At 50.1% G+C, this 57,671-nt stretch carries 42 protein-coding genes (1 of these 42 running past the window's edge); 14 read left to right on the top strand and 28 right to left on the bottom strand.

Annotated elements, in window-relative coordinates; genetic code table 11:
* Both B5G10_RS08035 and B5G10_RS08030 read left to right on the top strand, forming a co-directional pair.
* Window positions 1-238, top strand: partial view of a DUF4831 family protein gene (locus B5G10_RS08035; protein WP_087424220.1) — the 3' end only. It extends 830 nt beyond the left edge of the window; only the last 238 of its 1,068 coding nucleotides appear in the window; its start codon lies beyond the left edge, outside the window; its stop codon occupies window positions 236-238.
* Between the two features lie 15 nt (window positions 239-253).
* Window positions 254-850 carry a ribonuclease HII gene (locus B5G10_RS08030; protein ID WP_087424219.1) on the top strand — a complete coding sequence of 199 codons (597 nt, stop codon included), beginning with the start codon at window positions 254-256 and terminating at the stop codon, window positions 848-850.
* An 8-nt stretch (window positions 851-858) separates the two neighbouring features.
* Here the strand turns inward: B5G10_RS08030 and B5G10_RS08025 are convergent, their stop codons facing one another.
* On the bottom strand, window positions 859-1,524 hold the full coding sequence (locus B5G10_RS08025) for a DUF6198 family protein (RefSeq protein WP_087424218.1): 666 nt from the start codon (window positions 1,522-1,524) through the stop codon (window positions 859-861).
* Window positions 1,525-1,650: 126 nt separating this feature from the next.
* On the opposite strand from B5G10_RS08025, the gene B5G10_RS08020 reads away from it, so the two are divergent.
* Complete coding sequence (locus B5G10_RS08020) at window positions 1,651-2,505, top strand: helix-turn-helix domain-containing protein (RefSeq protein ID WP_087424217.1); 855 nt, start codon at window positions 1,651-1,653, stop codon at window positions 2,503-2,505.
* Between the two features lie 65 nt (window positions 2,506-2,570).
* Here the strand turns inward: B5G10_RS08020 and B5G10_RS08015 are convergent, their stop codons facing one another.
* The 12 genes from B5G10_RS08015 to B5G10_RS07960 form a co-directional block, all read right to left on the bottom strand.
* Window positions 2,571-4,238, bottom strand: a complete 1,668-nt coding sequence (locus B5G10_RS08015; RefSeq protein WP_087424216.1) for a peptide MFS transporter — start codon at window positions 4,236-4,238, stop codon at window positions 2,571-2,573.
* Window positions 4,239-4,278: 40 nt separating this feature from the next.
* Entirely contained in the window at window positions 4,279-4,707 is a 429-nt protein-coding gene (locus B5G10_RS08010; protein WP_087424215.1) for a SufE family protein, read from the bottom strand.
* 18 nt (window positions 4,708-4,725) lie between these two features.
* Entirely contained in the window at window positions 4,726-5,715 is a 990-nt protein-coding gene (locus B5G10_RS08005; RefSeq protein ID WP_087424259.1) for a M28 family peptidase, read from the bottom strand.
* Window positions 5,716-5,761: 46 nt separating this feature from the next.
* Window positions 5,762-6,676, bottom strand: coding sequence for an LD-carboxypeptidase (locus B5G10_RS08000; RefSeq protein WP_087424214.1), 915 nt, complete (start codon window positions 6,674-6,676; stop codon window positions 5,762-5,764).
* A gap of 104 nt (window positions 6,677-6,780) precedes the next feature.
* On the bottom strand, window positions 6,781-8,094 hold the full coding sequence (gene der, locus B5G10_RS07995; protein WP_087424213.1) for a ribosome biogenesis GTPase Der: 1,314 nt from the start codon (window positions 8,092-8,094) through the stop codon (window positions 6,781-6,783).
* 44 nt (window positions 8,095-8,138) lie between these two features.
* Window positions 8,139-9,023, bottom strand: a complete 885-nt coding sequence (gene era / locus B5G10_RS07990) for a GTPase Era (protein ID WP_087424212.1) — start codon at window positions 9,021-9,023, stop codon at window positions 8,139-8,141.
* 167 nt (window positions 9,024-9,190) lie between these two features.
* Window positions 9,191-10,180 carry a beta-ketoacyl-ACP synthase III gene (locus B5G10_RS07985; RefSeq protein ID WP_087424211.1) on the bottom strand — a complete coding sequence of 330 codons (990 nt, stop codon included), beginning with the start codon at window positions 10,178-10,180 and terminating at the stop codon, window positions 9,191-9,193.
* Window positions 10,181-10,254: 74 nt separating this feature from the next.
* Window positions 10,255-10,440 (bottom strand): 50S ribosomal protein L32, encoded by a 186-nt coding sequence (gene rpmF / locus B5G10_RS07980; protein WP_008861440.1) that lies wholly within the window; start codon window positions 10,438-10,440, stop codon window positions 10,255-10,257.
* An 11-nt stretch (window positions 10,441-10,451) separates the two neighbouring features.
* Entirely contained in the window at window positions 10,452-11,039 is a 588-nt protein-coding gene (locus tag B5G10_RS07975; protein ID WP_087424210.1) for a DUF177 domain-containing protein, read from the bottom strand.
* Between the two features lie 169 nt (window positions 11,040-11,208).
* A complete protein-coding gene (locus B5G10_RS07970; RefSeq protein ID WP_087424209.1) occupies window positions 11,209-12,363 on the bottom strand; it encodes an ATP-binding protein in 1,155 nt (384 codons plus the stop codon).
* 214 nt (window positions 12,364-12,577) lie between these two features.
* Window positions 12,578-17,041 (bottom strand): hypothetical protein, encoded by a 4,464-nt coding sequence (locus B5G10_RS07965; RefSeq protein ID WP_087424208.1) that lies wholly within the window; start codon window positions 17,039-17,041, stop codon window positions 12,578-12,580.
* Between the two features lie 16 nt (window positions 17,042-17,057).
* Window positions 17,058-18,962, bottom strand: coding sequence for a S8 family peptidase (locus tag B5G10_RS07960; RefSeq protein WP_158098799.1), 1,905 nt, complete (start codon window positions 18,960-18,962; stop codon window positions 17,058-17,060).
* A gap of 806 nt (window positions 18,963-19,768) precedes the next feature.
* Here B5G10_RS07960 and B5G10_RS07950 point away from each other — a divergent pair.
* From B5G10_RS07950 to B5G10_RS07920, 7 genes are all read left to right on the top strand, one after another.
* A complete protein-coding gene (locus tag B5G10_RS07950; protein WP_087424205.1) occupies window positions 19,769-19,948 on the top strand; it encodes a hypothetical protein in 180 nt (59 codons plus the stop codon).
* A 15-nt stretch (window positions 19,949-19,963) separates the two neighbouring features.
* Window positions 19,964-20,965, top strand: a complete 1,002-nt coding sequence (locus B5G10_RS07945) for a uroporphyrinogen decarboxylase family protein (protein ID WP_206396558.1) — start codon at window positions 19,964-19,966, stop codon at window positions 20,963-20,965.
* A gap of 11 nt (window positions 20,966-20,976) precedes the next feature.
* On the top strand, window positions 20,977-22,029 hold the full coding sequence (locus B5G10_RS07940; RefSeq protein WP_087424203.1) for a uroporphyrinogen decarboxylase family protein: 1,053 nt from the start codon (window positions 20,977-20,979) through the stop codon (window positions 22,027-22,029).
* 65 nt (window positions 22,030-22,094) lie between these two features.
* The gene (locus B5G10_RS07935) at window positions 22,095-24,779 is read left to right on the top strand and encodes a hypothetical protein (RefSeq protein ID WP_087424202.1); all 2,685 of its coding nucleotides are present in this window, start codon (window positions 22,095-22,097) and stop codon (window positions 24,777-24,779) included.
* Window positions 24,780-24,792: 13 nt separating this feature from the next.
* Window positions 24,793-25,431 (top strand): corrinoid protein, encoded by a 639-nt coding sequence (locus tag B5G10_RS07930; protein WP_087424201.1) that lies wholly within the window; start codon window positions 24,793-24,795, stop codon window positions 25,429-25,431.
* Between the two features lie 5 nt (window positions 25,432-25,436).
* Window positions 25,437-26,135, top strand: coding sequence for a vitamin B12 dependent-methionine synthase activation domain-containing protein (locus tag B5G10_RS07925; protein WP_087424200.1), 699 nt, complete (start codon window positions 25,437-25,439; stop codon window positions 26,133-26,135).
* The gene (locus B5G10_RS07920; protein WP_087424199.1) at window positions 26,113-27,096 is read left to right on the top strand and encodes a uroporphyrinogen decarboxylase family protein; all 984 of its coding nucleotides are present in this window, start codon (window positions 26,113-26,115) and stop codon (window positions 27,094-27,096) included. Before B5G10_RS07925 ends, B5G10_RS07920 begins: the two co-directional genes overlap by 23 nt.
* Window positions 27,097-27,205: 109 nt before the next feature.
* Here the strand turns inward: B5G10_RS07920 and B5G10_RS07915 are convergent, their stop codons facing one another.
* The 8 genes from B5G10_RS07915 to B5G10_RS07880 all read right to left on the bottom strand — a co-directional run bounded on the left by B5G10_RS07915 (window position 27,206) and on the right by B5G10_RS07880 (window position 43,638).
* Entirely contained in the window at window positions 27,206-31,477 is a 4,272-nt protein-coding gene (locus B5G10_RS07915; RefSeq protein ID WP_087424198.1) for a glycosyl hydrolase family 28 protein, read from the bottom strand.
* Between the two features lie 22 nt (window positions 31,478-31,499).
* Window positions 31,500-32,432, bottom strand: a complete 933-nt coding sequence (locus B5G10_RS07910) for a uroporphyrinogen decarboxylase family protein (protein WP_087424197.1) — start codon at window positions 32,430-32,432, stop codon at window positions 31,500-31,502.
* 182 nt (window positions 32,433-32,614) lie between these two features.
* A complete protein-coding gene (locus B5G10_RS07905; protein WP_087424196.1) occupies window positions 32,615-34,606 on the bottom strand; it encodes a hypothetical protein in 1,992 nt (663 codons plus the stop codon).
* 158 nt (window positions 34,607-34,764) lie between these two features.
* A complete protein-coding gene (locus B5G10_RS07900) occupies window positions 34,765-36,372 on the bottom strand; it encodes a RagB/SusD family nutrient uptake outer membrane protein (RefSeq protein ID WP_087424195.1) in 1,608 nt (535 codons plus the stop codon).
* Between the two features lie 12 nt (window positions 36,373-36,384).
* Complete coding sequence (locus tag B5G10_RS07895) at window positions 36,385-39,531, bottom strand: TonB-dependent receptor (protein ID WP_087424194.1); 3,147 nt, start codon at window positions 39,529-39,531, stop codon at window positions 36,385-36,387.
* A 74-nt stretch (window positions 39,532-39,605) separates the two neighbouring features.
* A complete protein-coding gene (locus B5G10_RS07890; protein ID WP_143241096.1) occupies window positions 39,606-40,922 on the bottom strand; it encodes a hypothetical protein in 1,317 nt (438 codons plus the stop codon).
* Window positions 40,923-40,951: 29 nt separating this feature from the next.
* On the bottom strand, window positions 40,952-42,592 hold the full coding sequence (locus B5G10_RS07885; RefSeq protein WP_087424192.1) for a sodium/solute symporter: 1,641 nt from the start codon (window positions 42,590-42,592) through the stop codon (window positions 40,952-40,954).
* Window positions 42,593-42,612: 20 nt separating this feature from the next.
* Window positions 42,613-43,638: a glycosidase gene (locus B5G10_RS07880; RefSeq protein WP_087424191.1), complete on the bottom strand. Its 1,026-nt coding sequence runs from the start codon at window positions 43,636-43,638 to the stop codon at window positions 42,613-42,615.
* 262 nt (window positions 43,639-43,900) lie between these two features.
* On the opposite strand from B5G10_RS07880, the gene B5G10_RS07875 reads away from it, so the two are divergent.
* Window positions 43,901-44,770 carry an AraC family transcriptional regulator gene (locus tag B5G10_RS07875; RefSeq protein WP_087424190.1) on the top strand — a complete coding sequence of 290 codons (870 nt, stop codon included), beginning with the start codon at window positions 43,901-43,903 and terminating at the stop codon, window positions 44,768-44,770.
* A 53-nt stretch (window positions 44,771-44,823) separates the two neighbouring features.
* Here B5G10_RS07875 and B5G10_RS12575 read toward each other — a convergent pair whose 3' ends face one another.
* The 6 genes from B5G10_RS12575 to B5G10_RS07850 all read right to left on the bottom strand — a co-directional run bounded on the left by B5G10_RS12575 (window position 44,824) and on the right by B5G10_RS07850 (window position 49,994).
* The gene (locus B5G10_RS12575) at window positions 44,824-45,063 is read right to left on the bottom strand and encodes a hypothetical protein (RefSeq protein ID WP_143241095.1); all 240 of its coding nucleotides are present in this window, start codon (window positions 45,061-45,063) and stop codon (window positions 44,824-44,826) included.
* A gap of 190 nt (window positions 45,064-45,253) precedes the next feature.
* Window positions 45,254-45,934, bottom strand: a complete 681-nt coding sequence (locus tag B5G10_RS07870; RefSeq protein WP_143241094.1) for a hypothetical protein — start codon at window positions 45,932-45,934, stop codon at window positions 45,254-45,256.
* 28 nt (window positions 45,935-45,962) lie between these two features.
* On the bottom strand, window positions 45,963-46,442 hold the full coding sequence (locus tag B5G10_RS07865; protein ID WP_087424188.1) for a hypothetical protein: 480 nt from the start codon (window positions 46,440-46,442) through the stop codon (window positions 45,963-45,965).
* 102 nt (window positions 46,443-46,544) lie between these two features.
* A complete protein-coding gene (locus B5G10_RS07860) occupies window positions 46,545-47,159 on the bottom strand; it encodes a TetR/AcrR family transcriptional regulator (RefSeq protein WP_087424187.1) in 615 nt (204 codons plus the stop codon).
* A 163-nt stretch (window positions 47,160-47,322) separates the two neighbouring features.
* A complete protein-coding gene (locus B5G10_RS07855; protein WP_087424186.1) occupies window positions 47,323-48,894 on the bottom strand; it encodes an N-6 DNA methylase in 1,572 nt (523 codons plus the stop codon).
* On the bottom strand, window positions 48,894-49,994 hold the full coding sequence (locus B5G10_RS07850; protein WP_087424258.1) for an AccI family restriction endonuclease: 1,101 nt from the start codon (window positions 49,992-49,994) through the stop codon (window positions 48,894-48,896). The genes B5G10_RS07855 and B5G10_RS07850 overlap by 1 nt, the downstream gene beginning before the upstream one ends.
* Window positions 49,995-50,310: 316 nt before the next feature.
* On the opposite strand from B5G10_RS07850, the gene B5G10_RS07845 reads away from it, so the two are divergent.
* Complete coding sequence (locus B5G10_RS07845; protein WP_158098798.1) at window positions 50,311-52,806, top strand: glycoside hydrolase family 2 protein; 2,496 nt, start codon at window positions 50,311-50,313, stop codon at window positions 52,804-52,806.
* Between the two features lie 50 nt (window positions 52,807-52,856).
* Here the strand turns inward: B5G10_RS07845 and B5G10_RS07840 are convergent, their stop codons facing one another.
* Window positions 52,857-53,468, bottom strand: coding sequence for a Crp/Fnr family transcriptional regulator (locus tag B5G10_RS07840; RefSeq protein WP_087424184.1), 612 nt, complete (start codon window positions 53,466-53,468; stop codon window positions 52,857-52,859).
* Window positions 53,469-53,717: 249 nt separating this feature from the next.
* Between B5G10_RS07840 and B5G10_RS07835 the strand changes: the two genes are divergently transcribed.
* Complete coding sequence (locus B5G10_RS07835) at window positions 53,718-55,634, top strand: hypothetical protein (RefSeq protein WP_143241093.1); 1,917 nt, start codon at window positions 53,718-53,720, stop codon at window positions 55,632-55,634.
* Window positions 55,635-55,648: 14 nt separating this feature from the next.
* The gene (locus tag B5G10_RS07830; RefSeq protein WP_087424182.1) at window positions 55,649-57,607 is read left to right on the top strand and encodes a hypothetical protein; all 1,959 of its coding nucleotides are present in this window, start codon (window positions 55,649-55,651) and stop codon (window positions 57,605-57,607) included.
* Window positions 57,608-57,671: the final 64 nt, after the last annotated feature.

Genomic DNA, 57,671 nt, shown 5'->3' with positions numbered 1-57,671 from the left:
CGTCGATAACAAGGGCAACGTGAAGAAGATGCCCAAAAACGCCGTACCCTATGCCATTCCCGGCAAGGCCGAGGTAACCCTCACCGACGGCAAGAAAACGCTCTTCAAAGGCGAGGTCCCCGTGGCCCAGTTTGGCGTCATCTTCGGGCTCGACCCCTCGCTCTTTACCGACAAGAAAAACCCCACCTGCGCCACCTTCTATCCCCAAACCGGGGCCATCCGCCAGTTAGGCAAATAAGGAGAACGGGAAATTATGCTGTTGCCCTACATGAATAGCGGAGTGGTCGAAGCCGGCTGCGACGAGGCAGGTCGCGGCTGTCTGGCCGGTGCCGTTTATGCGGCGGCCGTCGTATTGCCGCCCGACTTCCGCAACGAACTGCTCAACGACTCGAAACAACTCACCGAGAAACAACGCTACGCCCTGCGCCCCCTCATCGAAGAGTCGGCTCTGGCCTGGGCCGTAGGCATTGTCTCTCCCCAGGAAATCGATCGCATCAACATACTCAATGCCTCGTTCCTGGCCATGCACCGGGCCATAGAGCAACTACGGGTCGTCCCGCAGCACCTGCTCATCGACGGCAACCGCTTCAAGCCCTATCCCGGCATCGCCCACACCTGCGTGGTAAAGGGCGACGGCAAATACGAAGCCATCGCAGCAGCTTCGGTGCTGGCCAAAACCTACCGCGACGATTACATGAACGAGCTGCACGAAAAATACCCCATGTATGACTGGAAGTCAAACAAGGGGTATCCCACCAAAGCTCATCGAGCTGCCATTGCTCAATACGGGCCTTCGCCTTATCACAGGCTATCGTTTCAGTTGCTCGAGCGGCAACTCTCTATTTTCTAATTTTCGGGTCAAGCTGCGGGCGAAAGCAACCACCGGTCGAGCACACGGTAGAAGGGGCTCACCACATGCACGATAGGCCCTACCAGCAAAGCCGAAACCACAGTCCCCAACCCTACACCGGTAATGGTCGAGGAGAAGATAAACGACATGGCACAAGCCATCAACACCAGCGACACATCAAAGCCTAACTTCACAGAACCAAAGGGGCGGCTCAACCGCTGGGCAATCGTCTTGACAAAGAACTCGCCGGCCGTCATGGCCACATTCACCTTCATCTCGAGGGCTATCCCCACGGCCAACACACAGCACCCGATGAAGAGATAGACCAACTGCTGCACAAGATTAACAGGAGCAACCCAAAACAGCATATTCATGGCCCAGTCGATAAAGATACCGAACCCGAGCGAAATAGGTATCTGCATGATATAGGGACGCATCTCTTCCTTAAGCGATTCGCGTGTCATAAACGGCAATTCAAATAACAGAAACAGAATATTAACAATAATCGTCCACTGCCCCATCGTGAGCGGAGTAAACAGACTCAACACATAATTGACACTGGTAATGGGTGAGGTTCCCAACAAAGCTTTCGTAATGAAATCGATACCCAAGGCGTTGACAAACAGAGAAACGACAAACAACAAATAACGCCTCAACAAATAAACATTCATCATAATTTTATAATACCTTTTAAAAACCGGTGCAAAGTTCTCTCCATTTTTTGGATTCCCACTCATAAAAGAAAAACCAACCTTGGTTAAAAACGAAACAATTCTTACCTTTGAAAGAAAAAACGGAGCATGAATATTGCGCTTCTCGAGATCTTGTACAAGATACCTAATGCGGGTTCCTACGGCGATGGAGCGGGTTTTTCGAGCCTCGACACGATAACCATAGCCAAAGGATTCTTTTTTATTTTCGTCAAAAATGGAACAGCCTTACTCTCCGACACCCATCGCTGTTACCGACTGAAGAAAGAGGAGCTGGTCATCTTCACCCCAAGCCTCACAGCTACACTACACGAGATGAGCACCGACTTTGAATTTGCTGCGATTTACCTCGTGCCCGAGTACTTCGACAGTCTGCCCGGCGGCCAACCCCTCTATAACCAACTCTCCGAGTTTATCCGTAGCGACCGCCTGCCTCTCCTCTCTCTCAAACCCGAGAAGAGCCGTTATCTGCTGCAAACCTTTGCCCTCTTTACCAGCGAGCTCAAAGGCTTCAAGCTCTACATGAACGGCATCGCCAGGCACTTGTGCAGCCTACTGCTATTGCAAGTGGCCGATTCCTTCGGGCAAAGCAACCGGCACATGCCCACCTATATAAAACGGTCGGGCGAGATATTCCGCCGATTCAGAAAACTGTTGATGGACAACTACAAGCAGCACCACGACATAGGCTTCTATGCCGACGAGCTGAACATCTCGACCGCCTATCTCTCGCGAATTGTCAAAAAAACAACGGGCAAAACCGTGCGATTCCACATCTCGGAACTCATCAGCGCCGACGCCCGCCGTCTGCTCGACTGCACCGATCTCGACATCAAAGAGATTGCCTCGCAACTGGGCTTCTCGGACCAGTCGGTATTCGGCAAATTCTTTGTCAAGAAAAACGGGATATCCCCCCTGAAATTCAGAATGCGCAAGAATGCATAACACGACAGAAGGCCCCCGGGAGTAGTCCCGGGGGCCTTCTGTTATATGGTGCTATGAGCAGCGCCCTATTCGGCCACCCGCTCCAGCCATTTGAGCATACCCAGCATCACGCCCATCGATATCAGGCAGAATCCTGCGAATACCGCCCAGCACATCCATTGCTGCGGAAACTCGTTCAGCATTGTCACACCAAGCGCAATGAACAAGTTGCCGATAGCGGTCGCCGTCAACCAAAGTCCCTGGCATATACCTTGAAGATGTTTGGGAGCAACCTTCGACACGAACGAAAGTCCAAGAGGAGAAATAAACAACTCTGCCACAGTCAAGAAGAAATAGGTCAGAATCAAAACATACGGACTTGACTTCATCGCCAGTTTTGCAGCGTCGCTCAAACTCTTGAACTCGGTTCCCGAAGGATAATTATTGGCCACAGCCACAATCATCAAGAAGATGTAGGCACAAGCCGTGATAAACATACCTATCGCAATCTTGCGGGGTGTAGATATTTTGCGTCCTCTCGCCGCCAAAGCGCCAAACAGCCACATAATAATCGGGGTCAGCACAATTACGAAGAACGGATTGATACATTGCCAGATTTCGGGAGCCACAGAATCGGTAGCCACGAAGTCGCGGGCGAAAACCGACAAGGATTGCCCGTTCTGATGGAACGAGAACCAGAAGAATACGGCCACGCCAAGCACTGCAAACAGCGCATACAATCTTTGTTTGATTTCTTTTGCGTCGGCATTTCTTTCTTCCTGCGTCACCTCAACGGCTTTCTTTTCTTTCTTGGCCGGATTGGGAAGCTTGTTCTTCACAACCAAGAATATGGCAAGCGAAATGAGCATGGCTACCACCGAAGCGATAAAAGAGAAATGGACTCCCGTGTTGAAAACCTCCAGATATTGATTACAGAACGCAGCGTCCACGGCACCTGTGTGACCCACTTTACTCGAAAGTTCCACCAAGTTGGCCATATCGGTAGCCGGCATCGCACCTGCGTTATCGTTGAACATGTGGCACAAACGGGGCAGATCGGAATTGTATGCAAGGTGATGCGCCTTCAACCAGAACTCTCTCAAAAGAGGAGCCACGAATGGTGCAATCACACCTCCGATGTTGATAAAGACATAGAAAATCTGGAAGCCCGAGTCGCGTTTCGACTTGGCGGCAGCCAACGCATCCGGACCTTTCTTGGCGGCCTCGGCCTCGAAGTTGTCATACATCTGACCTACAATCGCCTGCAAGTTGCCTTTGAACAACCCATTACCAAACGCGATAAACAACAACGCCACGCAAGTGAATACAAGCACCCACGAGATTGTGCCTGTCGTTTCGGCAAAGACAGGTATAGACAACAGGCCGTAACCCAACGCCATCACCAGCAAACCTGAAATAATAGTCCCTTTGTATTTTTGAGTTCTGTCGGCAATCATGCCACCCGGCAGACTCAGCACATATATCAAGAAATAGAATACGGCATAGATCCAACCGGCCGCATCGTCGCTGATACCGAATTTAGAGCACAAGAAAAGCAACAGTACCGCATTCATGATATAGTAGCCAAAACGTTCTCCCATATTGGCAAGAGCGGCAGCAATAAGCCCCTTGGGGTGCTCTTTTCTTGCTTTTACGATGTAGAATACCAAAAATGGGATTACTACAATCAACACGGCAAACAAAATCGCCAGCGATTGGTTGGTTTGCCAAAAACTTTTCAAAGATTCAAACATAGATATTAGGGTTAGTTGTTCATAAATATTCTCTGGTTTCTCAGTTTTCCGATTTCACTTTAAAGGCCAATGCATACATGCGCATCTGCTTGACCATGGCCAGCAGCCCGTTGGAACGTGTGGGCGACAAGTGTTCGGTGAGGCCTATCCGCTCAATGAAGTAGAGGTTGGCGTTGAGAATCTCGTCGGGGGTACGCCCCGAGAGCACCCGCACCAGCAGCGACACAATGCCCTTCACAATGATGGCATCGCTCTCGGCCTCGAAATAGATGCGACCGTCGCGATAGTCGGCTTGCAGCCACACCCGGCTTTGGCAACCTTCAATCAGATTCTCGTTGGTTTTGTATTTCTCTTCAATCGGGGGCAGACTGTTGCCCAATTCGATAAGTAAAGCATATTTATCCATCCAGTCGTCGAAGACCGAGAACTCGTCTATAATCTCGTCTTGTATTTCGTCGATACTTTTCATATTAGGTAGGTTTTAAAATCACTCTTCATAAATGACCGTCAGCACGGTTTGGCCCACAGCCTTCAGTGTAGCGGGGTCGATATTCTTCATCGTGTCGTCCACCGTGTGCCAGTAGGGCGGGAACCCCGTGGCCGTTTCGCTCGAGCAGGCAATGATGTCGATACTGGGTATGCCATACCGGTTCACATACACATGATCGTCGGTCACATAGCCCCCCTTCTCGTCCACAAAATAGTTGCCATACCCCAACCGGGCAGCGGTCTCCCACACCTGTTTCACAATGCCCGAGGCGTAGTACTCCGAAAACATTTCGCGACAGAAACGGGCTCCCGAGCCTCCCACCATATCGAGCAGGATACCGAAACGGGCCCGATAACCGGGCTTGTGCGGACGGCGGGTCCAATATTGTGTACCCAAAGCCCAGGTATCCTCGTCGCTCGAGTGGCTCCAGTAGGGAGCTCCGTAATCTTCGGCATCGAAGAAGGCGATATCGACTCCCGTAGCGGGCAACTTCTGTCCCAGCTGACGGGCTATCTCGAGCAGCACTCCCACCCCGCTCGCACCGTCGTCGGCCCCGGCTATGGGCTGGCGATGCTTGCTCTTGTCGGCGTCATTGTCGGCATAGGGACGGGTATCCCAGTGGGCAAAAAGCAAAATGCGATTTTTCTTCTCGGGCGAGAACGACCCGATGATGTTGCGAATCGAAAGTTCGGTACCGTCGTAGGCGGTAACGGTGCCCTCCTGTACCTCGACCGAGGCTCCGTGGCGGGCCAGCTCGGCCGCCAGATAGTCGGCCGTGGCCCGATGGGCCGGCGTGTTGGGTACCCGGTATCCAAACTCGACCTGGCGTTCGACATAGGCATAGGCACTGTCGGCATTGAACGCGGGCACCTCGACCGACACCGTGTCGGCCGTCTTCTCCTCGTTACTCTTTCCCGACTTGGCAGAACAGGCTACCAGACCTGTAATCAGAATCAAATACCCCAGTTGACGGTTTAACGTTTTCATCATGTTCAAAAGTAATCATTCTGACAAAAACTCACAAATATCCCGCCTATTTTATACAAAAAGAGAGCTCCACCGACTGTTTTCCTACCGCAAACGTCACCTCGGCCCCCTCGATGAGAGGCAGATTGTCGGGGACATGGCCTACGGGGAAATCGAAGCATACCGGGTAGTCATACTCCTCGACCATCTGCGAGATGAGTTCATAGAGCGTACCGCCCAATCCCGGGTTCTCGGTGTACTCGGTAAAGCGCCCCACAATCAGCCCGGCCAGCGAAGCAAGCCGCCCCGAGAGTTTCAACTGGTAGAGCATGCGCTCGATCTTGTAGGGGGGCTCGGCAATATCTTCGATAAAGAGCACCGTGCCCGGGCGGAAGACATCGTAGGGGGTCCCTATCAGCCCGCAAAGCACGGCCATATTGCCGCCCACCAGCATAGCCCGGGCTTCGCCGCAACGGTTCAGCGGGTGAGTCTTTTCGTGATAATGAGGCAACTCGCCGAAGAGAATCTGCCGCAGATACTGTGTGCAGCGATCGTCGGCCGGTTCGGCCGTAAGGTGTTTGCACATGGGAGCGTGCAGCGACATGATGCCCCGACTCACACACAAGGCGTGCAGGGCCGAGATATCGCTGAACCCGATTATCCACTTGGGGTTGTGAGCCACGTCGTCGGCCAGCTGGTCGAGCAGATGCACGCAGCCATAACCGCCCCGGCTACACAGAATGGCTTTCACCTCGGGGGTATATAGGGCTTGACGAAAGTCGTCGATGCGCTCGTCGATGGTACCCGCATAGGCTCCCGACTTTCCCAGACAGTGCGGCGATACCGAAACGCCCAACGGCCAACTCTCGAGCCGCTTGACGGCACCTTTTACATAATCGGGGTTAATGATACTGGCCGGCGAAACAATAGCGAGTCCGTCGCCGGGAATTAAAAAGGGGGGTTGAATCATCTTCACGGTCATAAGGATTAAAAGGTTATCCCCGCCCCGACACCGTCGCCGACGAGGTTTCTACAAATATAGACAACTTTTGCCGGCCATTGAAACAGACAGTATTGTTCTTTTCGTTATTTCTCACGCATGAAGATATTGATGGGGGTTCCGCTGAAGTTCCACGTTTCGCGAATCTTGTTCTCGAGATAACGCTTGTAGGGGTCCTTCACCCACTGGGGCAGGTTGCAGAAAAAGACAAACGTGGGCACATAGGTCTCGCGCAACATGGTCACATATTTTATCTTCACATACTTGCCCTTGTGTGCAGGGGGCGGATAGTTCTCGATAGCACTGAGCATCACTTCGTTGAGCTTCGAGGTGGGTATCTTGCGCTGGCGGTTCTTATAGACCTGCACGGCACTCTCGAGCACCTTGAAGATGCGTTGCTTGGTCAGAGCCGAGGCATAGACGATGGGGAAATCGACAAACGGCGCAAGGCGTGCCCGTATGGCATTCTCGAAGGTCTGTATCGCCTTGTTCGACTTGTCCTCGACCAGGTCCCACTTGTTGACACACACCACCAGACCTTTTTTGTTTTTCTGTATCAGGGAGAAGATATTGAGGTCTTGCCCCTCGATACCCCGGGTGGCATCGATCATGAGGATGCAGACGTCGGAAGCCTCGATGGCCCGTATCGACCGGATAACCGAGTAATACTCGAGATCCTCGGTCACCTTGCCCTTCTTGCGGATACCGGCGGTATCGACCAAGTAGAAGTCGAAACCGAACTTGTCGTAACGGGTATAGATAGAGTCGCGGGTGGTGCCGGCGATATCGGTCACGATGTAGCGCTCCTCACCGATGAAGGCGTTGATAATCGACGACTTGCCGGCATTGGGTCGGCCCACAACGGCAAAGCGGGGTATATTCTCTTCAATTTCGGGCTCCGACTTCTTGGTAAAGCGTTTCAAGATTTCGTCAAGCAGATCGCCCGTGCCCGAACCACTGGCAGCCGACACACAGAAGGGATCGCCCAGACCGAACGAATAGAACTCGGCGGCATTGTACTGCCACTCGTTCGAATCGGCCTTGTTGGCTACCAGAATGACCGGTTTGGACGACCGGCGCAAGATGGCAGCCACATGGTCGTCGAGATCCACGGCACCGGTTTTGACATCGACCATAAACAAGATGACATCGGCCTCTTCAATAGCCAGAGCCACCTGCTTGTTGATCTCTTCCTCAAAAATATCTTCCGAATTAACGACCCATCCACCGGTGTCGATAATGGAGAACTCCTGTCCGCACCACTCGACCTTGCCGTACTGGCGGTCGCGGGTCGTACCGGCCTCTTCGTTAACGATGGCCTTGCGAGTTTGCGTCAGGCGGTTAAACAGGGTCGATTTCCCTACGTTGGGGCGACCTACGATTGCTACGATATTTCCCATAATTCTCTTTCTTTTTTCGAGGCTGTCACAGCCCCTTCGGGGGTTTACTCGGGCATATACCCAAATCCTTTCAGTTTATTCTCTCGGCTACGCCAGTCTTTCTCGACCTTGACATATAGCTCGAGAAATACTTTCTTGTCGAAAAATGCCTCTATGTCTTTGCGGGCCAGCATGCCTACCTTTTTCAAGGCCGAGCCGCCCTTGCCTATCACGATGCCTTTTTGGGAATCGCGCTCGACATAGATGACCGCCATGATGTGTATGCGGCCCTCCTCCTCTTTGAATTGCTCGACAGCCACCTCGCAGGCATAGGGTATCTCCTTGTCGTAGGTGAGCAGAATCTTCTCTCTGATAATCTCGGTCACAAAGAAACGGGCCGGCTTGTCGGTGAGGGCGTCTTTGTCGAAGAAGGGAGGCGACGGGGGCAACAGCTCCTGGATGCGCTTCAACAGATAGTCGAGATTGAATTTGTATTGGGCCGAAACGGGTATCACCTCGGCCTTCGGCAGCAGTTGTTTCCACTCCTCTACAAGCGACTCGAGCGCCTCCTGACCCTGCAACAGGTCTATTTTGTTGATTACGACCAGCACGGGTACCGTCTCCTGAGCCACCTTGTCGAGAAACGACTGGTTCTTGGTGGGGGTCTCCACCACATCGGTCACATAGAGCAGAATGTCGGCATCGACCAGCGCCGATTGCGAGAAGTTGAGCATCGACTCCTGCAACTTGTAGTTGGGCACGAGCACCCCGGGCGTGTCGGAATAGACGATTTGCATATCGTCGGTATTCACGATACCCATGATGCGGTGACGGGTGGTCTGGGCCTTCGACGTGATAATCGAGATGCGCTCTCCCACCAACGAATTCATCAGTGTAGATTTACCCACATTGGGATTTCCTACAATATTTACAAAACCGGCTTTATGCATAGTTCCATTCGGTTAATCTGCAAGACAATATATCGGAGATTCTATTTTCTCCAAAGGTAGTGAAAATATTCTACCTGACGAACAACCGCAGGCTGCTTTTGTTCAAAGACAAGAAAAGACGCATCTTTTGCAACAAAAGATGCGTCTTTGTCTTATTCTCAACACGTTTATTTTGCGTCGTATCCCCACACGAGGTAGAGAGCTCCCCAGGTAAACCCGGCACCGAAGGCCGTGAGTACCAGCTTGTCGCCGGTCTTGAATTTGTTTTCAAACTCGGCCATGCACAAGGGGATGGAGGCTGCGCTCGTGTTTCCGTACTTCTGGATGTTGACCAGCAGCTTCTCTGCGGGCAACTTCATGCGGTCGGCGATAGCCTCGATGATGCGCAGATTGGCTTGGTGCGGGATGAAGTAATCGATCGTATCGACCGTGAGACCGTTGCGGTTCATCACGCTCTCCGACGAGGTGAGCATATCGGTTACGGCGTGTTTATACACGGCGCGACCCTCTTGATATACATAGTGCTCGTCGCGATCGACCGTCTCGTGCGAAGCCGGATGTACGGCTCCGCCGGCCTTCATCAACAGGTGGGGCAACCCCATACCGTCGGTGTGCAGCACGGCATCCACGATACCTACCGGTTCGTCGGTGGGCTCGAGCATCACGCAGGCAGCGGCATCGCCAAACAGAGGACAAGTCGAACGGTCTTTGTAATTGACCATCGACGACATCTTCTCGGCAGCCAGCACGATTACATGTTTGTACAAACCACTCTTGATATAGGCAGCACCCGACTGCAGGGCTACGATAAAGCCGGCGCAAGCAGCCTGGATGTCATATCCATAGGCGGTCTTTATTCCCAATTTCTCCAGTACGATCGAGGCCGTAGAGGGGAAACGATAGTCGGGGTTGGAGGTTGCACAGATGAGCAAATCTACCTCTTCGGGTTTCACGCCGGTCTTGCGCAACAACTCGGCAACGGCTTTCTCGCCCAAATCGGAAGACCCCGTTCCCTCCCCTTTCAAAATTCTACGTTCCTTAATGCCCACACGAGTGGTAATCCACTCGTCGTTGGTATCGACCATATGCGACAACTCATCGTTGGTGAGCACATAATCAGGAACATACGAGGCTATTCCCGTTATTTTAGCGTTCATAACTATAAAATTGGCTTAGTGTGTGAAAAAAATGCCCTAAATCGCTTAGGGCCATACATACTTTATCGAAAAACTTAGACGGCTGCCTCTTTTTCGATTGCCAATTTTCCTCTGTAATAACCACACTCGCCACATACGGTGTGATATACGTGCCAAGCACCACAGTTGGGGCAAACTGCCAAAGTAGGAGCTACTGCTTTGTCGTGAGTTCTTCTCTTGGCTGTTCTCGTTTTAGATTGTTTTCTTTTAGGATGTGCCATTTTTCTATTATTTAATTATTATCTATCATCTTCTTCAATTCGTCCCAACGAGGGTCGGTCATGGCCTCGCCTTCGTCGGAGATTTCATCTGCGATATCTTCATCGTCAAACGAATCGATATCCTCCTCGTCGCTCTCGTCGAGTGCACGGGCTCGGTGTTTACGCAACTTAGCACTCATCGTCTTATTGCACTTCCCGGCCGGGTGAACGTGCTTCAAGGGAATGGTCAACGCCACAAATTCATACAAGAACCAGGCGATGTTCAACTCCCCGTCGCTCTCGGGAATGACAACCACATTGTCGCTCTCTTCGCTGTATTCTGTCCCGAATTTGACGAAGAGCGTCTCGTGGGTTTGCACTTCGTGATCCATGTCGTCGAGACAGCGATCACACGGAATCTGAATCACTCCTTCCAAATCGAAGTCCAATTCAAAAGAAGCCGCAGTCCGCTTCACGGTCAGCTTCACATTTACCTTCCCTTTTTGAACATCTTCTCCTTCGATATTCTTAAAGAACTCATTATCCAATATATACTCAAAATCCTGAGTACCTATCGGCATGCTTTTGAGCGGTAATTTATAAGCACTAAAACGTCCCAATGCTATTTGTCGTTAAAACTGCGCAAAGGTATAAAAAATAATCGTTATCTGTCAATTTTTTCGGGAGTTTTTATTTCATATTTAAATTTTCACGACCAAAGACAAGGGCGTTACCGCCGAAACGGACAGCCCGAAACAACCCGAATCGACCTCCCGGCCCACACCCGTTTCACGCCACTCGCTTCAACTCGATGCGGAAGGTGGTTCCCTTGCCTACCTCCGACTCTTTCACAAAGATGCGCCCCTCGTGATACTCTTCGATGATACGCTTGGCCAGCGTGAGTCCCAGTCCCCAGCCACGTTTCTTGGTCGTATAGCCGGGGTTGAAAACGGTCTTGAAGTTTTTGCGGGCTATCCCTTTTCCCGTATCCTTGATATCGATATAGATCTGCTGCTTCTCCGAGGTCATATACACGTCGATGCGCCCCTCGCCGTTCATGGCATCGACGGCATTTTTGCACAGGTTCTCGATGACCCATTCAAAGAGCGGCAGACACACCATGGCCCCTTCGGCATCCGAGGGGAGGTGGGTAGTTATCTGCACCTTGTTGGAGACTCGCCGGCGCATATATTCGGTGGCGTTCTCGAGCACCTCGTTGACATAGACCAGCTCCATCTCGGGCTTCGATCCTATCTTGGAGAAGCGCTCGGCAATGACCGAGAGACGCTTGACATCTTTATTCATATCGGACAACAACGACGGGTCCACCCCCGAGGCTTCCAGCAGGTCCATCCAGGCCATGAGCGACGAGATGGGGGTGCCCAACTGGTGTGCCGTCTCCTTCGACAATCCCACCCACACTTTGTTCTGCTCGGCCTTCTTGGTGCTGATGAGAGCAAAATAGACGATGAGTACAAACAGCACCATCACCCCCAACTGCACATAGGGATAGAACGAGAGACGCTTCAGTAAGATGGAGTCGTCGTAATAGAGGTATTGCTTTTCGTTATCGCCCAGGTTGATTTCGATGACGTTCGAGCTACCCTTCAGCCGGGCCAACTTGCGCTGCAAATATTTCTCGGGATCCGACTCGGGCAAATTCAGGTTGACATACTGGTTTATCTCGCCATTCTCATCGACCAGGATGGCCGGAATCGAGGTGTTGCTCTGGATTACCTTCAGGATAAGCTCCATGCTCATCTCGGTCTTGTCACTGGCCAACTCGCGAGTTGCCTCGGCCCAAATCTCCATCTTCTTGCGCTCCTCGATCGAGAGGTCCTCGACCAGGTCGTTCGACACATAGAGCACCCCGCCAACCAGCAGCACCGATATCAACAGAAAAATCAACTTCCCCTTTTGCCGGAGATCATAAATATTTTGCATAAACCAAGTATCGTTATTACATATTATATAAACGCCCCGAGAGCCCGAATATTATCTACAGGCTTAAAATAGGGTTCGCTCCAAACATAACATCCGGCTCGACAAAAAAAGAGGAGGTCTCTCGCTTGAGACCTCCTCTCGTCTATTTACAGTCAACTACCCGTTATCGACAACGGGCTTTTATCTATCATTCATTTCAATTTACTTTCACCAATCAATTTACTTTCACCAAGGTTCCCTTATCGCCGATGCGTACGACATATACTCCAGCCTCAAGTGCTACAAACTCGCCATCGGCCTGAGTCTCGCCCACAGCTACCAGTGCACCACTCGTGTTGTAAACGGCATATTCACAAGCGGTCGTAAATACGACACCTCCTGCTACGGCATAGGCCGAAACTTCGCCAGCCTCGAGCGACTCCACACCCGAACCACCGGGTACGTTCAATACCAGGGTTACCTCTTTCTCCACGCCATCCAACGAGGCTGTGAGGGTATAGCTGCCCTGGGCTCCGGCCTTCACGGCCACCGACCCATTGTCAAAAGTAAACACATCGTCGCCCGTCCAGGTAACACCACCTTGCACACCTACGGCAAAATTCTTGGTCACCTGCTCGTAGCTGTCGTCCTCGCCGAGAACCACTGCGGCACTGTAAACCAAGGCCTCGGGAGTGGTCTCAAACCCGGCAAGCACAGGATAGTGGTTGGGATAGGAAACCCAGTTATCACCCATATTGGTCTGCACGAGAACAGCCGTCTTCATGGGCATTGCATCGGCATCGTCGCCGGCTATTGCCTGGATATCCTTGTTGATATCGGCATCGTAGGCCACCTGAGTCAGGGTCAGTTTCGAAGAGGCTTTGCCCAGGATAGCACCCACATTTTTCGACGTTTCGCCGGTAGCAACCACCTTGCCAGCCGAATATACATTGGTAAAGGCAAAGGCCGTATAGGACGACGAAGGATAAGCCACGATGCCACCCACGCCATTGACGGCCGACACATTACCGGCATTGTAGCTATCGGTAATCTGCGGGATACCATAGCCCACGAGCCCGGCGGCACCGCAGGCCGAGGTCGAAACCTTCTCGTCCGTATTGACCACATCGCCCGTATTGAAGCACTTGGTAATCACGTTGGCATCACCTTTGCCAATCAAGCCGCCCAGGTTGGTCTTGCTACCAGTCACATACCCGGCATTGAACGACGACTCCAGCTCGAGGCAACCCGTCTCATAAGACTTATAGGCATAGCCCACCAGGCCTCCCGTTTCGGAGGTTCCCGAGATGTTGCCGCGGTTAATCCAGTTGACACCTTTGGCATAACCGTTTACATAGCCAACAATACCACCTGTGTAGCTCGAAGTCGAGGCGACATTACCATTATTCTCGAGGGCACCCAAATCGACATCCTCGAGAGAACCTACGATACCGCCCACGTTACCGGCACCCGACACGGCCCCGTCGTTCACGCAATTCCGCAAGGCCGAGCCCACTTGAGCCGAACCCGTGATACCGCCTACATACCCTTTGGTTGCAGCCACGCTGGCGAGGTTGTGGCAATTTTCGATTGTACCCTCGCACAAACCGGCAAAGGCTCCTACATAGCTCACTCCCTTGATCGACGAAGCCTCATCGATGGTAAGCCCATCGAGCGAAGCGGCTGCACCCAAGCGAGCAAACAGACCCACATAATTATTCTCGGTATCCTCGATATTAAGCGATTTTATCGTCTTGCCATTTCCCAGAACAATACCTTCAAATTTGGCCACCGACTCGGGAGCGATGGGGCTGAACGAGCTGCCAGCCATATCGATATCGGCCATAAACTTAAAGTAGCAACCCTTGTAAGAGCTGTTCGACTTGAGCACCTCGCTCGACAGTTTTGCCAAATCGGCTGCCGTGGCAATCTGATAAGGCTCGGCTTCGGTACCCTTACCGGTGAGGAAATTACCCAGGGTCGATATGGGGAGAACCCGACGATATGACCCTTGAGTTCCGGTGAGCACATCTTCGGCAAACGACGAAGAACCAGTCATCTCGACCTTGCCCCCGACAATATTGAACACGTCGCCCTCCTGCAGGGTCCACGAGATATTGTCGTCGGAGGGCAAAACAATTTCCGAATCGACTTGCGTACGCAGTGCATTATCGGCCACCACAATGGGTTTGAGCAGGAACTGTACATGAGGCTCGTTAGCAAAATGCGACAGCACGGGATATTGCCCCGACACGCGGGTCCAGGCCGACTCATCGGCAAAGAGCGAGGTTTGAGGATTCGTCAGTTCGGTCGTACTCTTCCCGATAGCGCTGTGTGCGTCGCCTTCGTAAATGGCGATTTGACTGTCGTAGTAAACCTCGGTCAATTCGTCGGTATCCACACTGCCGGCCACGGCTCCTACCCCATCGTAATTTCCGGTCGATACAACCGGAGCTACCGACAGAGACGAGACGATGGTTCCCGCACTTGTGCCCGCGATACCGCCTACCGATTCAACCCCTTTGACGAGGCCCATATTCATGACCGATTTTATCGTGCCCCGGTTGGAGTAGGCGATACCGCCCACATTCTCCGAGCCCGACATGGCAGCCTCGACATTTCCCACATTCAGACAGTTCTCGATGGTTCCGTAGTTCGACCCCACGATACCGCCCACACTGCCGTTGGTCGCATCGTCGGCAAGCACGATATCGCCACCGTTGAAACAGTTCTTAACGACACCCGTCTCCTCGACTATATAGGCAATACCGCCTGCAAAACCGGCCGAAGGTGAGAACGAGGCATAGTTGTAGCAGTTGTCAACCGTGCCATACAATGTGCACACAAACGGAGCAAAGTTACGATATACACTAAACCGGGCATTGTCGGCAATTTTCAGATTCTTGATCACGCCATCTTTCGTCACCTGCCAGAACAAAGCGACATTTAACTTGCGGGTGGTGAGGTTGTCGATGGCCAAATTGTTGATGGTGTGATTGTCGCCATCGAAGATTCCGGCAAATCCCAGCGTCTCGTCGGCCGAAGAGACAGGCGTAAATGCCGCATAGTTCAAGTCGAGATCGGTTGTCAGTTTGAAGTAGTCGCCCTCGAAGCAGAGGCCCTGCTCGTTGGTAGCCGCTACAAACTTGTTAAAATCGGCCACCGACGAAATGAGATAAGGATCGGCTTCGGTACCTGCTCCCGTGAAAATCGACGGATATATCTTGACCAGGCTGCGCTTCATGCTCTCGCCCAGATAGTAGGTCACGGTAATCTCTTCCTGTTCCGAGCCCCGGGTTACCAGCACATTGTTGCCTTGCACCTCGACGAGGTCGCTCTCCGAAACAGAACTCTCCATACCGGGATAGGTGCCCAGCACGAAATCGGACTGTACCTTCGACTCGGTCTCCCCTTCGGCAAAATAGATGGGCACGGCATACAACGTGGCCACCTCAAGGTCGGCAAACTTGGTCAACCGGGGATACAGACCATCGGCAAAACTCCACGTATCGGCATCAAAACCGGTGAGCGGGGTAGCACTCGCCAGTTCCCGGGTTGTCTTGTTCCAGGTGGTAGAACCACTACCCGACACCTGTTCGTCGAAGAAACAGTTGGTAATGGTAGCCTCACCATTCTCAAGGACACCCAGCATCTCGCAACCGTCCTGACGCAACAGTATCGAGTTGAAGATGGGACCATAGACAAGACAGTTCTCGAGGACCGTCTCATCTTTGGGAGAACAGTATCCGGCGATACCGCCCACATTGGCCGATGTCGTGTTGTAGAGGGTACTGGCCGAATAGCAATCCTTGATGATGCCCGACTCCAACGTACCCAGGATACCACCGCAATGCGACGACACACCCGAGCCCGACACATAAGCGGCACTCCAGCAACGCGTCAGATTGGTTCCCCGCGAAGAGCCTACGATTGCACCGCAGTTATTCTGATACCCACCGTTGATTGTTCCGGTAAAGTAGCAATCAACAATCTCGGGCTCGGTATTGAGGGCCAACGATACCCCGGCAATACCGCCCAGGTGGGTAGATGAGCTGCTCTCGGTCTGCGACACAATGGTAGCCGACGAGTGACAGTCGAAAATCTTTCCATAGTTCTGCCCCACGATACCGGCAGCCGACTGCAGGGTAGTGATACTCCCCGAGAAAGAACAGTTCTGCACGGTACCGTTCGACTGCCCGGCAATACCACCTTTGTATCCGCCCGTCGAAATCGAAATCACGGCATCGGTCACCTGGCAATTATCCACCAGTCCGTCGTTGCGGCCTACGATACAACCGCCATATCCACCCGTTGACTGAAGGGTAGGCGATGCCAAATTCAAGTTTTTGATGACAGCCGCTTTATCGGCATATCCCACAAAACCCTGGTAGGTATTCCCATCGAAAACCAATCCCGATATCGTATGGCCGTTACCGTCAAAACAGCCATTGAATTTCTTGGTATTGGTACCGATTACCGTAAACTTGTTGATCGAGGCATAGGTAATATCGTTCTCCAGCCTCAGGTACTTACCCTCCAGATTATCGCCTCCTGTTACTACCGTGGCCAGCTCGGTAAGGTCGGCCACCGTTTTGATCTGGTAAGGAGAGGCCTCGGTACCCTCCCCACCACTAAATGTCTGCGAATAGCCCGGCACACACAACACCAGACTAAACAAAGCAAATCCTATCTTCTTCATGATCACTGATAAAAAGTTATTTATTGAGTTTGAAAACCTTATCTCCATCTTCGGTGCTCACGCGCACGATATAGACGCCCACGGGTTCTGCGGTCATATCCACGATATACTCCTCGCCCAGGCTCAGGCTGCAACGCTGATTCAACACGCACACACCTGCCAAATTATAGACAGCAACGCCTACCAACGGGCTCCGCCCCAACGATACCACATGCAACTGCCCGTCGGCTATACGGCACATGATATCCTCATCGGTATCATCTGCCACATCCTCGACCGACGAGTAGTTTTGCAAAATCTCGAGCAAACCGTTATAGGCATCTATCTTGCCATAGCCGCTCACATTGTTGGGCTCGGCCCCCGTGTATTCATCGCGTATGGCGGTCTTGCTCAAGACATCCCTGATCTCGTCGGGGGTCAACGTGGGGCAAGCCCCCAGCCAGGTAGCAATGACACCCGTTACATGGGGCGCAGCCATCGAGGTCCCCAGCATGGAGCCGTAGTAATACGACTTGCCATTCCAAGTGTGAGTAGCCACAAGCCCCTCGGAATAACCGCCAAAACTGTTCAGCGCCGATACAATCTGACTGCCGGGAGCAACCACATCGGGTTTCATGCGGCCATCGACCGTGGGGCCTCGGTTGGAAAAGGGCGAGACTGCACCCACCGTATATTCCGAAGTCGTCACCGACCCATCCTCGAGAGTCACATTCTGCTTGGTCGTGAACGCCCCTACACTGATGATACCCTCGGCCACTCCACCAATTTCAGAGGGCGAAGTGTAAAGGTCGGGAATATCCATCGACGCGGTTTGCTGGCGGAAGACGGCATAGGTCGAACTCGTCCAGGCATGCACCGTCTCACCGGCCTCGCCCGTTACGAGAATGGCAATCGCCTTTTCGGGATAGAAATCGCCAATACTCAGGTCGATGCGCACGTTGGGTTTCCCGTTCAACGGACTGATGCCCGTGGTAATGCTGAAGGAACCGCTCGACTTGTCATAGGGTAACTGCAAGGTTACCGTGCCTTTATAGGTATTCGAGGCATCGAACGTGCGGCTCTTATACACCACTTTGTCGGTGCTCTTATCGACCGTCACCACATTGACCTTAAGCGTCTTGCCCACCTCGCCCCAGATATCGAGCGGGCAATATCCCTGGGTATCGCTCTTGAAAGCCAGGCCGGCCAACATCGTGTTGTCCTCCTCGGTGAAAGTTTTCTGGATATGCACCTCGACCTGGCCATCATTGCCCATGGCACCCACAACGATACGACCGGGGCCCACCATCTCATCGACAGCCACATCGAGCAGCGAAGTCCCGTCATGCGGTCCCATCTGCGTACCCAGACTCATGTTGATAACCGCCGGTTTGTCCACACTGTCGGCATACTTGAAAATATAGCTGATGGCATCGATAATACCGGCGCTCTCGTCCAGAAAGTTCGAGAACACCAGGTCGGCCTCCCGGGCCACCCCATAATACTTGTTACCATCCTCCATATCGGCACCCGCTGCAATATTCATCACATGACTGCCGTGAGACCAATAGCTCAAATCGGTCTCGGCCGCAAGAATATCGGCCTCGGTCGCATACTCGGCACCATACGAAAAACCCTCGGGAGGGGTACCCGTTGTGGCACTCTGGTTCCACACCCGCTTCAGACGCAACGCCGAACGATCGCTCGTGCGAAAAGCCGGATGCGTAAAATCCAATCCACCATCGACCACACCCACAATCACGCCCTTCCCCAGGAAAGGAGTCTCGAGCGGAGCCAAACCCTGCTGCACATCATCCACCCGCGTGGCCATGCGTGCCGAGTCGAGTTGATAATCGACACTCTGCGAAGCCTGCACCGCAACTACCCCCGAGAGATCGGTAACATCCTCCAACCGATCCAACGGAATAGTGGCCGTAACCACACTACGAGTTTGAGTGCGGATATCAACTCCCAATAAGCGCAAAGAATCCAAACACGAGTCATCGGCATAGCGAATAAACGCCGAAATCGTTTGATGAGAAGGAGAGATACTTCGGACTTTTGAAATACCATTTTCTGCTTTCAACAAATCCATCTGGGTACCCATGGTCAATTTAGACTCATCGGCAAACAAAGTCGAACTAAGCCCGACCAAGAACAAAGTCGTAAAAAACCTAAATTTCATAGCACTCCTTATAAAGTTACAGAATAGTGAAAATGTGTAAATCTACCTATTAACCTAACACTTTTATTAAAATACGCACCTTTGCATAACGATCATAAGCACATATCAAAAGTATATATATAACATGAATATAAGAAATAAATGTTATTGTTTTAATAATATTTCAAACAAAACGATTTTAATAGTTCAGCTTTCAAAAAATCGGCTCAAGAAGATTAAAATAAATGTGATTTTAATAAATTATATATTTCATTTCACATCCCCATATTCCACTCAAAGAAGCACACAGTAATCCGACTATTATAAACAAACATCTTATATACATTATAAGATACTATAAAGTTCCCTTTCACAAAAGGCTCTATAATACTCCTACATTCAAATACTTTTTTGACCATAAACAATATGATTTTGAAAGCGCAGGGATTTATCATCATAAGACCAAAAACTATTCAAAAAAGTACAACCCTTTAACTCGATTATATCACTATAATTCAAATACCTACTCTAACTTTGCATAAAAACATACAAGATATAAAACAAAAAACTTAATACTCCCTATCATGAAAACCAACGTACTCAAAGCAAGCGCCATGCTTCAGGGCACCAGGACAATATCTTCGACCTGCCGGGGGAGACTGCTGTATCGCGACACCCTATCGACCGATTGCGCCAACATCGATTTCGACAAAGGGAATTATCTGATACAGATAGACAACAAAGCTTTCAAGTGTAATTTATAATACTCTACTCAAACCATGATGACTGCAAAAGAAAATGTAATACGCACTCTCCATCACGACAACCCCGAATGGGTGCCGGTAAACCTGTGGCAGCTACCGGCCACCCGACTCAAATATGGAGAGGCACTCGACGAAGTAATTGCCGACTGCGACCTCGATATTCTGTCGGCTCCATTCGACGACCCCACCGAAGATCCCCGCCATTACCAGGTAGGTAGCTATACCGACTGCTGGGGCTCGACCTGGGTAAACCACCAGGCCGGAATCATCGGCGAAGTAAAAGAGTATCCCTTTGCCGACTTCAGTCGGGTATGGGACTACAAAAGCCCCAAGGAGCTCTTCCTCTCGGGAGTGGCAGGGTTCGACAAGACCCGCCAGTTTATCGAAACGCACAAAGACAAATTTATTTTGGGTGGTTGGATCAGTTTGTTCGAGCGAATGCAATATCTTCGTGGAACCGAAAATCTCTTCATGGACACACTAATCGAATCGCCCGAATACTTCAAGTTGATGGATATCGTCGAAGACTTCTACAATACCTACGTCGATGAGTGGCTCAAGCTCGATGTCGATGGTATCATATTCGGCGATGACTGGGGTTCGCAACGCTCGCTGCTCATCTCGCCCGATACCTGGCGAAAACAGTACAAGCCTCTCTACAAACGATTCTTCGACAAGGTTCATGCCGCCGGCAAATATGTGTTCATGCACAGCGACGGATACATTCTCGACCTCTACGACGACCTCATAGAGATCGGTGTCGATGCCATCAACAGCCAGGTATGGTGCATGGGGCTCGACCAGGTAGCCGAGAAGTGCAACGGGCGCATCACCAACTGGGGCGAGATATGTCGCCAACACATTCTGCCCAACGGCAGTGTCGAGGATGTCATCGAGGCCGTCCACGCCATGAAAGAGAAGTTGTGGGTAAACGGCGGCCTCATCGGGCAATTCGAAGCAGGCCCCGATATGCCCCTCGAAAACATCAGGGCCGGACTCACACACTGGAATGATTAAATCTCATAGTTATGGAACAATTTCAACCAAACGCAAACAACATTCTCGAGGTTCTGTACAACCGACGCCCCGGATATCTGCCGCTTTATGAACATCATATCGACACCGAATTCATAGAGAAATATACCGGTGAGCAACTGGCCGGATACCAGGAGACCGATCCCGAATATTTCTTTACGAAAGTCACGAAGTTCTGGAAAGACAATACCTACGATGCCTTTGACTTCGAAGCACCTATCTGCGACGTCTATCCCGACCACGGTGCCATCATGGGTGGCAAGCTGGGGCCTATTCAAACTCGGGCCGACTTCGAGCGATACCCCTTCGACGAGATTCCCTCCCGTTTCTGGGAAGCCAACAAACCCAAACTCGATGCCATACGCAAAGTGCTGCCCCCGGGCATGAAGGCCTACGGCGGCTGTGGCTACGGCATATTCGAGTCGGCTCAAGACCTGGTAGGTTACGAAAGCCTCTGTATTCTGCAATACATCGACCCCGACCTCTTTCGCGACCTCTTCATCCGCATCGGCGACCTCTATGTCGAGTTATGGAGCCGCATGATACGCGAATACAGCGATATCTTCGTCTTCTTCCGTATGGGCGACGACCTGGGTCACCGCACCTCGACCATGCTCGAGCCCTCGACCATCATCAACCACATACTGCCCCAGACCAAGCGGGTTATCGACCTGGTACATCAAGGGCACAAAAAATTCCTCATGCACAGCTGCGGGAACATATTCGAAATCATGCCCGACATCATCGCCCTGGGTATCGATGCCAAGCACAGCAACGAAGACCAGATTGCCCCCTTCGACGAATGGATCAAACGATACAACGACAAGATAGGTCTGTTCGGTGGATTCGACGTGAACCTGCTTTCGCTGGGCACCTATCAGACAGTCTATGATCAGGTGCTGGAGCGAGGCACCGAATACCGCCGCATGTGCAAAGGCTACGGATTGGGATCGGGCAACTCCATCGCCTCCTATGTCTCGGTCGATGGGTTCAGAGGCATGATTGATGCAGCGAAACAGATTCGGGCCAACGAAAAACGAGGTTAACCCCAAAATCTGCCACTCTCCGAGATTCAGATAGAGAAACGACAATCATAACACGGTTATATCATATGAAACGAACAGCCATTTTTATTACTCTTGCCATCGCAGCATGGATTGTACCGGCGCACCTGCAAGCCTTCGAATCGACCATCGAGGAGGAACTCTCCACCCCTTGGGAGGGATTCGGATACAACCAGTGGGGATTTGCCCGTGAAAGCGACGGCAACACCTTCAAACCCTGGGACGACGAGTTGTGGGAAACCACCTCGGAACGTATCCTGGCCATCAAGCCTTCGCTGGTGCGGCTCCCCGTCATTCGCGACTGGTTCAACAAAGACGATGCCGGCAACAAACTGCCCATCGGCACCTACAACTGGGACAGCAAATATATGCAGGCCTACTTCAAAATCATGGACCTCTACAAAGAGCACGACATCAAAGTGATGAGCGGTTTTTGGGGTGTAGCCTACAACGGCGAGGACCAGAAGGAGTTCTACACCACCGACGAGTGTGCCCAACTGCAAGCCGACCTGATCGAATATCTGTTCCGCACAAAGGGATACGATAAAATCATCACCAGTTATGCCCCCACCAACGAACCGCTGGGGTTGGGTATTCCCTTTGAAGAATGGAGCACAATGATCGAAAAACTCCATGCCGAACTGGAGCGACGCGGACTGCCTACCAATTTCCTGTCGGGGGCCGACTCGTGGAGCGACTGGATATGGAAACCGGCGCAATACAATGCGGCAGAGCTGTCGGCCTACGACTTTCACAACTACCTGAACGACACGCCCGACGACACGCACAACCAGCTCTACAACCGCACCATCGAGACTACCTTTGCCAGCAACCTGGCCAACATACTGCAATACGACAACAGCAACAAACCGGTACATGTATCGGAGATGGCTCCCATCGGAGTCCCCTTCATCGACTGGCCCGTAGCCGACGCACCCGCCCACTGTCGCATCGACACCTATGAATATGCCTTGGGATTTTGGGATTACGGCATACAGTTGGCCCGTTCGGGCATGGCCTCGGGTTTGGCCTGGGCTCTCGACGGTTTGGAACAGAACAAGAACGCCGGCATGTGGAACAATGCCGGCACATATGGAGGCATGACCTTGCGACCCTGGTACTACACCTGGCAACTGATGTGCCGCTACTTCCCCCGCGGAGCTAAAATACTTAAGATGAGCGAACTCGAGGGGCGTAAAGACATTCGCATACTTGGCGCCCGCATCGGTACCGACGACTACTCGTTTGTGGTGGTAAACCGCCGCATGGATGCTCAAAGCCAAACCCAATCGATTACCTTCCAGGTAGAATGTGACAAACCGGTCTATATCTATCGGTTCAACCGGAATAACTGCGGCGACGGAGCTGCGCTATCGCTGCCCTATGAGGTAGCAACCACGACTCTCTCGGGCGGCATAACCATAGAAGTACCGCTCGAAGAGGGGGTATTCATCACCACCCTCGAGCCGCTGGATTCCGAATCGGCCGCGACCCAATCGACTTTGACTCTGGATTTTGAATCGCAAAGCGGCTACATGCTGCTGGGCGACTATAACAAAGGGGTTAGAACCTACGTGGGTTCTAACCCCCGCAAACGCGACCCCAATACCAGCAACTATGCCGGTTATTCCGAAATCCTTATCAACGATACCTACAACGCCAACGATTGTTTCAGCACCATCGTTCCCTTAAACAAAGTCCTCCTTGGCGAGGAGTTACCCTTTCTCAACATCCAACTCTACCGCAGCCGCCCGGCTCAGGTGGCTATCGCCCTCCACATCGAAGGCGAGAATGAATTACTGGGCTACGAATTTGAAATTCCCCATCGGGAATGGAAAGAAGTTCAACTGAATCTGACTCCCCTTGCCGGCAAGATTCTGGACTATATCATCATCTATCCCTATCGCGACCCGACCCCTTCGACGCTCGACTCCGAGTCGCTCATCTTTGACAACATTTCGCTATCCTCCACAGAAAACAACCCTATCGATTTGCAGCCTGTCGCTGTAAACGAGAACTCATCATACCGCCAAGTACTCGACATCGACTTTGAGTACCTCGACTCTTTTGTACAAATTGTCCCGGCAAGTGCCTCGGTAACGACATCGATTGTCGCCAACCCCAAAATGCAGGACGAAAATTCCAGTAACCAGGCCTTACAGATAAACCTGCTCTCGAGCAATCCCGACCAGAAGCTATCGGCCAACCTGAGCCTCTACCCCTTCGTACAGGTTCCATCCAGCAAACCCAATCTTTTCTTCTCCTACTACCGTTACACGGGTGAGGCCGACTTGAAAGTGACGGTCAACTTCCTCTCGGGCGAACAGGTATCGGGCGTCTTCTCCTGCAACGAAAAGCGCACCTGGTTCAACTCGGGGATAGATCTCTCCGACTATGCTGGACAGATAATCACCAGCATCGATATCTACCCCAACATCGGTTATGCCAACCAGCTAAACATGCTCGACACCTCGTTCTTCGACCACTTCATCTTCAGCAACACCGAAGTCTCGGGCGTCAGCGATGTCACAGCCGACAAAATATCAATATCGTGTGACAACGGATACATCCTCATCGATCACCTTGAGGGACAACCCGTGTCGCATTTTACACCCGACGGAAAACTGCTGCACTCGGCAACCAACGTAAACGGCAGCTACTCGATACCGGCCGGGAAAGGATTTCATATCGTGAGAATAGGAAATAAATCGTATAAAATAATCAACTATTAAAAACAGAACTATCATGGTAAATCTGACTAACTTATATGACGCTATCGTCAAAGGCAATCTCGAACTGGCGGTAAGCACCACCCGCGAAGCTCTTCAAGAAAACATCGATCCACAGACTCTCATCAGCGACTACCTCATCAAAGGTATGGAGGAGATAGGAGCCCAGTTCGAGGCCGGGAAAGCCTATGTTCCCAACCTGCTCATGAGCGCCCGGGCCATGAAAGGGGCCTTGGAACTTCTCAAACCCTATATGGAGCAAAACAAAGAGGTAACAAGCCTTGGCAAAGTGGTAATCGGTACCGTCAAGGGCGACTTGCACGACATCGGTAAAAACCTCGTCTGCTCGATGCTCGAGGGATGCGGCTTCGAAGTCATTAACCTTGGGGTCGATGTCTCTGACGAAAAATTCGTTCAGGCCGCCAAGGAGAACAAAGCCAACATCGTCTGCATGTCGGCGCTGCTCACCACCACAATGGTCTATATGAAAGAGGTTATCAAAGCCTTCGAAAAGGCCGGTATCCGCAACGACGTGAAAATCATGGTGGGTGGAGCTCCACTCAGCGAAAAATTTGCCGAGGAGATTGGAGCCGACGGATACAGCGACAATGCCAACGCTGCCGTTACCCTGGCCCGTAAATTATTGAACAAATAGAAGAGATGGAATACCATTTACAGTTCAAAGACCTGAACCTCTCGAAAGAGGCTGTATATACCAAAATGGGATACGGAAAGGAGTTGCCCGATGAGCCTGTAAGGCAATTGGTCGATAAGCTCTTCACCACCGCCTACACGACGGTAAAGCCCCGGTTCTACTTCCAGATTTCGGAAGGGCAGCTCGACCAGGATTGCATCATATGCGGCTCCTGCGTACTTCATGTAAACCGCACCATCGCCACGCTGTTGAAAAACTCCGAACGATTCATCTTCTTCGCAGCCACAGCCGGTATGGAGTATCAAGAGATTCATAACCAACTGGCCAACAGTGACGATGCCCTCACCCTGTTTGTGTGGGACTCGATGGGTAGCTGCATTGCCGAAGCTACGGGCGACCTCATGGAGAAGTTCGTCGAAGCCACACTCCCCGACATTCCCCATACCAACCGCTTCAGCCCAGGGTATTGCGGCTGGCATGTGAGCGAACAGAAACTACTCTTCTCGCTGCTGCCTCCCGATGTCTGCGGCATCCGTCTCAACGACAGTGCCCTGATGTACCCCATCAAGTCTATCAGTGGAGTCATAGGTTCGGGTCTCCACGTCGATACCCGCAAATACGGATGCCAATTCTGCGAATTGGAAAACTGTTACAAAAAACGACTTAAAAAACGATTCAATCATGAAACTCAAACTCAACCATAATCACCGCCTGGCCATCCCCATCATGACTCACCCGGGCATTGAAATCATAGGCAAAACCGTAAACGATGCCGTCACCGACGGCCAAACCCATGCCGATGCCATCGTAGCCCTGGCCGAAGCTACCCCATCCGATGCCGCTACGGTAATCATGGATCTCACCGTCGAGGCCGAAGCCTTCGGGGCCAAACTACACTTTGCCGACAACGACGTGCCCAGCGTGGCCGAACGCCTGCTCCACAACATGAGCGAAGTGGAAAACCTGCCCATTCCCGATCTCACGGCGGCCCGTGTACCCCAATATCTCAAGGCCAACCGTCTTGCGGCCGAACGCATCAACGACCGGCCTGTCTTTGCCGGATGCATAGGGCCATACTCTCTGGCCGGACGTCTTTACGACATGACCGAAATCATGATGGCCATCTATGTCGAGCCCGAACTGGCCAAAGCCCTACTGGAAAAATGTGCCCGATTCATAGGTTCATACGTCAAAGCCCTGAAAGAGACCGGGGTCGATGGTGTAATCATGGCCGAGCCGGCAGCCGGGCTGCTCAGTAACGACGATGCTACACACTACTCGACTCACTACATTCGACCCATTGTCGAGGCTGTGCAAGACGACAATTTCCTGTTCGTCCTGCACAACTGCGGAAATACCGGTCATTGCACCCAATCGATGATCGACTCGGGGGCCCGGGCACTCCATTTCGGCAACAAGTGCGACATGGTCGAAGTGCTTAAACAAGTACCCCACGACCTTATCGCCATGGGTAATCTCGACCCCGTAGGGGTGTTCAAGTCGGCCTCCCCCGAACAGGTTTATGTCGAAACAGCCAATCTGCTGTCGGCTACAGCCGATTGCGACAACTTTGTCATCTCGACCGGGTGTGATGTACCCCCGGGAGTCAGTCGCGAGAATATTGCCGCATTCTACCAGGCGGTCAAAAACTTCAACCAACAATAACTGCGCACAATTCAATAACTTCGTCCATGATAAAGGCGGCTCCCGCAATGGGAGTCGCCTTTATCTATCTCAATTGAAAAGTTTCACCAAGTATCAAACCGGTAGCGGGCTATCTTATTTGTATTTTGGCAACCTCCTGCACACCGGTGCTACAGCCGATATGCAACACATAGTAGCCCCGGGGCAAATCGCTCCAAACCACAGGCTCCGAGGCGGTACGAAGCAGCATGCCCGATATGGAGTACAACCGGGCACAATCGCCTTCCTCCAAAGCCAGGCAAACACTATTGCCGATCAGGGAGTAACGGCTCGTCTCTTCACGAAGATCGGCTATCGACGTAGGCTTGTCGGCAATCACCTGCTCATTGAGGAAACGGTAGAGCTCCTCGGCTATCGTCTGCTGTTCGCTGGCAATGGGATGATCTTTTACCTTGCCCAACTCAAAAATATATTGATAGGCATCTATCCCCTCGGCTTTCAGGGTCTCGACCAACGTCGTGTTCCACTGAATCACGTCGGCATCGGCATCGACCATGGGCGGCACGATAAAGACAAACCGGGTGTCGGTACCGTACTGCTCTCTCAACTCGTGTACCAGTTGCCGATAATTCTCGCGCCAGGTGCGGCCGTTGACGTTGCCCGGAGCATATGTATCGTTGATACCCAAAGCCATCACACAGATATCGGGGACAAACCGGGTGAAATCCCAAAGCGACGATTCGTCGTCGGGATCGAGCAGCCGATAGCGCGACTGCATGCCATAGGGCAGATATCCGGCACCATCGGTCAAGGCAATGCCACTGATACTGATGTTATGATAGTCGGCCCCCAACATCTCGGAGACCAGACAGGGATAGGCACAACTGTGGTCGTCATACAGTCCGTTGTTACGCTGCGACTCGTCAATGGCTCCGGCTGCATATCCTTCGGCCACCGAGTTGCCATAGAACTCGAGTTTCAACTCGGCCTCTTCGGGCAGAGCCAACTCACCGTTACAAATGATTTTCGAGAGATACAAATCGCCGTTCTCGACCCGAGAGGCCTTGCGGAATACCACCTCGTGCCAACCTTCGTCACACACGCCGGTCGATACCGGAACTTGGGCCGCAGTCACCGAGGTTACCCCTTGCCGCTCACCATCTACCCACACGGCTACCTTTCCGTTTTCAGCCGAGAAGAGAGCCGTCAGTTCGGTCCCGTAAAAGCGAGTGCGTACCCCGCTACCGGTCCAGATAAACCGGGGTGTCGTGACATCGCTTCGATCGACGCGCCCCATATAGGAGAGCATCTCGTGATCGCACGCCACGGCGTTCTCTACCGGGAGCGACGTCACCGCTATGATTTGGGGAGCCCACGACGGCAAATTGTCATCGCCACTCCTCATCGTGATTTTTACCAGTTGAGCCCCGGCCGAAAAAGAGACAACCTGAGCTTTGTACAAAGCATAATATCCGTTGGCGGTAAGAACTCCCGTATTGACCAGACGGTAATCGAGTGGAGTCCAGTCGGTGCCGTTGGCCGTCTCGGCAATCTCAATAGAGGAGCTCAGGTTGGTCAGTCCCGCCACGCCCAGAATCTCGACTTCGAGACCGTATGTATCGTGTATCACATAGGTGACACTCGATGCCGACTCGCTGGCTCGTTGCAAACGAGCATAACGATCTTGCAGTCCCTCTCCTTTAAGCTTCCACCCCTCGGTGGCAGCCGGCCCGTCGCCCATGATATTCTCGACCGAGAGATATCTCTTCTCGCCTATCTTCACCGCCTTGTTATCGGCAAAGTCGGTAATACTCTCGGGCACCGGCGTTCCGTCGGTATAGACGATGCGTCCCTCGTCATCTCGGGCCATAAAATCATCGGTACCCTCGAGCGGAGCGACTCCTTGCGTAATATCATAAACTTGAATCATAGCAGTAGCCTGGGTATTCCCGGTATAGGCATACCCCAACGGCAACTCGACAGTTCCTGCAAACCGATACTCACCAGCCACATCCGGCTCATAGACCGGCGTTCCACCGTCCCATGCAACCGGGAAATATTCGACCGTTCCACCAGACAAAGTCACTTCGGCCTCGGGGGCAAGTCCAACCTCGTCGAGTGGTGTCCCTATCGAGACCTCTTTCTGCAAATGCATGGTGCCCAAATCGATTCGTGCCATCTGGGTTCCCCACGAGTTACCACTGGGCAAAAAGATGGCTTTCAGAAATTGCGAACCTTCAGGCAGCTGAGTCTGAGGCATAAAATGCTTGCGATACCAGCCACTCGTCTCGGTGGTTTGCTCACCCACGCCGTCATTGACGGTCACCGGGGTCCACACCGACCCGTCGGTCGATACTTCGAAACGCAAAAGCCCCTTGGCTCCCGTAGGGCCATACCCATAGACCAACACGTCAAAGGTGCTGAACGCCTCGCTTCCCCGCACAACCACATATTCTTCGGTATCGGAGGTACGGTTCACCCGAGCGTAATCGTCCAACAGATTGGCATTGCTGCCGTCGATGGTGAGATTGGCCGAACGTTCATAGAAGTTATTCAGGTTGTTACCCAACGTCGTCTCCCGAGCAATCGCCATTGACAAAATCGATTTGTTCTCAACCACTATCGAAATGGTGGCCGGGGCAGACTCGACATCATTGCTCACCCCAACCCAACTCCAGGAGTCGCTCCCGACAAATCCGGTCGAGGACTCATAACGCAAGTTCCCTAACTCACCGGCACCGATTTCCTGATTAAGCGCGACAGGCTGCCCCGACAACACGAGAGAGCCCGACTGAGGCAGTGCCACCACCCGGATGGACTGTAACGGGTCTATATAGGAGAAGCGGTCACTAAAAAAAAAATAATCATACTCCAGCGGTGTTCCATACAACGCCTGCTGCTCGACCGACCTGCTCATTGGGGTCATGCCGGTAGGATTGTCGCTGGTACCGGTTTCGAAGGTAATGCCACTTGTAAAACTGTTGGTGGTGAGGTTGGCCGACTCGGCATCGGTCGCGGGCACCCCGTTAATGCGGTAGTTGGTAATGGTTACCCCCTCGACCGTGTGAGTGGCATCGAGGCCCAGTATGTGGCTGGGACTGGCCTTGGTACCGATATACGAAATGTTTTCAAAAGTCACGTTGCGCAGCGATTTGCCATAGCCCAACGGAGCGTAGGCATTCTGGTAGGTGAGCGAAATGACCTGCCCCGCATCGATATCCTCGACGCGAATGTCTTTCCAGTGAATATCGGAATAGGTGCCTTGGTCGGCAATCATCACGGCCATCACCCCGGGATATACGTCGTCGTTCTGCCGGTTCTGCAACACGTCGATATTCTCGAAATAGATGCCCGACACAGCGGTGCCGTTCACATCGGGACCGATGAGCATATTGTGTGCCTCATCGGCCCACAGCACACAGTTGCGCATGCGTATGTCGTGACTCTCGGTCACATTCAGCCGCTCGATTTTATTGCCTCGCAAGCCGTCGAGCAGTCCACTGGTATTGACCTCCAGGTCGATAGCCTTGACCGAGATATTGTCGTCCTTGTTACGCTGCATGGTATTCTCGATGAGTATATTGCTCGACGACACGATATCGAAACCATCGGAGTTGGCATTCGACCCAATCTCCTTGATGCCGTCGAAATGGATATTGTCGCAGCCCACGGTCACGATATTCCAGGTAGGCGTGTTGCGAAAAACGAGATCCTCGACCGTCACATCGCTGCAGTTGACCAACAACAACTGACTGTAACGCACCTTACCTTCGCCATAGTCCATATTCTCTTTCGAACCGTCGATAATACCCCGGCCGCAGATGCGTACCCCTTGAGCCTCATTAGCCTCGATATAGCCATAGACCAGCGCATCGGGGTGCAGATAGAGAGTCTGCCCGCTCTGCAATTCGATTTTACCCACCTCGTGTACGCCCGGGCCATACCACAGTACACGGTCGTCGTTCTTATCGGGGACATTGGTGTCGGTCTCGTCGGCAAAAAGGAAGAGATTGTTCCAACGATCACCATCGAACTCGACCGAGACCTTGCGGGGCCGGTCGAGGGTAAAGGTAAGGGTTCGATCGTCGAGCTTACGGTAATCGATAAAATAGGACTTCGGACGTATTTCGGCCCGATTGAATGTACCGCTGTTGCGAGTCACCCGCACCTCGACAGGCGTCGTAAAGTCGGCCTCGAACTTGGCAAAGGTCATATTCTGGGTACCCCAAAAAACTATCGCATTGTGCGACATGAGTGTCTCCCAGTTGCCATCGCCCCGGTTTATCTCCACGGTATAATCGCTGTTCTGGGGGAATGTCTCCCCGCTGTTGCTCACAATCTCACGCGCATATCCCCACAGGGTGCATGCCAACATGACGAGCAGAAATACTGTTTTTCTCATTAGATTTGTCTATTATTTATTACTACTGTTTCTTTTCACACAAGTCTCGCCGACTGCCGTCGCGGGCGGCCCGCACGAGTGCCAGATAGTTTTCGGCCGGAGCCTCTACCTGCAATGCATTGGAGGCCCCCAGTACAAAGTTGGGCGCGGTCTGCAACTGTCCTACCAAATCGAGCGTGGCCGCATAGACGTCATCGGCCGAAGCCTGTTGCAACAAACCACAATCGACGTTGCCGCACACGCACAACAAGTCGCGATAGCGCCTGGCAATATCCACAATATCCATGTGGGCGGTACTGTCGAGAGCCTGAAGAGCATCGACCCCACTGGAGGCAATCTTCCCGACCACGGCATTGATATTGCCATCGGTGTGCATGATGGCCCGCAGATGCCGATCATGCGCATAGTCGGCCCATCGGGACAGATAGGGAAAAACAAAGCGGTCGAGTTGCTCGGGCGAAAAGTAGAGACCATGACCATCGGCAATATCGGAGGCCGTAAGCACCACATCAACCCCATGGTCGCTGCACCAGTCGATGGCTGGCAGAGAATTCTGAAACTTTGCACGGGCTATCTCGTCGATTTGGTCGGGCTCGGTCATCAGCTTTATCGAAAAGTCCATATACTCATGAGCCTCAGGCATGGCCATCACACCTCCCACGTTGACCACAATAGCCACATCGTCGCCCAACCTCTTCTTCATCAGGTCGATTTGCCGTAAGCGATACTCCTCGGGCAAATAATACCACGCCGGCACACCGGGAGCTACCTCCCAGTAACCGCCGGGAGCGGTCACTGCCGAGAACGACAACAGCTCGCACACAGCGGCCATTGTATCGACATTCTCTTCCAAGGTCCGCTCCTTTTGTCCCCGACTCAGTTTCTCAAAATCGGTTCCTACACAGAAGCGACCCTCTCCGAATTTTCCCCACAAATGGAATTCCAACTCCCACAAGGGGGCGTGCCGCTTTGGTTCTTCTTGTCCAACGCGTCAAAAAACAGGTCCTTATTCATTCCTATTTCTCTTGAAAAGAAGAAGATACCAAACCCACCTTTATATCCACAATGCATTGACTCGCATGCGTGAGATTCGGTATCTTCTCCCTACCGCAATAACTCTATCGTCGCACCACCTTTTTATCGTTTCTCTATCTTCACTTCACGAATACGGGTGTTGGCAAAATAGCCTTTCGGCAACATCTCGATTTTCAAATAGTTGACATTTGCAAGTGGAGCTTTGGGGGTCATCGTCGCATGTACAAATCGCCAAACCGACATCTCGGGTTCGGTAAAGTCGAGCTCGACAGGTTGCCACGTCTTGTTATCGGACGAAGCATAGACCTTGAAACGGTCGGCTACGGTCTCTACACCCGACACTTTGATTTCGAAATGGTTCATCCCATCGAACTTGTAAGTGACATAGGCACTTTCGTCGTTGGTCGAAGGATGAATCGAACCGTGGTCTTCCAGCACTTTAAAGAATTGGAAATCGGGGGTAGAGCCACCACACTCGTCGTAAAAGCGGGCAAAGCTATTCATCCCCAGATTGTCGGAGTGATCATACATGCGCTGGATACCCTCCATGGGATCTACCATGCAACGGTCGTTCTTGACAATCTCGGGACGGCTCCCGCCGTTGGTCGTGAGCATCACAAAACCCTTGGCCGGGAAATCGATAGTCACTCCACGAGTGAAATCGACACTCTTCAGCACCTCCTTTGCCACAGGGAATCCATCGGCATCGACCGGATAGTCGTCTTCGAAATAGACATATTTATTGACCGTGGGCCGATTGGTCACCGTGGGAATCTGCAAAGTTACGCTTTGGGCAAAGTCGGCCGTATTGGTAATAGCAAACGTCAAATCGCCCGCCGGGGTGAGAGCCGCCACACAATTGAGATTCTGAGTACGATATGAGTTGCAATATAAAATTTTGGAACCCTTGGGAATATTGCGCGACATCAACGACCAGGTATAGAACCAGGGACGGATGTTGGCCTCCTCGGGTTTGTTCTTCTGCTCGGCAATGGAGTTCCAGAAACCCCAGCGTTTCTGTTCATCAAGATTATCCTTGTAGTGCATGGCATCGTCCATACCCCAGGCTGCCGCAGCCGACCAGCCCGAACGCAAAGTCTGTATCAAGGCATCGGCCACGAATGTACCATACCACCATTGGTGAATGAGTGTATGCTGGTCGAAGACCTCATCGTGCCCGTCGCGGATACCCATCTCGCCCCAAATATTCACCTTGCTACTATCTTGCATCTGCGTGAAGAAGCGGAACATGCGGGTCTCGTCTTCCACCCGGTTGGTATAGGTCCAATCTTTATTAATGTACCAGTGATAGTCGATTACCGACACCACGCTGTCGAGCTCGTTCAACGTCTTGTTGAACCATACATCGACCCCCCAGTACCCCCCGTCGGGACCCACGATTTTAATATCGTTGAGACCGCGTTTATCGAGCTCGGCCCGCAAGTTGAGAATAGACTGTTTCCACTTTTCCCACGAATAGCCGTTCTTGGGATCATTGGCCATGAGGTTCACCTCGTTACCCAGGTTGAACTGTTTGATACAGGTGAAACCCTTCTCCTTGACCAGATGCTCGACCATCGTGGCAACTGCCGCGGCATACCGGGGGTCGTCGAGTTCAATCGTATATTTGGGCATATCGACAGGGACAGTCTGTTGCCAGTTGGGATTCATCGGTTTCCACCATTCACCCAAGAGCACATCGATATGGTTGTCTTTACAGAACTGAAGCTGGCGGTACAGGTCGTTCATATACCGGCGAGAATTGGCATACCACCGGGCATCGACCCGGGTCGAATCCATGTTCCAAAGCAGTATGGGATTCTGCCCTTCATACCCAAAACAGTAATAATAGGGCATGATGCAGCAGCGTATATACCCCAGATTCATAAATTTCACGCGCTTGAAAAGGCGCTCCCATTGAGCCTCGGTCATCGAGTCGCGATCGGTAGGTTCCCACTGCATGGCTCCCCCGTAATAGTTCCCTTGCAAAACAAAATCGGTATCTACCACAATCGGGTTTTTTACCTCGGTTTTCTCGGTGGTACAACCCACCAGACCGGCCAGGAGCAATACCGCATATATCCAATTTCTCATCTTCACAATCTATCTATCTTTAATTAGCAACTGTTATTCGTTAAATGTGTCTATCTTGTCATGCCCGCATATTTCTCGAGCGACTATCGGTAGAAGCGACTTTTTTTCTTGTATGGGCAGGAAATGTTCCTGGCTCCATATAAGAGGTTAAACAATCTTTAATACCCGGGATTCTGAACCAAGGCTCCCCGACTCAAGTCAATCTCGTTCTGGGGGATGGGGAACAGCTCCTTCTCCTTGGTATAATAGCGTCCCTTATCGACATCTTCGGTCGCATAGCCGTTGGCATAGACAGCCTGCATGATTTCGCCATATCGGCCCTGCTGCATCAGATCGCGACGGCGCACACCCTCGCAGGCAAACTCGAATCGACGTTCGTCCCAGATGGCCTGGCGCACCTCCTCAACGTTATCCGATGTGATATCGGGCAACGAAGTGGGCTTCGTGTCGGGCACATATTTCTGAACCACACGCTTCGGATCCAGCGGGCTGGACTCGCGAGCCCGTTTTCTAATCATGTTCAGGTATTTCTTGGCACCCGTGAGATCACCCTTCTCCAAGCAGGTCTCGGCATACATCAACAATACATCGGCATAACGAATGACATATACCGTAGCCTCGGTATCCTGGGGATATACAGGCGAAGCCGCATTCATGGTCTCGCTCATGGGAACAAAATGCTTACGGTCGAAATAGCGGCTGGGGTAGTTGTTGTCTTTGGTCTCGAAGTCGTTGCCCACGAACTGGTCGCCTTGACGAACAAAGGTCCAGGTGATGCGCGGATCTTCGGGGTCGAAGGCATCGAGCAGATGTTGGGTAGGCACGTGGAAACCATAACCACCGTCGCTGCTGGGGATAAACCACACACCGTTCCATCCGGTCGATTCGTTCCAGTTCTTGCCATTGGTCACATACTGAATTTCAAAGACCGACTCCTTTGTATTGGAATTGGGATTGAGCCACTGGGTAGCGAAATCGGGATCCAACTCATACTCTCCCTTTTGGTCTCCCTCGACCAAAATATGAAGCATCTCATAGGCTTTCTCGAAATCCCGTTTATACCAATAGGTACGACCCAGCATGGCATAAGCGGCGCCACTGGTCACGCGGCCCATGTCCTCGGCCGGATATTCGCTCCGTTTCGGAAGAGCCGTAGCAGCTGTAAAATCGGCAATCACCTGCTCCCAGATTTGAGCCACCGGCGTGCGCGACTTGTAGATATCGTCGGGTTGCTCGGCATGCAGGAACAAGGGTACATCGCCCCACAGATAGGCCAGATTGAAATACCACAAACCTCGAATCCAACGTGCCTCGTTTTCATAGCGGGAGAGCAGAGTAAGATCGTCCTCGGTCAGGTCGGTATGCGAAGCACGAAATGCAGCAGTCTTGTCCAACAACGTGTTCACTTGATAGATAGCCGAATAGGCCATACCCCAAAACTGACTCACCTTGCTGTTGGTCGTAAACACATTGAACGTCTCGAGCTGGTAAATATCGCCGTTGTCGGTGAGTCCACCACCGCCCTTCTCGCAATCGTCCGAAGCGCAGTCGTTGATAAACATGAGCTCGAGGCTCATATCGTTCCAACTGTTTTTCATATAGAAGTAGCAGGCGGTCAAGGCTTGATTTATCTCCTCAAGATTGCTGTAAAACGCCGTATCTTCTCGACCTCCATACATCGTCGTGTCGAGATCCTCATCGGTACACGAGGGGAGCACACACAACGAACCCAACAAAATATATAATATTCCTAATCTTAGTTTCATGACTGTAATCGTTTAAAATTGGACATTAACACCTACGGTAAATGTGCGCGGATTGGGATATCCCAGATTCTCTATACCCATATCCAAAGCATTTCCGTTGGGCACCTCGGGATCCATATATTTGAATTTGGTTATCGTAAAGAGATTCTCGGCACTTACATACAAGCGCAAAGAACTGGCCACCTTGGTAGCCTCGATCCATTTCTTGGGGAAGGTATAGCCCAACTGTACCGACTTGATTTTGCAGAAGCTACCATCCTGTACATACCACGATGAGTTGCGATAGTTGTCGTTATCGTCCTTGCGAGTGATTCCAAACACATCGGTCTTGTCGCCGGGTTTACGCCAGGCATCGGTATAGGTCTCGGCCAACAGGTTGGTCATACTCGTTTGCCGCATGAGGGCCTTGGTCCCTACCCAGATATCATTACCGGCCACGCCCTGGAAATAGAGGGCAAAGTCGAGACCCTTATATCCCAACTCGATGTTTCCACCGTAAATTACGTCGGGATTGGGATTACCTATATAGTCGCGGTCGTCACTGTCGAGGGTATTGTCGCCATTGACATTTTTAAATCGGGCATCACCCGGCTCGGCCATCGGCTGAAGCAGAGTCTTGCCATCGGCACCCACATGGGCAAGCACCTCTTCCTCCGACTGGAATATTCCGTCATATACATAACCATAGAAACGTCCGAACTCCTCGCCAATCTCGTTTTTGGAGACGCTTCCCCAGATGGGGTCGTTCGTACCGGTCTCGACCAATTTATTCTTTTGGAAGGTAAAGTTGGCACTCACGGCATAGCGGAAGTCTCCCACTTTTCCCTGATACCCGATCAAAAACTCCAGGCCTCGGTTCTCAACCGACCCGGCATTTACCCACGGTGTTGTGGGATAACCGGCCATGCTCGGTAGCGGGTTCTGCATCAACATATCGCGGGTGGTCTTGATATAGGCATCGGCCGACAAGGTGAGAGAGTTCTTGAAGAATCCCAGGTCCACACCCACGTTACCCTGTTCTACGGTTTCCCACTTGATATCCTTGTTACCTTTCGAAGTAGAGGCATAGGCCTTGAGCATATTCTGCCCGCTGTTGAAACCATACACCCAAGTGTCGTAGGTCGAAACAATATCGGCATAGGCATAGGAGGGTATATTCTGGTTACCTATCTGGCCCCAGCCTCCACGCAGTTTCACGGCGCTGAGTGCATTTTGATTCCAATCCTTGAAGAACTCTTCCTGGTCGATGCGCCAGCCCAGCGAGAAGGAGGGGAAAGTTCCCCAGCGATTGCCCGAAGCGAACTTCGAAGAACCGTCGGCACGTACACTCACCGTAGCCAGGTAACGGTTGTCGTAGTTGTAGTTCACACGACCAAGGTATGAAATGAGGTAGGTCTCGTAGCGGTAGCCCGAGGAGGTTCCCTCTTCGGTACCGGCACCCACAATCTGGAAGGCTTCGGAGTTGCTGGGGGTATTGAGGCGCTGGGCCGTGAAGGTATTACCCGTATAGGACTCCCAGGTGAAACCAGCTACGGCCGAAATCGAGTGCTTGCCAAACGTATTGTCGTAGCTCAGCGTATTCTGGAACGTATAATTCAACTCGGTCGTCGAGGTATTGGTCACACTGTTTTGCAAAAGGAACTTGCTCTCGGGATTGGTACACATGTTATAGAGTGTATCGTTGGGTCGCAAGTCGAAGAAAGGATTAAACTCGGTATAGGTATATCCTGGAAGTTCGAAACCCAGCATGGTTTTGAAATACAACCCTTTCAATCCCAGGTTGATATTCAAATAGGCCGTACCGTCGATGTTGCGGTTGATGTGCTCTTTCTTCTGCCGGTTGAGCTTGGCCACCGGATTGGAGTAGTAGCTGTATTGCGAACCCATGTACTTGTTGTACTCATAGTTGGGATCTTGCTTGTCGGCATCCTTGGCATAAATCGGGGTGAAGGGGTCGGGCAACAGAATCTCATTGATGGGAGTGTTCAAGTCGTGGCTCTTTACATAGGCCACACCCAGGGTCTGCCCGATGGTAATCCACTTGTTGAACTTGTATTCGTTGTTTGTTCGCAGAGTAATACGCTCATAATCAGAAGTCTTTATGATACCCTCCTGATTCATATAGCCTATACTGAAGTGGCTGGTGAGTTTATCGGTACCCCCACTGACCGACAGGTTGTAACTATGCTTGAAAGCCGTTTGAGTGGTCTCTTTCCACCAATCGGTGTTATACACGTTAATGTCGGTAGGCTCTCCATATTCGTCGAGCGGGCCAAGCCCCTCACCGTCGAGGTGATAGAGCCTGGTAATGTTACGCGGCATACGCAACCCATCGTTTTCATAAGCCTCTTGAAGGAAACCATATAATTGGTCACTGCTCATCATGTGTATGCGATTGATCGCATTTGACCAACCAAACGATGCATCAAACGAGATATTGGTCTTGCCGGCTTTCCCCTTTTTGGTCGTGATAAGAACTACACCATTGGCACCACGCGAACCGTAAATGGCGGTGGCCGATGCATCTTTCAAGATCTCGATATTCTCAATATCAATAGGGTTAATGGCATTGACACTGCTCTCTTCCATAGGTTGCCCGTCCACAACATAGAGGGGGGTCAAATCGGTCGAGATAGATCCATAACCACGAATACGCACGGTAGCACCGGCTCCCGGGGTTCCCGAGTTGGAGGTTACATAAACACCGGCGGCCTTACCTTGCAACGACTGGGTAATGTTGGCATCGCCTGTCTTGACGATATCCTCGCCTTTTACCGACGACAGCGAACCGGTCAAGTCGCTCTTCTTCTGCGTACCGTAACCGATTACCACCACATCGTCCAGTTCTACTTGATTCTCCGACAAAACGACAAGCATCGTCTTGCCAGTCACCTTGACAACCTTTGTTTCGTACCCGATATAGTGAAACTCCAGCTTCTGCCCCTCGGCCGCCTTGATCGAGAAGTGCCCGTCGGCATCGGTCATGGTGCCTGCATGAGTCTCCTTGACAAGGACACTCACACCTACCAACGGTTCTTGACTGGCATTGGAGACACTACCAGAAACCACAAGACTGTTATCTTGAGCCCATAGCCCAACGGGGAAGAAGATCACAATCAAGAGACTGGCCACTATTAATAAATACACTTTACTTTTCATGACATTAAAATAAGTCGATTAAAACAGAGGCCATACAGCCTTTACCCATACACCGTATGGCCTACTGCTTGTTTTTAATATACTATCACTTTGGAAACCGTGTTACCACTCTTTACCAAATAGATACCCGGAGTGAGTTCTACTTGCAAGAAACCGTCCATGGCATAGGCTCCAATCTCTACACCTGCAACCGAGTAGATGGTCACATGGCCGGCTTCGCCCTCAACATAGAGCATACCTTTACCACCCCAGGCCTTTGCCGTTGCAACTACCGTCTCGTCTATGGCCGAGGAGGCAGCCTCTGGCGAGATATAGATATTATCGAGGTAGGTCGTCTCGGCCACCGATACATTGTCGGTTCCATACCGCTCGTTGGGCGAGAAATAGAACTGCTTGAAGGAGGCTCCGATGAACTCCTGCAAATCGACTACAATCTCTTGCCATCCTTCAGAACCGGTAAAGTGAATCTCCTGGTCCTTATAGGTGCAGGTGCCACCCCAAGTCTCCATACCGAAAATGGAATTCTCGGCTCTCAAGATCTGGAAGTGCAGGTAACGACCATCGGCCTCGGTAATCTCAACCAACTGATTGTCTTCACCATCGAGTAAACCGACAGCTACACCAAACCAGTCGGCATTCTCCCATCCCCAGTTCGAATCGGAGGGGTCTTGTACAATCTTCAGCACTTTGTTACTACCGTTAACAGCGTCTTTTACAGGGTTGTCAACTACCTCGATGGTCGAGGTAGCATTTTGCGAACCGGCCATGTCGATACTGTAATTTTCAGTTTCGAAATCGACCGAAAATTCGGTAGGAACAACCATCAGATAAGGAGGTTTCTGATACTCATAAGGAGTACCCCCTTCATAGAAAATCTCGGTACGACGGTAGCAGGGAATCCAGTTGGCCACCTCTTCATTAGCCACCATCGTCACTTTAATCTCTTTCACACCCTCGGGCAGGGCAGCTTGATACCACACATCGATCCAATAGTTGCTGCCTTGCACGGCGTCATACGATTTTTCAATCTTCATATCGGGAATCTCGTGATAATTCAACTCGTCGGTCGAGTATTCGATGGTTATGAACTTATCGAAATCCATACGGTCGTTAGGCACCAAAGCATTGACAATAAAGCCTGTCAAGTTCTTATTACCCCAAATATCCCGGTTAAAAATCAAAGAGGTAGGAGTCGAAGCAGAGGATTTCTGCACATAACTCCCGTCGTCGTAATATACTGCCGATTCGTCGTTGAACAAGGCACTACCTCCTTCGATATAGCAATCACGCTCTACCTCGGCTTGTGTCATTTCATTCACATAGGTTTGCGCACCGACACTAAATGAGGTCAGTACCAAAGCAGTCGTCAATAAGTTGAAGATTTTTTTCATAATGATTTATTTTACGGGTTAATAATCGATTAGAAGAACCACCAGTATTCGAGCAATGCAATAATAATCAAAGCGATACTGATGTATCGGAAATTTTTATACCAAGGCACAGTCTTGAGTTCTTGGGTATCGGTTTGCCAAACGGTCTTATCCCAAGTATAGGCTTCGATATCGCGCTGCTCGGTCTTGTCGCATTTGCTCACAATCACATTCACGAGCACACTCAATACCAACAGAATAGGAACCCACAACAGGAAATGGAAGGGAATCTCACCACCGAATCCGAATTTGTAAATCATGATCAATGCCGACATGGCCAACCCCGACATCAAACCGGCAAAAGCACCGTTTCGGGTAGAGCCTTTCCAGAAGAGCCCCACCAGGAAAGTACCCACAATGGGAGGTGCCAGATAGGACGAGAACTCTTGATAATAGGCAACCAGCGAAGCAAACTTGCCAATGAGCGGAGCCCATGCTACCGCAATGGCCAAAGCGATGAACGAAGTCCACTGCCCCACACGCACCAAATGCTTGGGCGACGAATTGGGTCGCCACGACTTATAGAAGTCCATCGTAAACAGGGTCGATACCGAACTCAACGTAGCGCTCAGGGTCGAGGTCAGCGCCGACACCATACAAGCAATCATCACTCCTATCAAACCGACAGGCAACAACCTCAGAATGAGACGGGGATACACCTCGTTGGTATCGATTCCATACTGCGTGCGCAGCGTATTGCCGTCAATAATTTCGTTGGGCAGGGCGTCTCCCACGCCAAAGAGGTCGATCATGCGCCCCACCATACCCGGCGTGATGAAGATAAACAAGGTGAATACATACAGGAAAGCGACGAACAGAAACCCCAACCGCCCCTCATTTACCGTCTTGGCCGACATGACCCGCTGCACCATCACCTGATTGTTGCCCCAAAAGTAGAATCCCAGAATGGGGATAGACAGGAATATGGAGAACCAGGGTACCGTAGTATCGGTATTGGAGCGTATCAAATTGAGCCACACACCATCGTGGAAATGGTTCACGAAGTTGTCCCACCCGCCTACCGAATTGAAGCAGAAAATCGACAGCAACACCGAACCGGCTATCAGAATAACCGACTGAATCATATCGGCATTAATCGCCGACGACAATCCACCGATAATCGTATAGGTACCGGCCATCAAGGCCATACCTATGATAATCCACATCATATCTACCTCGGGGAAGATGATTTTCAAGATTAAGGCTCCCGTATATAGGGCTGCGCCGGCATCCAGGAATACATTGCCTATAATGGTGATGAACGAGAAATATTTGCGCGATCGGTTGTCGAAGCGTCGTCCCAAATACTCGGGTATCGTGTATATGCCCGACTTGATATAGAACGGCAGGAAAAACAGCGACACAAAGATGATGACGAAAATAGCGCCTACATTGTAGTTAAAGACCGCCACCCCACTGATAAATCCTTCGCCCGAATGGCCCATCAAGGTCGAACTGCTCACACTGGCAGCAAACAACGAAGAACCTACCACAAACCAGGTTTGAGATTTCCCGGCCAGAAAATACTCGCTGGCATTCCCGTTCTTTCTGTTTTTAAGTGCCCACCAGATGATGCCTACGACAAAAAGAAGAATGACTGCTATATCGATATAGGATATATTCACTTCCATGGATTAATTTATTAATTCATTTATTCCTTTCGGGTATTTGATTTTACAAAGTCTATCAACTCTTTAAAATTGCAGGTGGCCAGATTGATCCACTGATCGGAGGCTCCATAATAGACATAAAGAATACCATCCTTGACCACGGCTCCGGTGGGGAATACGACACCCCAGCGATACAGACCTTGTGTCTCTTCATAAGTCTCGGGCTCGAGTATAAAGTCTTTGGTTCTGTAAAGCACTTTCGTGGGATCATTCAAATCGAGAATAGCCGCCCCTATCCGGTAGGTAAAATTCTTATCTACTCCGTGATAGAGAAGGAACCAACCCTCGTCGGTCTTGATTGGCGGAGTATTACCTCCAATCTTGACTTCCCAATCTTCTTTTCCTTTCATCAACAATTTACTCTCGGTGTGCCACATCATCAAATCGTCGGAGCTTTTGATCCAGATCGACGGATTGTCGGTACCATAGTCGCCATTGGCATTGACATAATCCTTGGGACGATGCAGCATCCAGTATTTGCCATTTATCTTTTCAGGAAACAAAATTACATCTCTATCGTCTAACGAAGGCTCGGTAAGGCGCCCAACTTTTTTAAAATGTCGCATATCTTTCGAAACGGCCAGAGCCGTATTGCTTATATTCTCACGCAAACACTTCGGGACGTTGGGGTCATGATCGGGGGCATCAACCTTATCATATTCGTTTTTCCAATACTGCCCGGCAAAATAGGGACGAAAAGCATAAGTAATGAAAAACTCGGTTCCCATCTTGACAATGCGAGGATCTTCGTTCGAACCGGCATCAAACGAATTCTTCCCCGGAGCAAAGGCCGGCTCATTCGAAATTCTCTTGAAATGGATACCATCGGTACTCTCGGCTTTCCCCAAATACACCAAGTGCTCCATATCGTCACCGGCGGCTCTATATAGCATATGGAAAACTCCTTGGTCATAAATTACACCCGGGTTACATACTACCAAATTTTCCCAGTAATTCTCAGGATTGGGCGACAATATCGGATTGCCTTCGTACTTCTTCAACTTCATAATTATTTGATATTTATTTTTTATGACAAATTTAAGCCAAATAACCCGCCATACTTAATACATTTTAGTCAAACACATATACTATATTGAACCGCATAATGCAATTTTTTATCATATTTTTTCAAAATAGTATCAATAATACATTCTATAAATCATTATATCAGATATTTACAATATAAAATTTTAAATATCCATCATATATATTATTGATATTACCTAAATTATTTTATATATTTGTCCTACTCATCAAACTGCTCCTATTATGAAAAATATACAGCACGAAATCACACCGCTTAACGAAGACGACCTGTTCATTATTCTCAACCATCCGAAGGCCGATTTCAACTATCCCATTCACTTTCATTCCGATTTTGAGCTGAACCTGGTTCTGTGGGATTTCGGGCGACGCATTGTAGGCGACTCAATCGAACCTTTCGAAGAAGTAGATCTGGTTCTCACCGGCCCCAATGTACCCCACAAATGGGAGGGGAACAACATAGACAGCAACCACGTCATCACCATCCAGTTTCACGAGCAGTTACTCTCCTTCCCCATTCTCCAGAAACGCATGTTCGCCTCGATTAAAGAGATGCTCGAGAAGTCGCGACGAGGTATTCAATTTACCGAAAGTCCCAACTCCGATATCATCAAAAGAATTATCGCCATGACTCAAATGACGGGGTTTAACGTATGTCTCGAATTCTTTGCCTTGCTCTACGACCTATCGACCAATCCCCGCCAGCGCATACTGGCCAGCGGAACATTCGACAACGACAGTATTCTGCGCGACTCGAAAAGCCGCCGCATTGCCAAAATCAACGAGTATATCAACGCCAACTACATGAACCCCATCAAGCTATGCGATATTGCCGAACTGGTATCGATGAGCGACTCGGCCCTCAGCCACTTTTTCAAGAAACGTACCAACCGAAATATTGTCGATTACATCAACGACATACGCATAAGCAATGCCACCAAGATGCTTTTCGAAACCACGAACTCGATTAGCGAAATCGCCTTCTTGTGTGGCTTCAACAACATCTCGAACTTTAACCGCATTTTCAAAAAGAACCGAGGGAAAACGCCATCGGAGTATCGCGAGTCGATTCAAAAGATTATGATTAAGTATTGACACTCCCCGGGGAAACGTCCCCCCAACCGGTTGTAGCTATTTATCTACAGGCGTCAGGATTGATTCACATCGACCTGCTCGGCAGCCAGATGCAAAGCCGTGCGATTGTAACAATTGTCGTCCCGATTGTCGAGTGGGAACTCGGCAAAAGCCTCCAGCAATTCCCTCCTGGAGGCCTTGTAATCATACAGTTTATAAATGGCTTTGACAGTCATGGCCGATTTGTTCAATGAGGTCACAGATGTGCCGGTATCTACTAACCAGTCGGGCGGCAATGGCCCGGACTTCGTCATATCGTCTCAGCCGGAAAGCCGCCTCAGCCTTGAGGCGAAGGAAAAGAGACTTGGTCTCGGAAGAAAAGGGTGCAACAAACATGGGGCACAAGGGCAAAGCGCTCTCATGCTCCCAGTCGAGCAAGGGTTTGGGCAAAACCGAAGGTGTAACTGCTGCTTTATCTCCGAGCAATTTCACCCAACATCCGTTTTACTCAAACTCTACCTGCCCGGCCTCGTTCACCTGGAATGGCACGGTGTAGTAGTTGGTTGTGAGTAATCGGCCATTCATCTCTGTCTTCTCGCCTTTCTTCGTGTAGTTCAGCGAGAAATAGGCATATTGCTTCTGGCTGTCGGCCTTGTAGGATTCGTCTCTGTTCCAACGCTCCACATTATTCAACCCGACGGGTAAGGTATAGAAGGTGTAGTTTTCGACCGATTTCAGTTCATATTGGTCGCCATCTTCCTCGGCCTGCAGCAGGTTATTCCCCTCCTCGCCCCACTTTTGCAATTTCGCGGCATCAATAACATTCAGGTCGAGCGTGGCAGACTGCTCATAAGCGTATGTCTGGCGATTACTTTTCGAGGGTTCATCGGCTTTGAAGTCGCCACCGTCTTTGTTAATAGTCAAGACATAATCGCTATTATCGGGAGTAATATAAAACACGATTACCTGGCTCAACACATTCTCGAGCTTGCGGTCACCACGATCTTCGTTCATCTCGACCCGATAGACTTTTGCATCGGCGGGTACATGAGTTTTCACGAGTTCTTTCACTTTGGCCACAGCCTCTTCCGAAGCCATTCCCAAATCATTGCCCGACGAGCAGGACGACAACATGGCCACGGCAATAGCCACGGCTGTTACGATTCTCATAACTTTTGTAATCATGATATAGATGTTTTAGTTGGTTGTCATACTAACCGAGCAGAGCACGAAACTCTTCGTACTGCTCCCACGAATCGAAATAGGGAATTTCGAAAACCAGGTATCGATCGGGCAAACTCACCTTGCACTGGTTCTCCTTCTCATCGTACTTGATATACTCGATGTCGCTGATGGAAAAGGTATCATACTCGACCCTACCCGACTTTACCGTCGGGTAGGTAACCCTATTACCATCGACCTTAATCGTAGCCCCCTCGCGAATAAAAGCACGGGCCTTGCGCATGGCCAACCAGGTAAATACCAATAACACGATGCCCCCAACAATGAGAATGGTCGAAAGTACGGCCGGTGACAAAATATGCAACCGACGGATACGAAGTCCAAAAGGACAGATGGCCGGCACGACAATCATGCCGATACCGAATGCCAGATTGGACCACTGGTTGGTAAAGATGCTACCGGGGGTATAATTAAAAGTCTTGTGAATACTTGTAAATCGCTCCTGCTCCATAAATATTACCGGTTGGTCATTTTTTACAGGGGCAAATATAGCATAAAAAAATAAAATATGACCGGTTGGTCATATTTTATTTTTTACCCTACTCTTTTTTTATTAACGCTTCAACTGATTGTAAATATACCGAAAATGTGCAGACAAGCGATTTATATCAAGGCCCTCATAAAACGACATTTCAAACGACATGCCCACAAATGTGAGGCGAAACTGAGCCACTGCCTCCTCAACATCGGTCTCCCGATTGATTTCTCCGCTCTCGATCGCCCGACGAATAACACTCCGCCAATGGTCATACTCCGATTCGATCCAAGCATGCAGTTTTGCCTTACCTCCAGGATAGTAGAACAACACTTGTTGGAAGAGGTGGAAATATCCCGCATTGGCCGACTGACCGGGCATGGCCTCTTGACGCACATTACCCAACCGCACAATCTCGGCCATCGTACGCTCTACTCCGGTCACATATTTGTCGATGAAATCGGACAACGTACCATCCGACTCCTCATATTTACGTTTCGGGTCTTGTGCGTTGAACAGATATTTATCGGCCACTGCTACAAACAAATCGAGTTTGGTAGGATAGTAATTAAAAATACCCGTCTTGGTCAGTCCCACCATACGGGTAACCATTTGCAGGCTCACCCGCTCGTAGTTCATCGACATAAACAACTGCAATGCGCTCTGCAAAATCTCTTCTCTATTGGTCTTCATTCCCTTATACTTTAATAAATCAAAGATACTGGCTTATTTCGGAAAATCCATAAAATCAAGGGAATTCAATACTCCCAAGCAACCTTTTTACAAACTTCTATTCAAAAAATTATATATCAGTATTCGGCTATCCGCCAAAAGGAATAAATAAACTTGCCAATATCTATCCAATCAAAAAGTGATCATTCAAAATAGTATCGATATCTTCAATAAAAGTTCTATTGTCACTCTTCTTATTTTCACGATATATTTCCCTCAATCTATTCTTATCATATTGATTCAAAGAGCCTATATCGAGCATATAAGATTTATTTAAATCATTAGGTTCAAATTTACTCAATCCATTACCATACTCACGTCTTGATACAGAGAACAACTGTTTTGCTGTATCGGAGATTAAATATGCGAACAATAAATCAGGATCAACATCAAAAAGGTTATTATTCACATATACACAATGGAATGTTGTCAAATTAAGCGTAGAAGTTTCGTTTCGCACAAATCTTAATCCTGTCCTATTAAAGACACTTACCCAAATAGGAGATGGAAGCCTCTTTTCCATTGAATACCAAGGATTCCTTTTCGACACCAAATATCCTTTATGAACTTTCTCTCTTTCTCCCAATTCAATATAAGTTTTAAGCCCTCTGGTCTGATTATTTGGATTAAGAATATACACATTCTTATCATTCTCCAAAAGTTTTCTAAAATCTTCGGGAGTAAAGCATAAACCTAAAATATCTGTCGAATGACAAATACATGGCTGCAAATTATCAAGTCCTATCTGGAAATATTGAGCCTTAGTTTTATTGAATGAAAAAAAACTATTGGCTCCTGTTGCAATACCCCTCATCACTTTGCCATAAGTAGCAAAAGAGACTAAATTTTTAAACTTAGGCAACGATTGTGGTTGGTAATAGTTTCGCCACTTAACATCGGCCTTTAGATCACTAATGTTATACGTATAATCGGCATATTGAGTTAACGGATAAGACAAAATAATTTGATTAACTCTATCTAACTCTATTATATCATTTAAATTAGAAAATGATATTTGAGTAGAATTATCATCATTTGCACATAATAAGATAGCCGATGTTGTCAATGCATCATCAAAAACATTTTCCTTAAAATTAAAGATAATGATATGTCTGATTTTCCCCGATTGAATCAAATGTTCTTTCACCAAAACACCATAATCAGAGTTTAGGAATTCCGATGGAACAAGATATGCACACCTCCCATTATAATTTAACTGATTAAGCGATTTTAACAAGAATAACGCATATAAATTTGTTTGTCCTCTCAAATTGATACCCAATCGATCCTTTATTACAGGAATAACTTTCTTATTTTCATAATCGTGAAATTTCAGATAAGGTGGATTACAGATGATGCCATCATATTGTTTATTCCAATCTTCATTAATATAATCTTGAAGAGCAAGATCAACCGAGCAATTATGTCTAAACAGTTCTGAGGCCCATTTATATATTATACAATCGACATCACAACCTGTTATCTGCAAATCAGATTTTTTAGAAAGCAAGATCCTTGAAAATATACCCAGTCCAAATGCCGGTTCCAAAACAGTTGTTAGATTCTTATTTCCCAACAACCAATTAGTCATGACATCTGCCACTTCTGCAGGTGTAAAAAACTGAGCATATCGCTTCCTATGCTCAAGATTAACACTTGTCGAATAACTATATTCTATGTGGTTGGTCAAATCCATTAAAATTCTTCGCTTTCGATATGTAATATTGCTTTAAGATTCTCAAGATCTAGATAGGCCGTTCCTCCTTGAAAAGAAACATAAAACAATAGTCGTCCTCGATTCATCTCCTTTCGAACGCTATTATGACTCGGTTCATCTACCTTATAAGCAATCTCATATCCAACCTTCGACTTAATTTTTATAGTCGTCTTATTTTGATTCTTCGTGTCTTGTTCAATAGAAAAGATATCACCTTCATTGTCACTATCAGAAATTATATGAAGTATTTGTTCGAAAGAGATTCCATATACCTTATCAAAGAATACCTGGAAATAATAGTGAGGTACATTAAACGTTTCAATCCATTTATATACGACCTTAATATCCTCAACCTTAGGTGTTATCGATAAATAATCTCTCTTTTGGATTTCTTTAATACAAGACTTTAACTCTTTAAATCGCTCATTCAATTCAATTAATGCTGCCGATGAACGCCATCCTGGGACTTTAAAATCACAAGCATGAATCGTATCTCGATTTATTGAATTGAGGATTACCCGATATTTCTCTCTCAACGGATGATTTAATAACCCTGAATAGGAATTCAATATCTCTTCCTTCAACTCTATAGCTCGAGATATATTTTGCTCCGTTTTTCTTGTCATTGCCTCTTCATACTTATCAATGAGAAATGCACTCGACCTCACTTCTATCCCAGCTACAGCCATTCTAACATACTCATCAATCTCTTCATGAGGTATTCTACTAATATCAAATCCCAAATCGGTTCTAAAATCAGACTTCCTAAAAATTAACAAATCAGGACGTTTGCCTATAGTATCCAACTCATTTTGAAATTCCTCATAAAATGCATCAAATCCTTCATCTCCAGCGACTAAATCATCATTCTTTCCATAATGAACCGCCACATAATTCTGAGATGTGCTATTAATGGCTCTCATTACAAGATTCTCTGCCCAATCGCCTTGCTCTTTATTTGTAATAAAATTAGACGATGCTTGTGTCGGTGCACTCGCCCGTGTTCTCTCTTGAGAAAAATCGACAAGCTCAACAGGTATTCCCGATGTTAATTCTTTTATCCTTTCAAAATAAGTCATACATTCAAGAGTTAATGTCTCCAACAAAGTTAAAGTTTATTCCTCAATTATCCATTGACTCCATAATAAGAAATTTATTCCACTTAATAAGGCCCCAAAAATCCAAGAAGACTTGATTTCTTTACTTTCAACTTTTATTATCTCTATTCATCGAACTTGAAAACTGCATTTCCCGTTTGCTTCGGGGCTCGTCTTTTTTATATCTTTGTAGAAGATAGAACAACATACCATGAACAACCGCATCGTCTTATCCCTTTTGTTTTTGTTATTGTCTATGCCTTTTACCTTTTCGTTCAATACAACCGACACGTATGTTATGAAGCTCGACCGGGATTGGAGCTTCGCCCAAACGGGAGACACCCGGTCATACCCGGCGACTGTACCGGGTACCATCCACGCCGACCTGCTGCACAACGGACTACTCGACGATCCCTTCTACGGGAAGAACGAGGAGAAGGTCCAATGGGTCGAAGAGAAGGACTGGTGTTACACGACCTCCTTTACCATCGAGCCCGAGGTGTATGCCCGATTTCCCTATGCCCGCCTCATCTTCGAGGGGTTCGACACGTTTGCCCAAGTACTCCTCAACGGCAAGCCGGTGATGCAGACCAACAATATGTTCGTGGCTTGGGAGAAGGAGGTAAAAGAGCTGATGGTCCCGGGCGAGAATACCCTCACCGTGCTATTTACGTCGCCCCTCAAGGCGGTTGTTCCTCTATATGAGCAGACGGGTATCGACTACCCGGCCGACAACGACCGCAGCACACCCCACTTGAGTGCCTATGCCCGCAAGGCTCCCTATCACTACGGGTGGGACTGGGGTATCCGCATGGTAGGCTGCGGCATCTGGCGCCCCGTGCAACTGTTGTTCCACAACGGTTGCCGCATCGACGATGCCTTTACCCGCACGATACGAATCGACAACGACCGGGCTTCGCTCACGACCGACCTGCTTGTCGCCAACGAAACCGACAGCCCCGTCGCGACCGAACTGCTTATCTCTATTACCCATGAGGAAAAGGTGGTCGCCCAAACGTCTCGCCCCTGCACACTGCAACCGGGTGAGAACCGAGTAACCCTCCCTACCGAAATCGGCCACCCGAAGCTGTGGCAACCCAACGGCTGGGGCGAAGCGCATCTGTATGACGTAGAGGTTTCCTTGATAAAAGAGGGAGTATATTGGGCACAGCGCCGATACCAGACGGGGATACGCACCATCGAATTTGTCAACGAGCGGGACGAGTTGGGCCGCAACTTCTATTTCCGGGTAAACGGCCAACCGCTGTTTGCCAAGGGCACCAACTACATACCCCAGGATATCATCCTTTCCCGTGTCACCCCCGACGACTACGAACGCCTGTTCCGAGCCATGAAAGAGTCGCACATGAACATGGTGCGGGTGTGGGGCGGCGGAGTGTATGAAGACGACCTCTTCTACCGCCTGGCCGACCGCTACGGCATACTCGTGTGGCAGGACTTCATGTTTGCCTGCTCGGCCTATCCCGGCGACCCGGCCTTTCTCGACAACGTGGCCCACGAGGCCCGCTACAACATCGAGCGGCTGCGCAACCACCCTTCGCTGGCGCTGTGGTGCGGCAACAACGAGATTCACGAAGGATTCAAATACTGGGGCTGGAACCGTCGCTATCCGGCCAAGACCTTCGAGCAGATGCAACACGACTACGACACCCTCTTCCGCCACACGCTCGCCGAGTGTGTGCGCAAGTATGACCCGCAACGCAGCTACATACACACCTCGCCCGACTCGGCCAACTGGGGGCGGCCCGCTACCCAGACTCAGGGCGACATACACTACTGGGGCATCTGGTATGGCGAGGAGATGTTCGACGCCATGGACACGCTCCAGCTACGGTTCGTCAGCGAGTTTGGCTTCGAGTCTTTCCCCGAGATGAAAACCCTGCGCACCTTTGCCGGCCCCGCCGACTTGAGCATCGACTCCGACGTGATGACCCACCGGCAGAAGAGCAGCATCGGCAACGACTTGATAAAAACCTATATGCAGAACTACTACCGCATGCCCCGCAACTTCGACGACTTCGTCTATCTGGGACTGCTACTTCAGGGACACGGCATCGCCTACGGCATAGAGACCAACCGCCGGCAACGCCCCGTGTGCATGGGGTCGCTCTACTGGCAGCTCAACGACAGTTGGCCCGCCATCTCGTGGTCGGCCATCGACTACTACAAAAACAAGAAGGCCCTCTACTACCACGCTCGCGACGCCTTTGCCCCCCTGATGCTCTCGCCCTGCATCCAAGGCGACAGCCTCGCAATTTATGTCCTCTCCGACCGGCTCGACCCACTCGACCAGGCACAGATAATTGTGGGCATCGACGATTTCTACGGCACCCGGCTGAAGACCATCGACCTCATCCGCACCATACAACCCAACTCCAGCCAGAAGCTTATCACCCTCGCCCTGGCCGATCTGTTGGATAACCATCGAGCCGGTGAGGTGGTCATGACCCTGCAGATATGCCACGACGGCAAGACTCTCTTCGACGGGCACAAATTCCTGACCGTCCCCAAGGAGCTGGTCCTGCCTCATCCTCATCTGAAAAAAGCCATCGAGACGACGCCTCAAGGCATCGTCCTCACTCTCACGACCGACTGTCTGGCCAAGGATGTGTTCATCGAAATCCCCACCCAGGGGGCCGATTTTTCCGATAACTTCTTCGACCTGCTGCCGGGTGAACACAAGGTAGTATCCATTACAAGTCCCCATATCACCCCCGACGATATCGCCCGAATACGGATACGCACTCTCACCGACACCTATGAGGAGGAGTGATAAAAGAGTGAGCCCTTACCAAGAAGGACTTTTTTTAACAGGATATCCCCTCAAGAAAGGATATAGCCCTTGTCTTCTCTTTTGAGTACCCCTCGATTGAGCATTTGCAAGATGACTCTCGAAAGAGAGGGGCGGGCCACCCCAAGAATAAAAGCAGCTTCTTGCACATTCTGTATGGAGCCGTTTTTCTCGATGTAGCTTATAATCCTCGACGAGAGTGTTTGCAGGGCAAACTCGTTCAGCCGTTTGCTCAAGAACATGCTATGGTCCGATATCACCGTCAGGTAATTTCGCAAGACCGACGAATCTTCTTCGATGATTTTCAAGAGACTCTCTTTGCTGACTATCCAAAGGCTGCAATCACTATTGGCCAATATCGTAACGGGGAATACGCCTTCGGAACTGAATATGAAGGCCGAGGCCAACACATCGGGTGCCGACAGGGTATCCAATGTAAGCTCTTTACCCTCTTCACTGATCATCTTTGCATAGACACTCCCCTCGCACAAAATATATAGCGAACGGCACGCGTTCCCCTGCATGGCAATGGTATCGCCCTTTTTGTAATGCACATACCGGCTGGGAAAATCGCGCATGATTTTTTCGATAGTATCCCTGTTACCGCCTTTGAACAAAGGCATTTCATAAATATCGTCGCTCATTGCTGCCAATTATATAATTCAATACTCCATCTATTTTTTACCTCGCGTAACAATTGTTACCGATTATGGTCATGCAATCCTATACTTTTGCACCGGTCAAAAAGAGATTCAACAATCTTCGGGTACAATCATCCTCACAGTCACACCAATAGGGAGTCACACAGCCCTATTAACGATCAAATTTACCCATTTTGTTCTGTTTAATCCCCCTTTTTTGCCAAAATATATTTTATAAAAACATCTGTGGACATGAGAGCTACGATTTATATCCTTTTGATGAGTATCTTTTTTCTTCCTGCCTGTGTAGAGGAAGATCACCTGGATTCTATCCCTTCGGGAAACACATCTGGCGATTTTTCGTTTCTGCTGGTTCCCGAAGAGTATGTCGGGCAACAACCCGCGGATAATCCCCCGACATATCGCCAGGCTCAATCGGGTTCATCGCACCCCAGCAAAGATACGAGACAGACCTTGTCGAACTATGACCAGGTAGAGTTTGTGGTAGTCGATGAAGCCGGGAATAAGGTGAACGGCGTAAAGGGGTTATACGACAAAGTCACGTCGAACATGAGCTTAGAGGGATTGCACGAAGGCTCTTATCGGATTCTTATTCTTGGGATGAAAGGCGACATGACAGCCGATCAAGCGTCCATCCACCGCATTAACCATATCTCGGAAGTGTGGCTCTCGTTTCCCGAAGACCTGGCCAAACCCTTGACGTGTGAATACTTCTATTCGGCAACCCCTTTTAGCGTAAGAAAGGTATCCACCCCATACGGGAACGAACTGGTAGCCGAGATTTCCGAGAGAATAACGCAACGCCGAATTGTCGGTCGAATGGATTTTGTCTTTTCATACAACAATCCCTTCGTCAGAACAGCGGTCACCTCAAACACGATTACGCTAAATTCAAGCAGCCGATTCTATACTCAACTGTCGGGAGAGGGCACGTTGTCGGGAGAAAGCAATGGAGCCATGAAGGTCCTGGATATGTCGGAACAGACCGAATACCTATTTATGCCCACCGTCAAAGGTCGTTCGGTCAAGGGCGATGTAACGATGCTTACTCGAGATTATCGAGGTAGCACGACCAAACGCTCATATACCTTTGATTTAGATTCTATCGTGGGGAATTACGTGGGCCGAGTCGAGATAGACGTGGTCCACCCCGACGATGAAATAGGCACCATGTTCATTACCAACCGGGCTTATGCCGAAGGACAACATGGCCTCATTCTGCAAGACGATGAGCCCCATACTATCTATACAGATAAATCATTGCGTAACTTCAATACAACCAGACCTTTGCAGCTATCAATAACCGATGAAGGTCTGTTTCATGCCCGGTTCTATTCTCCGCGAAGCCTCAGTCAGGTGCTGGTCAAAGCGCGCATCCCAGCTGCGGGGAACGAATATGTAGATTGGGCATATTTCGATAGCATACCGGCATTTGCCGATTTCTACGAAAATATTCCGCTGACGGAAAAAGAGATGTATTTCAGGGCCGAGTCGGGAAAGATAGTCAAGATCCCCGCGATGCAGGCCAATGATCTCTCAGGCATCGAATTCAAGATAGAGTCCAGCGACCCCTATCTGAAAAAACTGCAAGGCATCATCCACGGCTGGAATATAAGATTCCATCTGTTCGACGGAGATCCCACGAAACCCAACGGAGGGCCCGTAGGAAACTGGATGGGTATCAGACCGGTGCACTGTCGCGAAGCGGTGGCATTCTTCCTGAACTTTACCTACATGATCGATATGCCCGAGCATGAAGAGATATTGAGAGCCAACGAAGACCGACTGTATGGCAACGGCGGTGTAAACGACAAGGTGAGCCCCGATGTCGTATTGCGACAGATGAGACAGGAACGCACCCTGAACGTGGGTCTGGTATATCCGGGGAACGGTGTTATCGGACTGGGGGGAGGTTCTTCCTACGGCGTATGGCAGACAGGCTGGCTGAGCCACTACACCAATACCTATGCCTGCGAAATCATGTTTCACGAGCTGGGACATGTGATGGGATACAGCCACAGCAGCGCCTTCACGTATGGCCCCTGGGCACAGGAGCTGATGAACCACTTTTATGTCAACCATCTGGCCGACATGCCCATCGACTCGTCCAGTTATCTCAACAGCAGCAAAAACCCGAACCTATATTAATAACCCGATATCAAATGAATACAAGAATCTTTACCTGCATACTCCTGTTCATCTCGATGCTTTTGACCATCACGGGATGTCACGAGAATCTCGGTCCTTTGGAATCGGGAAATTCCCAAATGATAACCGTGAAGCTGGCTACGGCAAGTTCATCGGGACCAGACGATGAGTCCAAAATCAATCATGTAACAGGATACCGTTTTGTAAATGGCATACTCGAAGAGGTCATAACACCCTCGCAAGCCGGGACCGCCAATCTCTATACCTTTGTCCCCTCCTCGTTTTCGGGCACGCTATACATATTGAGCAACTCGAGTGCTTTGAAGGGTGTGGAAACACTTGTTTCCAAGAGCTCGACCCTGGACGACTTCCTCGCCACCGAAGGGAGTATCGAAGAGATGACCGGCGACGGTTTACTGATGACCGGCAAGACCACACTCGAAGGCTCGACTTCGGTCGTCGTCCCCATGACACGAAGCATGGCAAGAGTCGATATCGAGTCTCTTGAAAAAGGAGTGCAGGTCCAACGTGTAACCATCCACAACCTGGCCGATAAAGGCTATGCCATGCCCAGAGAGAATATCGAGACGTCCATATCGGCTTCGGGGGTTGATTTTACCAAAGAGTATGCCGGCTCTCCTCTCGAGAACAAGAGCGAAACACTTTTGTATCTGACAGAGCAGCGCAACAATTCTCTTTTTGTCGAGGTGACCATCCAGTTCGGTGGAGGGCTACATTTGCTGAAAGCGAAACTCCCATCGGCGATACGGCGGAATGAAATATATACCCTCAAAATAGACGGGAAAGGAGCCGAAATGCAACTCGTTATAGAATCTGAAGGCTGGGGAACGGGCGCATCGGTTGAATCGACTCCGTCGCTCGGCGGACTCGTCGATGTAGAAAACTCCATATTCTCCGAGGGCGTCAAAGTGAACGAGACAAGAGATACCGTCTTTGTTCCATACCATGGGAGCGATTTCACCCTGGCCCTGCTGGCCGAGGCTGGTGCGACGGTGACCATCGACGGCTCTGTCGCGGGCGTAGAAGTAGCTCGAAATTCAACTAAAAGGAGAGCCACTTTAGAAAAAATAGCCGAGGTCTCCATTCGCAGCAGCTTGCGTATGCCCGGCAGAATAGCCGAAAGGATTCACTTGGATATTTACAACAAGGCAGCTACCAACCTGGGGCGAGTCGTTCTCGTCGTCGAGGCCAGTCCCATACGAGTAGAAGGGTTGATGCATTTTGACGAAGAGGCTGTCTGCGATTTCAAGGAATACGTCGAAGGTGAATTGGGGATAATCACTCTGCCTTCAAACAAGATGCTTCACGTGGAATTCGATACAGACGAATCGGCATGGATGCAAGCTACCGAAACAGAACCGGGGGCAACCACCCGGACAGAAACTTCGGGCAGGCAATATCGAATTGTCGGAGGGTGGAAACCCAATGACCCTCGAGCCGATGGAAGGGCTCAAGAAGGCCGGCTGGTCATCTCGAACGAAGACGGATCGAACAAAGAAGTCTATACCGTTCGAAGGATAAACTGGGGATTGCCCGTAGTGAAAATAGGTGAGACCTGGTGGTGCAAATATAACCTGCGGGGAAACGTAAAATCGTTTGAAGACCAGGTGACCATACCCAACGACCCGGCGTCCCACAACGACCTGCTCGCCTATCTGACCTCGGTCCCCGAGGATGAACTGCTCAAGCTGTTGGGCGATCAATATCAAGGCGGGAATAAACAGGGGCTGCCCCTACGGCACGACGGGACTGTATTCTACCACGAAGGAGTTGTCGCGAGTGCTCAAAACTTCGGGACATTACCTCCTACCGAAATGGCTCCATCGGGGTACCAGATTCCCGGCTACGACGATTATCTCGCCTTTTCGAAAAACGGGAATTTCAACCTCGGAGGCGTAGGCTCTAAGAGGTTTATTTTAAGACATAGGCAGACGTACCCAACAAGTATATAACTGTCTATGTCTTATTGTTTTAAGTGATACCATTTGAAACTACCATAATCAAACATTAAATCTG

It is taken from the genome of Barnesiella sp. An55 (assembly GCF_002161555.1).
In the GTDB taxonomy this organism is placed as follows: Bacteria; Bacteroidota; Bacteroidia; order Bacteroidales; family Barnesiellaceae; genus Barnesiella; species Barnesiella merdipullorum.
Note: the sequence above shows the minus strand (reverse complement) of the source record. Positions and strands in the feature narration are given on the sequence as shown.

Coding starts and splice junctions, on each gene's coding strand:
- B5G10_RS07830 (WP_087424182.1), top strand. CDS start 55,649: ATGAATACAAGAATCTTTACCTGCATACTCCTGTTCATCTCGATGCTT.
- B5G10_RS07985 (WP_087424211.1), bottom strand. CDS start 10,180: ATGAACGCTAAAATAACGGGAATAGCCTCGTATGTTCCTGATTATGTG.
- B5G10_RS08010 (WP_087424215.1), bottom strand. CDS start 4,707: ATGAAAAGTATCGACGAAATACAAGACGAGATTATAGACGAGTTCTCG.
- B5G10_RS07840 (WP_087424184.1), bottom strand. CDS start 53,468: ATGAGCGACGATATTTATGAAATGCCTTTGTTCAAAGGCGGTAACAGG.
- B5G10_RS07875 (WP_087424190.1), top strand. CDS start 43,901: ATGAAAAATATACAGCACGAAATCACACCGCTTAACGAAGACGACCTG.
- B5G10_RS07965 (WP_087424208.1), bottom strand. CDS start 17,041: ATGAAGAAGATAGGATTTGCTTTGTTTAGTCTGGTGTTGTGTGTGCCG.
- B5G10_RS07915 (WP_087424198.1), bottom strand. CDS start 31,477: ATGAGAAAAACAGTATTTCTGCTCGTCATGTTGGCATGCACCCTGTGG.
- der (WP_087424213.1), bottom strand. CDS start 8,094: ATGGGAAATATCGTAGCAATCGTAGGTCGCCCCAACGTAGGGAAATCG.
- B5G10_RS07925 (WP_087424200.1), top strand. CDS start 25,437: ATGGAATACCATTTACAGTTCAAAGACCTGAACCTCTCGAAAGAGGCT.
- B5G10_RS08020 (WP_087424217.1), top strand. CDS start 1,651: ATGAATATTGCGCTTCTCGAGATCTTGTACAAGATACCTAATGCGGGT.
- B5G10_RS07945 (WP_206396558.1), top strand. CDS start 19,964: ATGATGACTGCAAAAGAAAATGTAATACGCACTCTCCATCACGACAAC.
- B5G10_RS07900 (WP_087424195.1), bottom strand. CDS start 36,372: ATGAAACTAAGATTAGGAATATTATATATTTTGTTGGGTTCGTTGTGT.
- B5G10_RS07935 (WP_087424202.1), top strand. CDS start 22,095: ATGAAACGAACAGCCATTTTTATTACTCTTGCCATCGCAGCATGGATT.
- B5G10_RS12575 (WP_143241095.1), bottom strand. CDS start 45,063: ATGACGAAGTCCGGGCCATTGCCGCCCGACTGGTTAGTAGATACCGGC.
- B5G10_RS07950 (WP_087424205.1), top strand. CDS start 19,769: ATGAAAACCAACGTACTCAAAGCAAGCGCCATGCTTCAGGGCACCAGG.
- B5G10_RS07850 (WP_087424258.1), bottom strand. CDS start 49,994: ATGACTTATTTTGAAAGGATAAAAGAATTAACATCGGGAATACCTGTT.
- B5G10_RS07880 (WP_087424191.1), bottom strand. CDS start 43,638: ATGAAGTTGAAGAAGTACGAAGGCAATCCGATATTGTCGCCCAATCCT.
- B5G10_RS07865 (WP_087424188.1), bottom strand. CDS start 46,442: ATGGAGCAGGAGCGATTTACAAGTATTCACAAGACTTTTAATTATACC.
- B5G10_RS07940 (WP_087424203.1), top strand. CDS start 20,977: ATGGAACAATTTCAACCAAACGCAAACAACATTCTCGAGGTTCTGTAC.
- B5G10_RS07890 (WP_143241096.1), bottom strand. CDS start 40,922: ATGAAAAAAATCTTCAACTTATTGACGACTGCTTTGGTACTGACCTCA.
- B5G10_RS08030 (WP_087424219.1), top strand. CDS start 254: ATGCTGTTGCCCTACATGAATAGCGGAGTGGTCGAAGCCGGCTGCGAC.
- B5G10_RS07835 (WP_143241093.1), top strand. CDS start 53,718: ATGAGAGCTACGATTTATATCCTTTTGATGAGTATCTTTTTTCTTCCT.
- rpmF (WP_008861440.1), bottom strand. CDS start 10,440: ATGGCACATCCTAAAAGAAAACAATCTAAAACGAGAACAGCCAAGAGA.
- B5G10_RS07845 (WP_158098798.1), top strand. CDS start 50,311: ATGAAGCTCGACCGGGATTGGAGCTTCGCCCAAACGGGAGACACCCGG.
- B5G10_RS07860 (WP_087424187.1), bottom strand. CDS start 47,159: ATGAAGACCAATAGAGAAGAGATTTTGCAGAGCGCATTGCAGTTGTTT.
- era (WP_087424212.1), bottom strand. CDS start 9,023: ATGCATAAAGCCGGTTTTGTAAATATTGTAGGAAATCCCAATGTGGGT.
- B5G10_RS08005 (WP_087424259.1), bottom strand. CDS start 5,715: ATGAAAACGTTAAACCGTCAACTGGGGTATTTGATTCTGATTACAGGT.
- B5G10_RS08000 (WP_087424214.1), bottom strand. CDS start 6,676: ATGACCGTGAAGATGATTCAACCCCCCTTTTTAATTCCCGGCGACGGA.
- B5G10_RS08025 (WP_087424218.1), bottom strand. CDS start 1,524: ATGATGAATGTTTATTTGTTGAGGCGTTATTTGTTGTTTGTCGTTTCT.
- B5G10_RS07920 (WP_087424199.1), top strand. CDS start 26,113: ATGAAACTCAAACTCAACCATAATCACCGCCTGGCCATCCCCATCATG.
- B5G10_RS07885 (WP_087424192.1), bottom strand. CDS start 42,592: ATGGAAGTGAATATATCCTATATCGATATAGCAGTCATTCTTCTTTTT.
- B5G10_RS07905 (WP_087424196.1), bottom strand. CDS start 34,606: ATGAGAAATTGGATATATGCGGTATTGCTCCTGGCCGGTCTGGTGGGT.
- B5G10_RS07870 (WP_143241094.1), bottom strand. CDS start 45,934: ATGATTACAAAAGTTATGAGAATCGTAACAGCCGTGGCTATTGCCGTG.
- B5G10_RS07970 (WP_087424209.1), bottom strand. CDS start 12,363: ATGCAAAATATTTATGATCTCCGGCAAAAGGGGAAGTTGATTTTTCTG.
- B5G10_RS07930 (WP_087424201.1), top strand. CDS start 24,793: ATGGTAAATCTGACTAACTTATATGACGCTATCGTCAAAGGCAATCTC.
- B5G10_RS07855 (WP_087424186.1), bottom strand. CDS start 48,894: ATGGATTTGACCAACCACATAGAATATAGTTATTCGACAAGTGTTAAT.
- B5G10_RS08015 (WP_087424216.1), bottom strand. CDS start 4,238: ATGTTTGAATCTTTGAAAAGTTTTTGGCAAACCAACCAATCGCTGGCG.
- B5G10_RS07895 (WP_087424194.1), bottom strand. CDS start 39,531: ATGAAAAGTAAAGTGTATTTATTAATAGTGGCCAGTCTCTTGATTGTG.